This is a genomic window from Methylovorus mays, assembly GCF_020531915.1.
Classification (GTDB): domain Bacteria; phylum Pseudomonadota; class Gammaproteobacteria; order Burkholderiales; family Methylophilaceae; genus Methylovorus; species Methylovorus mays.
On the sequence record NZ_JAJAVG010000006.1, the window covers coordinates 1 to 57,671 of the forward strand.

At 54.6% G+C, this 57,671-nt stretch carries 51 protein-coding genes, 3 tRNA genes, 1 rRNA gene and 1 riboswitch (1 of these 56 running past the window's edge); of the genes, 40 read left to right on the forward strand and 15 right to left on the reverse strand.

The annotated features are described in order from the left end of the window. From rrf to pnp, 8 genes are all read left to right on the forward strand, one after another. Positions 1–114, forward strand: a 5S ribosomal RNA gene (gene rrf, locus LG203_RS07465). Positions 115–280: 166 nt separating this feature from the next. Continuing rightward, positions 281–718: a ribosome maturation factor RimP gene (rimP, locus tag LG203_RS07470; RefSeq protein ID WP_230345205.1), complete on the forward strand. Its 438-nt coding sequence runs from the start codon at positions 281–283 to the stop codon at positions 716–718. Between the two features lie 43 nt (positions 719–761). Then, positions 762–2,228 (forward strand): transcription termination factor NusA, encoded by a 1,467-nt coding sequence (gene nusA, locus LG203_RS07475; RefSeq protein WP_230345206.1) that lies wholly within the window; start codon positions 762–764, stop codon positions 2,226–2,228. A 90-nt stretch (positions 2,229–2,318) separates the two neighbouring features. Next, on the forward strand, positions 2,319–5,063 hold the full coding sequence (gene infB, locus LG203_RS07480; protein ID WP_230345207.1) for a translation initiation factor IF-2: 2,745 nt from the start codon (positions 2,319–2,321) through the stop codon (positions 5,061–5,063). Between the two features lie 15 nt (positions 5,064–5,078). Beyond that, positions 5,079–5,459, forward strand: a complete 381-nt coding sequence (gene rbfA / locus LG203_RS07485; protein ID WP_230345208.1) for a 30S ribosome-binding factor RbfA — start codon at positions 5,079–5,081, stop codon at positions 5,457–5,459. Between the two features lie 28 nt (positions 5,460–5,487). After that, entirely contained in the window at positions 5,488–6,393 is a 906-nt protein-coding gene (truB, locus tag LG203_RS07490) for a tRNA pseudouridine(55) synthase TruB (RefSeq protein WP_230345209.1), read from the forward strand. Between the two features lie 195 nt (positions 6,394–6,588). Continuing rightward, positions 6,589–6,858 carry a 30S ribosomal protein S15 gene (rpsO, locus tag LG203_RS07495; RefSeq protein WP_015829110.1) on the forward strand — a complete coding sequence of 90 codons (270 nt, stop codon included), beginning with the start codon at positions 6,589–6,591 and terminating at the stop codon, positions 6,856–6,858. Between the two features lie 114 nt (positions 6,859–6,972). Then, entirely contained in the window at positions 6,973–9,096 is a 2,124-nt protein-coding gene (gene pnp / locus LG203_RS07500; protein ID WP_230345210.1) for a polyribonucleotide nucleotidyltransferase, read from the forward strand. 96 nt (positions 9,097–9,192) lie between these two features. Here the strand turns inward: pnp and dksA are convergent, their stop codons facing one another. Together dksA and folD are read right to left on the reverse strand one after the other, a co-directional pair. Beyond that, positions 9,193–9,615: an RNA polymerase-binding protein DksA gene (dksA, locus tag LG203_RS07505; RefSeq protein WP_013440900.1), complete on the reverse strand. Its 423-nt coding sequence runs from the start codon at positions 9,613–9,615 to the stop codon at positions 9,193–9,195. 175 nt (positions 9,616–9,790) lie between these two features. After that, entirely contained in the window at positions 9,791–10,654 is an 864-nt protein-coding gene (folD, locus tag LG203_RS07510; RefSeq protein ID WP_230345211.1) for a bifunctional methylenetetrahydrofolate dehydrogenase/methenyltetrahydrofolate cyclohydrolase FolD, read from the reverse strand. Positions 10,655–10,735: 81 nt separating this feature from the next. Between folD and LG203_RS07515 the strand changes: the two genes are divergently transcribed. From LG203_RS07515 to LG203_RS07525, 3 genes are all read left to right on the forward strand, one after another. Next, positions 10,736–10,812, forward strand: a tRNA-Pro gene (locus tag LG203_RS07515). A gap of 26 nt (positions 10,813–10,838) precedes the next feature. Continuing rightward, positions 10,839–10,915: transfer RNA gene (locus tag LG203_RS07520), tRNA-Arg, on the forward strand. A 25-nt stretch (positions 10,916–10,940) separates the two neighbouring features. After that, positions 10,941–11,016 (forward strand) — tRNA-His (locus LG203_RS07525). 63 nt (positions 11,017–11,079) lie between these two features. Here LG203_RS07525 and LG203_RS07530 read toward each other — a convergent pair. Further along, positions 11,080–11,394: a thioredoxin family protein gene (locus LG203_RS07530; RefSeq protein ID WP_230345212.1), complete on the reverse strand. Its 315-nt coding sequence runs from the start codon at positions 11,392–11,394 to the stop codon at positions 11,080–11,082. A 253-nt stretch (positions 11,395–11,647) separates the two neighbouring features. Between LG203_RS07530 and LG203_RS07535 the strand changes: the two genes are divergently transcribed. The 12 genes from LG203_RS07535 to LG203_RS07590 all read left to right on the forward strand — a co-directional run bounded on the left by LG203_RS07535 (position 11,648) and on the right by LG203_RS07590 (position 25,648). Continuing rightward, positions 11,648–13,081: a sigma-54-dependent transcriptional regulator gene (locus LG203_RS07535; protein WP_230345213.1), complete on the forward strand. Its 1,434-nt coding sequence runs from the start codon at positions 11,648–11,650 to the stop codon at positions 13,079–13,081. Between the two features lie 4 nt (positions 13,082–13,085). Further along, entirely contained in the window at positions 13,086–14,486 is a 1,401-nt protein-coding gene (locus LG203_RS07540) for an ExeA family protein (RefSeq protein ID WP_230345214.1), read from the forward strand. 69 nt (positions 14,487–14,555) lie between these two features. After that, on the forward strand, positions 14,556–16,367 hold the full coding sequence (mshL, locus tag LG203_RS07545; RefSeq protein WP_230345215.1) for a pilus (MSHA type) biogenesis protein MshL: 1,812 nt from the start codon (positions 14,556–14,558) through the stop codon (positions 16,365–16,367). After that, positions 16,351–17,496: a tetratricopeptide repeat protein gene (locus tag LG203_RS07550; RefSeq protein ID WP_230345216.1), complete on the forward strand. Its 1,146-nt coding sequence runs from the start codon at positions 16,351–16,353 to the stop codon at positions 17,494–17,496. The genes mshL and LG203_RS07550 overlap by 17 nt, the downstream gene beginning before the upstream one ends. A gap of 36 nt (positions 17,497–17,532) precedes the next feature. Continuing rightward, entirely contained in the window at positions 17,533–19,236 is a 1,704-nt protein-coding gene (locus LG203_RS07555) for a GspE/PulE family protein (RefSeq protein WP_230345217.1), read from the forward strand. A 2-nt stretch (positions 19,237–19,238) separates the two neighbouring features. Next, positions 19,239–20,444: a type II secretion system F family protein gene (locus LG203_RS07560; protein WP_230345218.1), complete on the forward strand. Its 1,206-nt coding sequence runs from the start codon at positions 19,239–19,241 to the stop codon at positions 20,442–20,444. Next, a complete protein-coding gene (locus LG203_RS07565; RefSeq protein WP_230345219.1) occupies positions 20,444–22,039 on the forward strand; it encodes a hypothetical protein in 1,596 nt (531 codons plus the stop codon). Before LG203_RS07560 ends, LG203_RS07565 begins: the two co-directional genes overlap by 1 nt. Then, positions 22,036–22,650 (forward strand): hypothetical protein, encoded by a 615-nt coding sequence (locus LG203_RS07570; protein ID WP_230345220.1) that lies wholly within the window; start codon positions 22,036–22,038, stop codon positions 22,648–22,650. Before LG203_RS07565 ends, LG203_RS07570 begins: the two co-directional genes overlap by 4 nt. Further along, on the forward strand, positions 22,647–23,120 hold the full coding sequence (locus tag LG203_RS07575) for a hypothetical protein (protein WP_230345221.1): 474 nt from the start codon (positions 22,647–22,649) through the stop codon (positions 23,118–23,120). Before LG203_RS07570 ends, LG203_RS07575 begins: the two co-directional genes overlap by 4 nt. Next, positions 23,101–24,252, forward strand: coding sequence for a hypothetical protein (locus tag LG203_RS07580; RefSeq protein ID WP_230345222.1), 1,152 nt, complete (start codon positions 23,101–23,103; stop codon positions 24,250–24,252). The genes LG203_RS07575 and LG203_RS07580 overlap by 20 nt, the downstream gene beginning before the upstream one ends. Continuing rightward, positions 24,249–24,890, forward strand: coding sequence for a prepilin-type N-terminal cleavage/methylation domain-containing protein (locus tag LG203_RS07585; protein WP_230345223.1), 642 nt, complete (start codon positions 24,249–24,251; stop codon positions 24,888–24,890). The genes LG203_RS07580 and LG203_RS07585 overlap by 4 nt, the downstream gene beginning before the upstream one ends. A gap of 8 nt (positions 24,891–24,898) precedes the next feature. Then, the gene (locus LG203_RS07590; protein WP_230345224.1) at positions 24,899–25,648 is read left to right on the forward strand and encodes a HesA/MoeB/ThiF family protein; all 750 of its coding nucleotides are present in this window, start codon (positions 24,899–24,901) and stop codon (positions 25,646–25,648) included. On the opposite strand, the gene LG203_RS07595 is transcribed toward LG203_RS07590, so the two are convergent. The 3 genes from LG203_RS07595 to LG203_RS07605 all read right to left on the reverse strand — a co-directional run bounded on the left by LG203_RS07595 (position 25,645) and on the right by LG203_RS07605 (position 27,719). Further along, a complete protein-coding gene (locus LG203_RS07595) occupies positions 25,645–26,328 on the reverse strand; it encodes a multidrug transporter (protein ID WP_230345225.1) in 684 nt (227 codons plus the stop codon). The two genes, LG203_RS07590 and LG203_RS07595, sit on opposite strands and share 4 nt — an antisense overlap. Before the next feature lie 64 nt (positions 26,329–26,392). Beyond that, positions 26,393–27,238, reverse strand: coding sequence for an SPFH domain-containing protein (locus LG203_RS07600; protein WP_230345226.1), 846 nt, complete (start codon positions 27,236–27,238; stop codon positions 26,393–26,395). 61 nt (positions 27,239–27,299) lie between these two features. Then, the gene (locus tag LG203_RS07605) at positions 27,300–27,719 is read right to left on the reverse strand and encodes an NfeD family protein (protein WP_230345227.1); all 420 of its coding nucleotides are present in this window, start codon (positions 27,717–27,719) and stop codon (positions 27,300–27,302) included. Between the two features lie 177 nt (positions 27,720–27,896). On the opposite strand from LG203_RS07605, the gene LG203_RS07610 reads away from it, so the two are divergent. Then, positions 27,897–30,743, forward strand: coding sequence for a valine--tRNA ligase (locus LG203_RS07610; RefSeq protein WP_230345228.1), 2,847 nt, complete (start codon positions 27,897–27,899; stop codon positions 30,741–30,743). A 109-nt stretch (positions 30,744–30,852) separates the two neighbouring features. Further along, positions 30,853–30,938: riboswitch (cyclic di-GMP riboswitch) on the forward strand. 137 nt (positions 30,939–31,075) lie between these two features. Further along, positions 31,076–32,287 carry a DUF4124 domain-containing protein gene (locus LG203_RS07615; RefSeq protein ID WP_230345229.1) on the forward strand — a complete coding sequence of 404 codons (1,212 nt, stop codon included), beginning with the start codon at positions 31,076–31,078 and terminating at the stop codon, positions 32,285–32,287. Between the two features lie 9 nt (positions 32,288–32,296). On the opposite strand, the gene LG203_RS07620 is transcribed toward LG203_RS07615, so the two are convergent. The 4 genes from LG203_RS07620 to LG203_RS07635 all read right to left on the reverse strand — a co-directional run bounded on the left by LG203_RS07620 (position 32,297) and on the right by LG203_RS07635 (position 34,873). After that, entirely contained in the window at positions 32,297–32,545 is a 249-nt protein-coding gene (locus LG203_RS07620; protein ID WP_230345230.1) for a sulfurtransferase TusA family protein, read from the reverse strand. 20 nt (positions 32,546–32,565) lie between these two features. Beyond that, positions 32,566–32,895 (reverse strand): rhodanese-like domain-containing protein, encoded by a 330-nt coding sequence (locus LG203_RS07625; RefSeq protein WP_230345231.1) that lies wholly within the window; start codon positions 32,893–32,895, stop codon positions 32,566–32,568. Positions 32,896–33,064: 169 nt separating this feature from the next. Further along, entirely contained in the window at positions 33,065–33,628 is a 564-nt protein-coding gene (locus LG203_RS07630) for a sugar transferase (protein WP_230345232.1), read from the reverse strand. A gap of 96 nt (positions 33,629–33,724) precedes the next feature. After that, positions 33,725–34,873: a sigma-54 interaction domain-containing protein gene (locus tag LG203_RS07635; RefSeq protein ID WP_230345233.1), complete on the reverse strand. Its 1,149-nt coding sequence runs from the start codon at positions 34,871–34,873 to the stop codon at positions 33,725–33,727. A gap of 354 nt (positions 34,874–35,227) precedes the next feature. Between LG203_RS07635 and LG203_RS07640 the strand changes: the two genes are divergently transcribed. The 10 genes from LG203_RS07640 to LG203_RS07685 all read left to right on the forward strand — a co-directional run bounded on the left by LG203_RS07640 (position 35,228) and on the right by LG203_RS07685 (position 44,038). Next, positions 35,228–35,974 (forward strand): class II aldolase/adducin family protein, encoded by a 747-nt coding sequence (locus tag LG203_RS07640; protein WP_230345234.1) that lies wholly within the window; start codon positions 35,228–35,230, stop codon positions 35,972–35,974. Beyond that, a complete protein-coding gene (locus LG203_RS07645; RefSeq protein ID WP_230345235.1) occupies positions 35,937–37,028 on the forward strand; it encodes an ABC transporter substrate-binding protein in 1,092 nt (363 codons plus the stop codon). The genes LG203_RS07640 and LG203_RS07645 overlap by 38 nt, the downstream gene beginning before the upstream one ends. Positions 37,029–37,074: 46 nt before the next feature. After that, positions 37,075–38,178: an ABC transporter substrate-binding protein gene (locus LG203_RS07650; RefSeq protein WP_230345236.1), complete on the forward strand. Its 1,104-nt coding sequence runs from the start codon at positions 37,075–37,077 to the stop codon at positions 38,176–38,178. Between the two features lie 278 nt (positions 38,179–38,456). After that, complete coding sequence (locus LG203_RS07655; RefSeq protein WP_230345237.1) at positions 38,457–39,272, forward strand: ABC transporter ATP-binding protein; 816 nt, start codon at positions 38,457–38,459, stop codon at positions 39,270–39,272. 39 nt (positions 39,273–39,311) lie between these two features. After that, on the forward strand, positions 39,312–40,163 hold the full coding sequence (locus tag LG203_RS07660) for an energy transducer TonB (RefSeq protein ID WP_230345238.1): 852 nt from the start codon (positions 39,312–39,314) through the stop codon (positions 40,161–40,163). 51 nt (positions 40,164–40,214) lie between these two features. Continuing rightward, positions 40,215–40,928 (forward strand): MotA/TolQ/ExbB proton channel family protein, encoded by a 714-nt coding sequence (locus LG203_RS07665; RefSeq protein ID WP_230345239.1) that lies wholly within the window; start codon positions 40,215–40,217, stop codon positions 40,926–40,928. Further along, positions 40,928–41,335 carry an ExbD/TolR family protein gene (locus tag LG203_RS07670; RefSeq protein ID WP_013440940.1) on the forward strand — a complete coding sequence of 136 codons (408 nt, stop codon included), beginning with the start codon at positions 40,928–40,930 and terminating at the stop codon, positions 41,333–41,335. The genes LG203_RS07665 and LG203_RS07670 overlap by 1 nt, the downstream gene beginning before the upstream one ends. A gap of 13 nt (positions 41,336–41,348) precedes the next feature. Then, positions 41,349–42,155: an ABC transporter permease gene (locus LG203_RS07675; protein WP_230345240.1), complete on the forward strand. Its 807-nt coding sequence runs from the start codon at positions 41,349–41,351 to the stop codon at positions 42,153–42,155. A 13-nt stretch (positions 42,156–42,168) separates the two neighbouring features. Further along, positions 42,169–42,963 (forward strand): ABC transporter permease, encoded by a 795-nt coding sequence (locus LG203_RS07680; protein ID WP_230345241.1) that lies wholly within the window; start codon positions 42,169–42,171, stop codon positions 42,961–42,963. Between the two features lie 43 nt (positions 42,964–43,006). Further along, positions 43,007–44,038: an ABC transporter substrate-binding protein gene (locus tag LG203_RS07685; protein WP_230345242.1), complete on the forward strand. Its 1,032-nt coding sequence runs from the start codon at positions 43,007–43,009 to the stop codon at positions 44,036–44,038. A gap of 67 nt (positions 44,039–44,105) precedes the next feature. Here the strand turns inward: LG203_RS07685 and LG203_RS07690 are convergent, their stop codons facing one another. From LG203_RS07690 to LG203_RS07710, 5 genes are all read right to left on the reverse strand, one after another. Continuing rightward, positions 44,106–44,747 (reverse strand): peroxiredoxin, encoded by a 642-nt coding sequence (locus LG203_RS07690; RefSeq protein ID WP_230345243.1) that lies wholly within the window; start codon positions 44,745–44,747, stop codon positions 44,106–44,108. 115 nt (positions 44,748–44,862) lie between these two features. Next, the gene (locus tag LG203_RS07695) at positions 44,863–45,888 is read right to left on the reverse strand and encodes an ABC transporter substrate-binding protein (protein ID WP_230345244.1); all 1,026 of its coding nucleotides are present in this window, start codon (positions 45,886–45,888) and stop codon (positions 44,863–44,865) included. A gap of 202 nt (positions 45,889–46,090) precedes the next feature. Continuing rightward, entirely contained in the window at positions 46,091–47,950 is a 1,860-nt protein-coding gene (locus LG203_RS07700) for an ABC transporter ATP-binding protein (protein ID WP_230345245.1), read from the reverse strand. Beyond that, complete coding sequence (locus tag LG203_RS07705) at positions 47,943–49,727, reverse strand: ABC transporter ATP-binding protein (protein WP_230345246.1); 1,785 nt, start codon at positions 49,725–49,727, stop codon at positions 47,943–47,945. The genes LG203_RS07700 and LG203_RS07705 overlap by 8 nt, the downstream gene beginning before the upstream one ends. A 68-nt stretch (positions 49,728–49,795) precedes the next feature. After that, the gene (locus LG203_RS07710) at positions 49,796–52,246 is read right to left on the reverse strand and encodes a TonB-dependent receptor (RefSeq protein ID WP_230345247.1); all 2,451 of its coding nucleotides are present in this window, start codon (positions 52,244–52,246) and stop codon (positions 49,796–49,798) included. Between the two features lie 507 nt (positions 52,247–52,753). On the opposite strand from LG203_RS07710, the gene LG203_RS07715 reads away from it, so the two are divergent. From LG203_RS07715 to LG203_RS07735, 5 genes are all read left to right on the forward strand, one after another. Continuing rightward, positions 52,754–53,446 carry a class II aldolase/adducin family protein gene (locus LG203_RS07715; RefSeq protein WP_230345248.1) on the forward strand — a complete coding sequence of 231 codons (693 nt, stop codon included), beginning with the start codon at positions 52,754–52,756 and terminating at the stop codon, positions 53,444–53,446. A gap of 63 nt (positions 53,447–53,509) precedes the next feature. Then, positions 53,510–54,109: a nitroreductase family protein gene (locus LG203_RS07720; protein ID WP_230345249.1), complete on the forward strand. Its 600-nt coding sequence runs from the start codon at positions 53,510–53,512 to the stop codon at positions 54,107–54,109. A gap of 221 nt (positions 54,110–54,330) precedes the next feature. Next, the gene (locus tag LG203_RS07725) at positions 54,331–55,392 is read left to right on the forward strand and encodes an LLM class flavin-dependent oxidoreductase (RefSeq protein WP_230345250.1); all 1,062 of its coding nucleotides are present in this window, start codon (positions 54,331–54,333) and stop codon (positions 55,390–55,392) included. A 10-nt stretch (positions 55,393–55,402) separates the two neighbouring features. Next, entirely contained in the window at positions 55,403–56,575 is a 1,173-nt protein-coding gene (locus LG203_RS07730) for an LLM class flavin-dependent oxidoreductase (RefSeq protein ID WP_230345251.1), read from the forward strand. Between the two features lie 412 nt (positions 56,576–56,987). Then, a protein-coding gene (locus LG203_RS07735; protein WP_230345252.1) for a sensor domain-containing protein crosses the window boundary here: on the forward strand, positions 56,988–57,671 show its 5' portion. Its footprint extends 669 nt past the window's final position; 684 of the gene's 1,353 nt are visible here — the first part of the coding sequence; the start codon lies at positions 56,988–56,990; its stop codon lies beyond the right edge, outside the window.

The following is a 57,671-nucleotide window of genomic DNA, read 5'->3' on the forward strand; positions in this document are numbered from 1 at the left end:
CTTGGCGGCCATAGCGAATTGGAACCACCCCTTCCCATCTCGAACAGGGCCGTGAAACGATTCTGCGCCAATGATAGTATACTTCTCGTATGCGAAAGTAGGTCACCGCCAAGCTTCTTACATATACTTGCTTTTGGCAAGTTTTTAGAAAAGCCCTCAGTCGAGGGCTTTTCTATTTGTGCTATCTTGTATTATCAATTCATTGAATTGATTGATATAATGTATTTTTGATGGGCGTAAGCCCATTTTTTGTTTCCGTAGAGGATAAAAGGCGTCTCGAATGCAGGATTTGTATTCATTATTGGAAAAATCTGTCAGCCAGCTTGGGTATGAGTTGGTAGATGTCGAGGTTTCGAATCGTGGCAAGCTGATCCGATTGTTTATTGATAAACCTGAGGGTATCAATATTGATGATTGTGTACTCGTGAGCAATCAGCTTAGTAATTTGCTTGCGGTAGAAAATGATATTGATTATGACAGGCTGGAGGTTTCATCTCCAGGCTTGGACCGTGTCTTAAAGAAAGATGCTGATTTCATACGCTTTACTGGTGAGCGGGCGCAGGTGAAGTTGCGCATCCCTGTGGATAACCGGAAGAATTTTATTGGAATTTTGCAAGGTATTGAGCAGGATAACCTGTTGATTGAACAGGAAGGGGTGCTGCATCGCCTTGCCTTGTCCAATATAGACAAGGCAAGACTGGCACCTGAGTTTAAATAATTTAAGTACCTGTTGTGATACAGATTTTAGGCGGAGATTTGAAATGAGTCGCGAAATATTATTGTTGGTAGATGCGTTGGCCCACGAGAAAAATGTGGCCAAGGAAGTGATCTTTACAGCGTTGGAGCTTGCGCTGGCCTCTGCAACCAAGAAGCGCTTTACCGAAGATGCGGATGTTCGTGTCGAGATTGAGCGTGATAGCGGTAATTATCATTCTTTCCGTCGCTGGCAGATTGTTTCTGATGATGATTTGGAAAATCCTGCTGCACAAATGTACACCGACGACGAGCGTGCCGAAGGACTAAATCTTGGTGATTTTTACGAAGAGCCTTTGGAGTCTGTGGAATTCGGGCGCATTGGAGCTCAGGCGGCCAAGCAGGTAATTCTGCAAAAAGTGCGTGAAGCCGAGCGTGAGCAGATTCTGAATGATTTTCTGGCGCGCAAAGAGCACCTAGTGACAGGTGTGATCAAGCGTATGGAAAAAGGCAATGCGATTATCGAAGTCGGACGTATTGAATCTGTCTTACCAAGAGATCAAATGATCCCTAAAGAAAATTTGCGTGTTGGGGATCGTGTACGCGCCTATTTGTCGCGCATTGAACGTACCGGTCGAGGTCCTCAGCTGGTTCTTTCCCGTATTGCCCCCGAGTTTTTGATCAAGCTGTTTGAACTTGAGGTCCCAGAAATTGAAGAGGGCTTGCTTGAGATCAGGTCTGCTTCTCGCGATCCAGGCTTGCGCTCGAAAATTGCCGTTAAATCGAATGACCAGCGCCTTGATCCAGTAGGAACTTGTGTAGGCATGCGTGGTTCACGTGTGCAGGCTGTAACGGGCGAACTGGCTGGCGAGCGGGTAGATATTGTTTTATGGTCTATGGAGCCCGCACAGTTCGTGATTAATGCGATGGCCCCTGCTGAAGTGTCCAGCATTGTCGTGGACGAAGATGCGCATAGCATGGATGTTGTTGTGGATGAAGAACAGCTGGCGCAGGCGATTGGCCGTAACGGTCAAAATGTGCGCCTTGCATCTGAGCTGACGGGTTGGACATTGAATATTCTGACTGAGGCTGAAGCTGCTCAAAAACATGAAGAAGAATATAGCAAGACCCGCCAGCTGTTTATAGACAAGCTGGATGTCGATGAAGAAGTTGCAGATATTCTGGTTCAGGAAGGCTTTAACACATTGGAAGAAATTGCCTATGTACCTATCGCTGAAATGAGCGAAATTGATGCCTTCGATGAAGAAACGATCAACGAATTGCGCAAGCGTGCGCGTGCAGCATTGTTGACCGAAGCCATCGCCAAGGAGGAGAAGCTGGAAGAGGCATCAGAAAGCTTGCTGACAATGGACGGTATGGATGATGCTACTGCACATTTGTTGGCATCCAAGGGGGTTTCCACGATGGAAGACTTGGCAGACTTGGCCGTTGATGAGCTGATGGAAATGGCCAGCATGGATGCGGAACGTGCCAAGCAGTTGATCATGACAGCACGTGCGCCATGGTTTGCGTAAGCAAGCCATGAAATTGAATTTCAGTTAGACGCAACAACGTTTGTAATTAAATGAACAGTGGTATGCGTAAGATGAGGATGGAGTAACAGGATGGGACAAACAAGCGTAGCACAATTTGCCAGTGAGTTAGGGCTGCCGGCCGAGCTGTTGTTGGAGCAATTAAGAGGGGCTGGGGTAAATAAGGCTGCGGCGGATGATACCTTGACTGAGCATGACAAGACCTCATTGCTGGAGTTTTTGCGCAAAGAGCATGGCGCACAGGCACCAAAGAATAAAATCACCCTTACCCGCCGCCAGAATACCGAAATCAAGAAGACGGACAGCAGTGGTAAGGCCAGAACCATCCAGGTGGAAGTGCGTAAAAAACGTGTCTTGGTTCGTCGAGATCCATCCTTGCCTGAACAGGATGATCAGGGTAATGAATTTATTCCTGAATCCCAGGCTGAGCCGGAGGTTCAGGAGTATGAAACAATTGCCGAAACCCCTTTGGCGGAACAGATCGTTGAAGAGCCCGTGTACGAAGAGCCTGTTGCTGAACCGGAGCCAATTGCGGCTGTTGAAGCTGAGGCCGAGCTTGTAGTCGAAGAACCTGAAGCGATTCCGGAACCTGTTCCTGCCTCTACGGAAGCTACTGCAGAGCCTGCTCCAGCGGCATCTGGCGGGCGCATCAGCGTGTTGAGCCCGGATCAAATCGCAAAACGCGAAGAAGAGGCGCGTCGACACGCCGCACTGGTAGCCATTCAAACTGCTGAACTGCGTAAGAAACAGGAAATTCTGCAGAAAAGACAAGAAGAGGAAGCCAAGAAGGCTGCTGCGGCCGCCGCAGAGGCTGCTAAGCCAGCTAAGGTTGAAGGTACCCTGCATAAGCCAGCGGCCAAGGAAGCCACCAAAGCTGACGACAAAGGTGCTAAAAAAGGCAGCAAGAATAATAAAGACTGGGCTGACGCCGAAAACAAGAAGCGTGGTATTAAAACCCGTGGGGATGCTGCGCCTACACAAGGCTGGCGTACTCACAAATCCAAGTCAAAATCACATCGTGATGAAGACCAGCAACATGCGTTCAATGCTCCTACTGAGCCAATTGTGCATGAAGTGCTTGTTCCTGAAACGATTTCAGTCGCCGATCTTGCACACAAAATGGCAGTTAAAGCCAGTGAAGTGATCAAGGTCCTCATGAAAATGGGCATGATGGTGACGATCAATCAGGTGTTGGATCAAGAAACAGCGATTATCCTGGTAGAGGAAATGGGGCACGTTGCCAAAGCGGCTGCGGCAAATGATCCGGAAACCTTCCTGGAAGAGCACGATCATGCTGAAGCCATTCAGGAAGCCCGTCCTCCCGTTGTTACCGTCATGGGTCACGTTGACCACGGTAAAACCTCCTTGCTGGATTACATTCGCCGCAGCCGTGTAGCTTCGGGCGAAGCGGGCGGCATTACGCAGCATATTGGCGCATATCACGTGGAAACGCCTCGTGGCATGGTGACCTTTCTGGATACGCCCGGTCACGAAGCCTTTACCGCAATGCGAGCGCGCGGTGCTAAGGCAACCGATGTGGTTATTCTTGTGGTCGCTGCCGATGACGGGGTGATGCCACAAACCATTGAAGCTGTTCACCATGCCAAAGCTGCTGGAGTGCCAGTTGTTGTAGCGGTGAACAAGGTGGATAAGCCCGATGCCAATCCAGAGCGTGTCAAGCAAGAACTGGTAACGCACGAAGTGGTGCCTGAAGACTGGGGCGGCGATACCATGTTTGTTGAAGTTTCAGCCAAGGCAGGCACGGGTATTGATGATCTGCTGGAAGCAGTGCTATTGCAGGCGGAAGTGTTGGAGCTGAAAGCGCCAAAGAACACCCCGGCCAAGGGGCTCGTGATCGAAGGCCGCCTGGACAAGGGCCGTGGTCCTGTGTCCACCATTCTGGTTCAATCCGGCACTCTGCGCCGTGGTGATATGTTGCTTGCTGGTACCGCATTTGGCCGTGTACGCGCCATGCTGGATGAAGCGGGCAATGACATCAAGGAAGCGGGTCCTTCTATCCCAGTGGAGATCCTCGGCTTGTCCGATGTACCTTCAGCAGGTGAGGAAGTGATCGTACTGAATGATGAGCGCAAGGCGCGTGAAATTGCCTTGTTCCGCCAAGGTAAATTCCGCGATGTGAAGCTGGCCAAGCAGCAAGCTGCCAAGCTCGAGAATATGTTTGAGCAAATGGCCGAAGGCGAAGTGAAGGTGCTGCCGTTGATCATCAAATCCGATGTGCAGGGCTCTTACGAAGCGTTGGCAACCTCCTTGCAGAAGCTGTCTACCAATGAGGTTAAGGTCAATATCATCCATACCGGTGTGGGCGCGATCAGTGAGTCTGACGTTAACTTGGCCGCTGCATCCAAGGCCGTGGTGATCGGGTTTAACGTGCGTGCGGATGCCGGTGCTCGCAAGCTGATTGATTCCTCGGGTGTGGATGTACGGTATTACAACATCATTTACGAAGCAGTGGATGAAGTGAAAGCCGCGTTGGGTGGCATGCTGTCACCTGAGCAAAAGGAATCCACGATTGGTACTGTCGAAATTCGCGAAGTGTTCCGAATCTCCAAGGTCGGAGCAGTAGCAGGTTGTTACGTGAGCGACGGTGTTATCCGCCGTACATCCAAGGTGCGTGTCCTGCGTGATAATGTGGTGATTCATACCGGAGAGTTGGATTCGCTGAAACGCTTCAAGGACGATGTCAAGGAAGTGAAATCTAATTTCGAATGCGGTTTGTCACTGAAGAATTTCAATGAAATTGAAGTGGGCGATACGCTGGAAGTGTTTGAAATCGTTGAAGTTGCCAGAACGCTTTAAGGTTGGAAGACTAATATGGCAAAAGAGTTTTCCCGTAGCGATCGCGTAGCGGAGCAAATGCAGCGAGAGTTGGCAGATCTGCTGCAATTTGAGGTAAAAGATCCACGTGTGGGCATGGTCACCGTCACTGAAGTTGAAGTGAGCGGCGATCTGGCCCATGCAAAGGTTTTTTACAGTGCCGAAAAAGGCACGCCGGAATTGCAAAAGGGGTTGGAGAAAACGTCAGGATTTTTGCGCAGTCAGCTGGCTAAACGACTGTTATTGCGTACGGTACCTCAATTGCATTTTGTTTACGATGCCTCAATTGATAACGGCATGAAAATCTCGCGGCTGATTGATGATGCTTTGGCGCAGGACCAGCTGGATAAAGATAATACTGACAAAGGTGATGCCTGACGCAATGACGTCAGTCATGTTTTGACCCGTGCAGTTCAAAAGAATCAAACGCGATATCAGCGGCATATTGTTGCTGGACAAACCACTGGGCATATCGAGCAACCAGGCATTGCAAATCGTCAAGCGCCTGTTTCAGGCAGCCAAGGCTGGTCATACTGGCAGTCTTGATCCGCTAGCAAGCGGGTTGCTCCCAATATGTTTGGGCGAAGCCACCAAGTTTTCCCATTTTCTACTCGATTCCGATAAAAGTTACCGTGCGCTAGTGACACTGGGCAGCACCACCACAACGGGTGATGCCGAAGGGGATGTTATCGAGCGATCAGTAGTAACGACGACCCAAGATGAACTCCAAGCTGCGCTGAAGAAAATGGTCGGCGATATTTTGCAGGTTCCCCCGATGTATTCGGCATTGAAGCATGGAGGCAAAGCGCTTTATGAGTATGCGCGCGATGGAGTGGAAATTGCGCGAGAAGCCAGGCCGGTCAAGATACATGCGATTACTCTTGAGCGGTTTGACGGCGAACAGTTTGAGATCGTCGTGTCCTGTAGCAAGGGCACCTATATACGGACCTTGGCCGAAGATATTGGAAAGTTGCTCGGGTGCGGCGCCCATCTGGGTGGTTTGCGGCGACTTACGACAGCCCATTTCAATCTGAAAGATGCCGTGACGATTGAACAGCTTGATCAAATGTCGCTGGAGCAGCGTGACGAAGTCCTGCTTGGTGCCGATGCCGCAATTGAGGATTTACCGCAAATCAGTATTGATGCCGATAGTACTTTTTATTTATTGCGCGGTCAGGAAGTGTGGAAATCAGGTTTGAGAATGGAAGGTTTGTTTAGGATCTATTCTGAAGAGGGCGTTTTCCTAGGGATCGGCCAACAAACCTCTCGCGGCTCTATTGCTCCCAAGCGTTTGCTCCGCCAGGTGATTTAGCGAATTAATGTTGGTTGCGGAGGACGTAAAATTCATGATGTATGGCTGCAAAGCAGGCGAGAATGCTTTGTTGAACTTATACTTGAATCAAGTTATAATCGAAAGTTGATTGTAAATGAATGCTCTAGCGGGGCTGAATGTAACCTGCATTTGCATTGACGCGCAAACACATCTCACAACACAGGATATTAAGTTATGGCAATTACAGTTCAAGAAACAGCAAAAATTGTTGCTGATTTCCAACAAGCTCCAAATGATACAGGTAGCCCTGAAGTTCAAGTTGCACTTCTTAGTGCTCGCATTACTTATTTGACAGAGCATTTCAAAAGCAATGCCAAGGATCACCACTCCCGTCGTGGTCTGCTGAAGTTGGTAAGTCAGCGCCGCAAATTGCTGGATTACCTCAAGCGCAAGAATGCTGATCGCTATCGCACTCTGATTGAGCGCCTGGGTCTCCGTAAATAATTACGTTGCACCTTGTAAAGTATCAGCGCAAATTCGTGAATTGAAGAAACAAGCCGAAGGCAAAGCGGTAACGCGGCGCTTATCGGCTTTTTTCGTTTTAATAAGGACATAGACGTGAAAGCCATTAAAAAAACGATTACGTATGGTCAGCATGAGCTGACTCTGGAAACGGGCGAAATCGCTCGTCAGGCAGATGGCGCAGTGATGGTGAGTTACGGCGATACCGTCGTGCTCGTTACTGTGGTCGGTAAAACAGATGTAAAGCCTGGCCAGGATTTTTTTCCGCTGACTGTGGATTATCAAGAACGTACCTACGCTGCCGGCAAGATTCCTGGCGGTTTTTTCAAGCGTGAAGGTCGCCCTTCTGAAAAAGAAACGCTGACATCGCGTCTGATCGACCGTCCTCTGCGTCCGCTCTTTCCTGAAGCTTTCTACAACGAAGTGCAAATCGTTGCGACTGTCATGTCGTCGGACAGCGAAATCGATTCCGATATCCCTGCGATCATCGGTGCCTCTGCTGCATTGGCTATTTCCGGTATTCCATTCTATGGCCCGATCGGTGCAGCGCGTGTAGGTTACATCAATGGTGAATATGTACTGAACCCGACAGCCTCTCAGTTGAAAGAGACAGAGCTGGATCTGGTAGTCGCTGCGACATCGACGGCTGTTCTGATGGTGGAATCGGAAGCCAAGGAATTGCCTGAAGATGTCATGCTTGGTTCTGTGGTGTATGGCCACGAACAAATGCAAGCCGTGATCAATCTGATCAATGAAATTGCTGCAGAAGTAGGTAAAGAGCCATGGGATTGGACTCCACCTGCTGAAAACACCGCACTTATCGAAAAAATCACCAGCATCGCCAGCGCGGATATCAATGCTGCTTATCAGATCAAGTCCAAGGGTGCTCGCTCCTCCAAGTTGGATGAAATCAAGAATCGTGTCTTGAGTGAGTTGATCACGGAAGCTACTTCGACTGAAGAAGCGAACGAGATCAAGTCCATACTGCATAATCTGGAAGCCAAGGTGGTTCGTGGTCAGATTCTCAACGGTGAGCCCCGCATTGATGGCCGCAATACCCGCACGGTTCGTCCTATTACCATCCGTACTGGTGTGTTGCCCCGCACTCACGGTTCTGCCTTGTTCACCCGTGGTGAAACTCAGGCATTAGTCGTGGCTACTTTGGGTACTGGCCGCGATGAGCAAATCATTGATGCTCTGCAAGGTGAATACACTGATCGTTTCATGCTGCATTACAACATGCCTCCTTACGCCACTGGTGAAACCGGTCGTGTGGGTACGCCTAAGCGTCGTGAAATCGGGCATGGTCGTCTGGCCAAGCGTGCATTGCTGGCTGCATTGCCAAGCCAGGAAGAATTCGGTTATACCATTCGCGTCGTATCGGAAATTACCGAATCCAATGGTTCAAGCTCCATGGCATCCGTCTGTGGCGGCTGTCTGGCATTGATGGATGCAGGCGTTCCGGTCAAGACCCACGTTGCTGGTATTGCCATGGGCCTGATCAAGGAAGGCAACCGCGTTGCCGTTCTGACCGATATCCTGGGTGATGAAGATCATCTGGGTGACATGGACTTCAAGGTGGCGGGTTCGGAAGATGGGATTACCGCCCTGCAAATGGATATCAAGATTACCGGCATTACTGCCGAAATCATGCAAGCCGCATTGGCGCAAGCCAAGGAAGGTCGTCTGCATATTCTGGGTCTTATGAAGGAAGCCATGGGCGAGACCCGTCAAGAGCTGTCTGCTTTTGCGCCTCGTATCATCAGCATGAAGATCAATCCTGAAAAGATTCGTGATGTCATCGGCAAGGGTGGTGCAGTGATTCGTGCGCTGACCGAAGAAACCGGGACCACCATTGATATTGAAGAAGATGGCACGATCAAGATCGGCTGCACCAGTGCGGAGGCTGGCGAAGAAGCCAAGCGTCGTATTGAAGCGATTACCGCAGAAGTTGAAATTGGTCAGACCTACGAAGGCACTGTCATCAAACTGCTGGATTTTGGTGCGATTGTTTCATTGCTGCCAGGTAAAGATGGTTTGTTGCATATCTCGCAAATCGCTCATCAACGCGTAAATGCGGTTGGTGACTTCCTCAAGGAAGGCCAGGTTGTTAAGGTCAAGGTGATGGAGGCTGATGAAAAGGGTCGCGTGCGTTTGAGCATGAAGGCGCTTATCGATCCACCTGCGGAAGAAGCCAAGGTTGAAACCGAAGCATCTTAAGAGATAGTACGAAACAAAAAAGGCCGGAATTTCCGGCCTTTTTGTTTTTTCTGGCAAGCCATCAAAAGATGGCGAGCAGAATGTAGATGATGTTATTTATTTAGCAACTTGACGTTCACGAATCTCATCCAGTGTTTTGCAATCAATGCAAAGCGTTGCGGTAGGGCGTGCTTCCAAACGCTTCAAGCCGATTTCTACGCCGCAGCTGTTGCAATAGCCATATTCGTGTTCGTTGATTTTGCCAAGGGTTTCGTCGATTTTCTTGATCAGCTTGCGTTCGCGATCGCGGTTACGCAATTCCAGTGCCATGTCTGATTCCTGACTGGCGCGATCATTCGGGTCGGCAAACATGGTCACTTCGTCTTGCATGGTGTGCACAGTACGATCGATGTCGTGACTTAGCTCGGCTTTCCAGTCATTGAGGATTTTACGGAAATGATCGAGTTGCTTGTCATTCATGTATTCCTCATCCGGCTTCGGTTGATAAGGAATAAATTGTCTTGTGATTGCTTCAGCCATAGGTGCCTTGAAAACTCAAAATGCGATTGACAAAATTTAAAGCGGAGAAAGTGTACACCTAATATAAATGGGATGCAAAACACCTAACTGCATTGAACATGTTGCCTTCGTATATCAAATAAGCGTTCAAATTCCACAATGTCGGCTAGTGTACTCTCAATCAGCATACTGGTAACTATATTTGGGCGGATTCCTTGAGTTCAAGGGCCATCAAGGTATTTTCCATCAAGGTTGCTACCGTCATTGGACCCACACCGCCCGGAACAGGTGTAATCCAGCTGGCTCTATCTTTTGCTATATTAAAGTCGACATCGCCACATATCTTGCCATCAGAAAGTCGATTAATACCAATATCAATGACAATAGCGCCTGGTTTTATCCAGTCACCCTGTATCAATCCTGCCTTGCCTGCAGCCGCTACGACGAGATCGGCGCGTTCGATATTCCCGCGCAGATTTTTGGTGTGGCGATGACAGCAAGTGACTGTGCATCCCGCCAGAAGCAACTCGAGAGCCATTGGGCGGCCTACATGGTTTGAGACGCCGATAACAACGGCATCCAGCCCCATTAGCTCAATATTCGCCGATTTCAGCAGTTTGATTACACCAAATGGTGTACAGGAGCGCAGGGTTGGCTCACGCACCGCCAGACGGCCAATGTTATAAGGATGAAAACCATCCACATCCTTGCCTGCGGAGATGGTCTCGATGATTTTTTTTTCGCTGATATGATGGGGCAGAGGGGATTGCACCAAAATGCCGTCAATTTGGCTATCGTCGTTCAGCTGTTGAATGAGAGCGAGCAAATCTGCTTCTGATGTGTCGGCGGGTAAGTCATAGGCAAGAGAGCGAATCCCGACTTTTTCGCAGGCAAGACGTTTGTTCCGAACATAAATTGCCGAGGCTGGGTCAGCGCCCAGCATGATAACGACCAAAGCAGGCGCACGCTTGCCGACAGCAAGACGCTGATCAACACGAGCCTTCAGCTCAAGTAACATGGATTCGGCAACGGCTTTGCCATTGATGAGTTGTGCGGACATAGAATTCGGATCAATGAAAAAGCATGATTTTAGCAGATTCAGTTTGACCACACCGCTGGTTTGCGCTATATTTGCGGTCCTCGGGGTGTAGCGTAGTCTGGTAGCGCGCCTGCTTTGGGAGCAGGATGTCGGGAGTTCGAATCTCTCCACCCCGACCAGTATTTCAAAACGATTGTCCGACAATCTGCCCGTAGCTCAACCGGATAGAGCACCAGCCTTCTAAGCTGGGGGTTACAGGTTCGATTCCTGTCGGGCAGGCCATGATACTGATCCCCCAGTTTCAATGGTGGCTGTAGCTCAGTTGGTAGAGCCCTGGATTGTGATTCCAGTTGTCGTGGGTTCGAGCCCCATCAGCCACCCCATTTAATTCCCCCCGCTTTAAAAAATTCAGCACATACAGTTCAATCAGCTTTCGCTTTCTTGAGTTAAGGCGTAATGCTTTTAAGCGCTCGCAGGATTATCCCTTCACTGTCAGGCCTCACTTCTCTCGTTATTTCTTTACCATCTCGCAGGAATATCAATGTTGGCCAAAGTTTGACGCCGAAAGTGCGGCCAAGGCGACGACCTTTTCCATCTTCAATACGAAAGTAGCTTAATTGGGGATGGGCCTTTACCAAGGCATCTACCCAAGGGCGGCTATGCTGGCAATAGCTACAATAGGTGGAACCAAATTCTATCAATACTGGACCTGCAAGTTGGTCAATATCGCTGCGAGTAGGGTCGGCGTGCTGCTCTGGCATGATGCTCCGGGATTTATTCAGCGATATATAAATAAGGTGGATATCGTATAACGAGTTGCGTGCAAAATCGAGCCAGCATATTGGAGTAAGTCACTCATAAAAGGGTTGAATAACGCATTTTTCATCGTGCTCTGCAGGTGTGTAAGGTCCGCGTCTGTATGGATATCTGCCATTGATGCCACTGGGCTTAGTGGTTATAGTAACGTCATGAAAAATAAAAATTCTTTAATTTAAGCTGTGGTAAGGGGGTGTCATGACTACAGCTCGTCCAGTTCTCATTATTGTTGACGATGATCCTCTGATCACCGATACATTGCATTTCGTATTGGGTAAATCGTTCGATGTATTTGTCGCCGCCTCCCGTGCACAAGCGCAAAGCGTATTGCGCCAGCTGAGTGAGCCACCTTCTCTTGCCTTGGTTGATCTGGGCCTGCCTCCCTCGCCGCAAAAGCCGGATGAGGGATTTCAGTTGATTTCCGAATTGCTGGCACATTCGCCCACCATGAAGATACTGGTGCTGTCGGGCCAGAATGAAGCGTTTAATGTGAAGCATGCCCTGACGCTGGGGGCCGTGGATTTTATCCCCAAGCCATGCGATGTCGAGCGACTGCAGACGATTTTGCTCAATGCCTTGCAGTTGCAGCATGCCGAACAGACTGAAGGGGACTTAAGCAACGAAACCTCCTTGCCAGGCTTGCTGGGCGAAAGCGCCCCCATTCAAACCTTGCGCACGCAAATCTCGCAATTTGCTGATGCGCCATTCCCCGTACTGATCGAAGGCGAGTCCGGTAGCGGCAAGGAACTGGTGGCGACCAGTCTGCATCGCCTGAGCAAGCGTGCGAACGCGCCTTATCTTTCCATCAACTGCGCGGCCATATCGCCATTACTGGCGGAGTCCATATTATTTGGGCATGGCAAGGGCGCATTTACCGGCGCCGCCAACACCCAGACAGGGTATTTTGAAGATGCCGGTGATGGGACGTTATTCCTGGACGAAATTGGCGAGTTGCCATTGGAGTTGCAGGCCAAGTTATTACGCGTGCTCGAGAACGGTGAATACCAGCGCGTGGGTGAAACGCAGACCAGGCAGAGTCGGGCGCGCATCGTCGCCGCCACCAATCGGGATTTGCGTACCGAGGTGCGTAATGGCAAGTTTCGCATCGATCTTTATCACAGGCTGAGCGTATTTGCGTTGCGCGTGCCGCCGCTGCGCGATCTGGAAAATGACCGATTGCTATTACTGGAGCATTTCAGTCAATTCTATGCTCGCGAGACAGGGCAGGCGCTATTTACGCTGGATGAACAGGCGCGGCAGTTATGGATGGATTATCACTTTCCGGGCAATGTGCGTGAATTGCGTAACATCATCATCCGCCTGCTAGCCAATTACGCTGGCGAGACGGTGACGCAGAGTCGTCTGTCCTCAGAGCTGGACTTGATCGGGCAGATCAAGGTGAAAGAGATCATGCTCAACGACGGCGATGCCATCACCCTGCATGCTTACCAGCACCTGCGTAGCGAAGCAAACATCAATGTGGATGCCGTGCTGAAGCGTTGGGAAAACGCTTATGTGAATGCTGCCCTGAAAATTACCCACGGTAATTTGAGTCAGGCCGCCAAGCTGCTAGGTATCAATCGCACGACCTTATATAGCCGCATACAAACCCAGGAAGAGTACAAAGAATAGGCCCATGTACTATGCGCATTTCGGCTTAAAGGAACCCCCTTACAAAATCACGCCGAATACCGACGTGTTTTTCACGGGTGGCAAGCGAGGCGCGATCCTGGACGCCCTGATATATGCCATTCGCAGTGGCGAAGGCATTATCAAGGTGGTTGGTGAAGTGGGAAGTGGCAAAACCATGCTATGCCGCATGCTGCAGACGCAACTGCCGGATAGCATAGAAACCGTTTACCTGGCCAACCCCAGCATGGCGCCGGATGAAGTGCTATATGCCACTGCGTTTGAGCTGCAGCTGAAGTTGCCTAAAAATGCGGACAAATTTCATGTCATGCAGATTCTGCAGCAGTATCTGCTTGACCGGCATGCAGCAGGAAAACAAGTGGTGGTGTTCGTGGAAGAAGCGCAAGGGATGCCCCTCGCCACACTGGAAGAGCTGCGATTGCTTTCCAATCTCGAAACCAAGCATGACAAGCTTTTGCAGATTGTCCTGTTCGGGCAGCCCGAGCTGGATACCAATCTGAACGCTTCGCATATTCGGCAGTTGCGGGAGCGTATTACCCATAGCTTCAAATTGCAGCCTCTCGATCAGCAGGAAGTGAGTGAGTACCTCATGTTCCGTTTGCGTGCCGCTGGCTATTTTGGTCCGCCGCTATTTACGCCAGCTGCCATCAAGTTGATTTCGCGCACTGCGGAAGGTCTGGTGCGCAGGGTAAATGTACTGGCAGACAAGGCGCTGCTGGCGGCTTTTTCAGACAATGTCTATCAGGTGCGCCCCCAGCATGTGCGTAGCGCGATTGCCGACAGTGAGTTTAGCCAGCAAGCACAGCAAAATAGATGGCGGAGATGGCAATTTGCCTTGGGGGTACTGACTTTGTGCGCAGGCTTGGCTGCTGGCTATATCGGGCATCAGTGGCAGTCTGGCAAACCCATTTCTCAGCCTGTAAATGCCCCCGTGCTAGCGCCATCGTCAGCACATGTGGTTTCCGAGCCGCAGGCCGATGAGGTGAAGCTGACCAACGAATCCGTGACGGCATTCGAGCCTTTCGGTGCCGAGCAGCCACCAGCGAGTGCGATGCAAGATGTTCTGGAAGCCCGCTTGCAAGCCACGCAAGCGTGGTTAGATCGACAGATCGAGACCACCGTTACCTTGCAGTTGATGGGGGCCTATCACGATGCTGATATGCGCGATGCCCTGAAAGCACTGGCGCTCAAGCTTAAGCTGGAGGATATTTATGTGGTACGTACGCGTGTTAGCGGCCAGCCGTTCCTGAGCCTCTTTTATGGCAGCTTTGCTAACCGCGAAGCCGCCGCATCCGCCTTGAAGCAATTGCCGGAAAGCGTGAGAGCCAACCAGCCACATATGAGAACTGTGGGGGGTATCACAAAAGAAATAAAACAACTTCAATAGCTTAATTGCCTTACTGTACTTAATATGCGATAAATCAAGGGCTGTTTACATGGGGAATCACAAGGCACGATGAATAATAAGATCGTCACTGCTATTGCCTGGCTTGGGTTGGCCGGCTGTTCACATGTATCTCAGATCACACCCTCGACGGGGCATATCGATGCCGTGACGCCTCCTGCGCCAGTCGCCGCCATTCCTCAGCCCGTCAAAATCACACCATTTGTTCCCGCGCCCAAGGCCAAAAGTCGCGAACAGACCTACAGCGTTGTCGTGAATGAAGTGCCCGTCAAAGAAATCCTGTTTGCGCTGGCGCGTGAAAGCAAACTCAATGTGGATATTCACCCTTCCATCCAGGGCAAAGTCACACTGAATGCGGTGGATCAGACCTTGCCAGCGATTCTGGAGCGCCTCGCCAAACAGGTTGACCTCACCTACAAGGTCGAAAACAACGTGTTGTATGTGGCTCCCGATATGCCGGTATTGCGTACCTACAAGGTCGACTATGTGAATATGTCGCGTGACACAACCGGCTTTATCGGTGCGGCAGCGGAAATTGCCAGTACGGGGCGCAGTGCCAGTACCGGGACCGCAGGTAGTGTGTCCACCGTCACAAGCAACGGGACTGGGGCCGCCAATAGCTCACGTACCGCAGTCAACAGCGAATCCAAAAATCATTTATGGGAAACCCTGATCCAGAACCTGCGTGACCTTTTGGCAGAAACGGATAAGGAAGTGATCATTTCGCGCACGGCGAGCCCATCGCAAGCGGAGTCGCCAGCAGGTAATGGCGAAGGCGACCATCCCGCCCAACTATTGAATCCCAGCCAGACCACGCTACCTCCGGGTGCAAGCAATGCGCGCACCGCACAAGAAGAGCGTGACCAGGCCCGCGCCGAATACAAGACCCTGTTCGCGGCAACGGTGATCGCCAGTCCGGAGACAGGCGTCATCAGTGTGCGAGCCACCAGCAGACAACACGAAAAAGTGCAGGAGTTTCTGGATAAAGTCATGGCAAGCGCTCGGCGCCAGGTTTTGATCGAAGCCTCTATTGTGGAAGTCACCCTCAATGACACTTATCAAGCCGGTATTGACTGGACGCGTCTGGGGGGCGGGTTTAACATCAATGGCTCTCTTGGCACTACCGGCATTGTTTCGCCCTCAGGAGTCGCGGCGGCGGCGGGCAGTGTGAGCCCGTTTGTGGTGGGCTACAGCAGCAATGACATCAGCCTCGGTCTCAGGCTATTGCAACAGTTTGGCAACACCAAGGTGCTTTCCAGCCCAAAACTGATGGTTTTGAATAACCAGACTGCGGTGTTGAAGGTGGTGGATAATCTGGTGTATTTCACGATTCAATCACAGATATCCCAAGGCCTCACCACGGGTTCCACCAACCTGCAATCGGTCACCACCACGCCCAATACCGTACCTGTAGGCGTGGTCATGAGTGTCACGCCTCAAATCAATGATCTTGGCCAGGTCAACATTAATGTGCGGCCCACAATTTCGCGGGTGGTCAGCTACGTAAATGATCCTAATCCCCAACTCGCCAATGCTAATGTCACCAGCCGCATTCCCCAGATTCAGGTACGCGAGCTGGAATCGGTGTTGCGGGTGAACAGCGGCAACACGGCTGTGTTGGGTGGCTTGATGCAGGACAATATCCAGCAGGCGTCCGATCGCGTGCCTGAAGTGTCCAAAATCCCCTTTTTCGGCAAGCTGTTTACGGCCCGCAGTGACTTTACAATTAAAACCGAGCTGGTGATTTTCCTGCGGCCCATCGTCATTCAAAATGCCACGCTGGAAAGCGAGGAGCTGCAGTCATACAAGCAATACCTGCCCAGCATGCAATTACCGCAAAAGCTCGATGAGTCTGCTTATTAAAGCCCTATCCCGCGCTGAACAAGGCAAGAGCAGTGGAGACGCTGCGGCCGCCGAAACCTTGTCGCTTGAACCGCAAGTCACGGCAGGCAATACGCGCGAGGCTGAGCGGGCGCCTGCAGGCGACAGGGCCGCTGCCAGCACGCTAATGCATGCCAGGCCGCGTCATTCCGCAATATCACCAACCGCCATCGGGGCATTGGGATTGGTGCTGTTGCTGGCATTGCTCGGCGGATATTTTTTGTATGACTATCTGCAATCGTTAGCCAAACCTGACATCGTCATGGCAAAAATGGCTCCGCCAGAGGTGCCAGCCGCTCCAACTGGCCCGGTAGCTGAAGAGCCGCCTGCTGCAAGTGATAGCCCATCATCGGTGACTTCACCCGCGGAGATATTCTCTAACAAACATCCTGAACCCAGCGCTGGCGCAGATTCTGCTTCAGATGTAAGTGCTCCTGCAAAACCACTAGCCGCGGGTAAAGCTGCACCGCAGGTATTTGGCGCGACGCCGGAATTGCCGACGACCAGTACATTTACCGTCAGCAAAAGCAATAGTGCGCCTGCCGTGAACCCGAGTCTCTCCGCGGCATATAAAGCCTGGCAGACAGGGGATATTGCCTCGGCGCAAAAGCAATACCGCATGGTCTTGCAGAGTGATAGCGCCAATGTCGATGCCTTGCTGGGCATGGCGGCTATTGCCTTGCAGCAAGGGCGGCAAGCCGATGCACGCGGCTGGTATGGCAAAGTGCTGGAACTGGATCCCCGCAACCCGACAGCGCAATCTGCTTTGATTGGCATTGGAGAGGCGGCGGATCCTCTCGGTAGCGAAAGTGCATTGAAAAATTTGCTGGCGCAGCAGCCGGAAGCCGCCCATTTGCATGCCATGCTGGGCAATCTTTACGCAAGCCAGCCGCAGTGGGCTTCGGCTCAGCAGGCGTATTTTCAGGCGCACCATTTTGCGCCGGATAACGTCGACTATCTATTCAATCTGGCCGTCAGTCTGGACCAGATGGGTAAACCTGCGCTGGCGCTGCCGTATTACCTGCAGGTCCTGCAACGCCTTCCCGCTGCGGGGGCGTCGCAGGTGGATCGCGCGCAGCTGGAAGCGCGTATTGCCCAGTTACAGCCTTGAACTCATATCATAATTTAAAGAGCATACTCGAACGGCATGACAGAACCTCAGCGTAAACAGCGGCTTGGTGAATTGATGGTGCAGCAGGGGCTGCTGAGCCAGGATCAGCTCCGCATTGCGTTGATTGAGCAATCGCAAAATGATATTCCGCTAGGCCGTCATCTGGTGCGCCTGGGGTTTGTCACCGAAGCCATGGTGCGCGATCTGGTGGCGGACACCATTGGCTATGAAAGCATAGACCTGGCGCCCGTGGTGGCTGATGCCGAGGCACTTGCCATGGTGCCGGAGGACTTTGCCCGTCGCTATCATCTGTTGCCGATTGCTTATGAAGAAGCGGCGCGCCAATTGGTGATCGCCATGGCCGATATGTTCAACGTGGTGGCGCTGGATCAGCTGCGCGCCATGCTGGGGCCGCAGATTCAGATCAAGCCGGTGCTGGCCGCGGAAGCGCAGCTGGAAGAATATATCGACCAGTTTTACGGCTATGAGCTTTCGGTGGATGGCATTCTGCGCGAAATCGAAACCGGCGAAATCGATTACCAAAGCTTGCAGGCCGATGGCAATGAATATACCCAGCCGGTGGTGCGGCTGGTCGGTGCGCTGTTGATGGATGCTGTCAAACGCAATGCCTCGGATATTCACTTTGAACCCGAGCTGGCATTTTTACGCATACGTTACCGTATTGATGGCGTGCTACGGCAGGTGCGCAGCCTGCACAAGACTTTCTGGCCTGCCATTGCCGTTCGTCTCAAAGTCATCAGCGGGATGGATATTGCCGAAACCCGCGCCCCGCAGGATGGCCGCCTGCAAATCAACCTGGTAGGTCGCCCGATTGATTTCCGCGTTGCCAGTCACCCGACTATCCACGGCGAAAATCTGGTACTGCGCGTGCTCGACCGCGAAAAATCCATCATGCCGCTGGAGCGCATGGGTATGCGGCCGAATACCCTTAATGAATTGAAGCGCATGATGACGCGCCCGGAAGGCATCGTGGTCGTCACCGGCCCTACGGGTAGCGGCAAGACCACCACGCTGTATTCCCTGCTGGCGCATCAGAATACCGAGGCAGTGAATATCATGACGCTGGAAGACCCAGTGGAATACCCGGTCACCATGATGCGCCAGACCTCGGTGGCCGAGGTCAACAAACTCGATTTTGCCAATGGCATACGCTCCATCATGCGGCAAGATCCCGACATTATCCTGGTGGGTGAAATACGCGATGAAGATACCGCCACCATGGCATTTCGCGCTGCCATGACCGGGCATCAGGTATTCACCACCCTGCATACCAATTCCGCCCTGGGTACCTTTCCCCGTTTGCTGGATATCGGCATTTCTCCGGACATCATGGCCGGCAATATCATAGGCGTGGTGGCCCAGCGGCTGGTGCGGGTGCTCTGCCCGCAATGTAAGCAAGGGCATGCACCTACCGAAGACGAGCGCACGTTACTGGGCCTATCTCCCGGGCAGGATGCCATTATCTACCGGCACGTGGGGTGCAAGCGCTGCGGCTATACCGGCTATCGCGGTCGCATGGCCATTATCGAGCTGCTGCGTATCGATAGCCAGATGGATGCCCTGATTGCCCGTCGTTCGCATCTGGATGAAATGCGCGCTCTGGCGATGGAGCAAGGCTTCGTACCTCTGGCTGAAGATGGCGTGCGCCGCATTCTGGAAGGCTATACCAGCATCAGCGAAGTCATGCGGGTGATCGACCTGACCAACCGGATGCGTTGAGCATGCCGACCTTCAACTACAAGGCGGTGGACCAGATCGGGCGCCCAGCCCATGGCCAGATAGACGCGCTTAACGAAGTCGATCTGGAAGTGCGGCTGGAGCGTATGGGCCTCAGCATGATTACCTTTCGGCCTGCCCGCAAGTCGCCTGCCTTGTTCAAGCGCAGCCATATCAGCCTGCAGGATCTGATGATGTTCTGTTTTCAGCTGGAACAGCTCACCAGTTCGGGTGTGCCCTTGCTGGAGGGGCTCGCCGATTTGCGCGACAGCACAACCAATTTGCATTTTCAGAAGATCATTGGTGCGGTGACCGCTGAAGTCGAAGGCGGGAAAATGCTGTCGCAAGCGCTGGCCGAGCACCCCAAGGTATTTAATCCCTTGTTTGTCAGCCTGGTGCAGGCGGGCGAGCAAACCGGGCGGCTGCCCGAGGTATTCGATAATCTCGCCAATACCTTCAAATGGCAGGATGAGTTGTTATCGCAGACGCGCCGCCTGTTGGCCTATCCGCTTTTTATCATGGTAATGGTGCTGAGCGCGGTGGTGTTCCTGATGATTTACCTGGTGCCCAAGATGGTGGGATTTCTGCGCAACATGGGGCAGGAGTTGCCTTTGCAGACCAAGGTGCTGATCTTTCTTTCCAATGCCTTCGTCAATTACTGGTGGCTGATCCTGGGGCTACCGGTGCTCATTATCAGCGCGCTGGCTTATCTTATTCATCATTCACCAGCGGCGCGGTACCGTTTTGATTACCTGATGCTGCACTTGCCGGTCACCGGGCCGATATTACAAAAAATCATACTGGCACGCTTTGCCCGTTATTTTGCCTTGATGTATCAAACCGGCATTCCGATTCTGGATGCCATCAAGACCAGTGAAAACATCGTGGATAATCGGGCCGTAGCGGATGCCCTGACGCGTGCCCATCATCAGATCAATGCGGGTGAAAGCATGAGTGAAAGCTTTCGCAATGCCGGGCTTTTCCCTGCGCTGGTGGTGCGCATGATCAAGGTCGGCGAAAGCACTGGTGCGCTCGATGTCGCGCTGCTCAAGATCAGCTATTTTTATGATCGCGATGTACGCGAGTCCATCGAAAAGATGCTGAAGATGCTGGAGCCCGCACTCACGGTCATTCTCGGTGCCATCATGGCCTTTATCATGTTCTCGGTATTGGGCCCGGTTTACGATTCCTTCAGCACGCTAAAACTCTGATGGCTATCTTCAATAAAATCGTCCTCTGCGCTACCACTACCCAGCTGATTGCCGGGGTGTGGCGTCTGGGCAACTTGCAATCCAGCCACGAGTTCAGCAGTGATCCCAAAGGCTATGAGGCTTTTGTGCGCTTTCTGGCCCAGCACGACAATACCCGGCTCTACATGCTGGTGGATGCCGTGGAGGAAGATTACCAGCAGGATTATCTGCCGCACACCCGGGGCAGTGCCCGCCGTGAAATGCTCGCGCGCAAACTGAATCATGGCTATCGCAATGCCACGTTCAAGGCAGCGCATTTCATTGAGCGCCAGAAGGATAAGCGCAAGGATGATCGCTTCATCTACGTGGCCCTGACGAAATCCGATTTCCTGCAACCCTGGATGCAAGCGATCGCCGCACAGCGCATGCCACTTGCTGGCGTCTATCTGCTGTCGATGATGAGTGAGCTGCTCCTGCAGCGCATGAAGCTTAAGGCGCCGCATATCCTGCTGAGCGAAAGGCTCAACTCGGGGCTGCGCCAGACGTACTTTCACCATGGACGTTTGCTGATCAGCCGGTCGGCGCCTGCTTCGCCTGCCATGCAGGAGCGCATGGCCTATTTTTACCTGGCTGAAACCGAAAAAACCCGGCTATACCTCATCAGTCAGCGGCTGGTGATGCGCGACACCCCTATCAAAATGGTACTGGCGGACATTGATGACACCAGCCGCCAGATTTGCCGTCATATTTCACAAGAGCAAAACCTGGAATGTGTCAGCGAAGACTTGAAAGTCCTCGCCAAAAGCCTGGGGCTGAATCCGGAATTGCTGACGCGGCATCCTGAGCTGATGCACATGCATCTGCTGGCGACCGGCGAGCTGCCGGTCAATCTCGCGCCAGCCAGCTATACCAGGCACTATCAGGTAGGCAATGTGGCGCGCAGTATTCATCTCGCCAGTGTGCTGACCTTGCTGGGCGGGTTTGTAGCGGCCACCTATATTGGGCAGCAAGCGGCGCAGACCTTGCAGCAAACGCGTGAAGCCGGCCAGGAGACCCGCATGCAGGAGCAGAAGTACCGCGAGGTGGCCAAGAACTTTCCCCAAACGCCTATCCCCAGCACAGACCTGCGTGCCGCGGTGGAAACCGCGCGTAAGCTTGAGCTCTATGCGCAGACGCCACAAGCGGCCATGCAGGCGCTCAGTGAGGCTCTGCAGGCGCAACCGGATATGCAGATTCATCGCATGCGCTGGTTGAATACGCCGGATATCACGATACGGGATGACAAGGCCGAGGGGGTTTCCTCTGGGCCAGCACAGGCTACTCCAGCCGATGCTCAGCTAAGTGACACCAGCGTATTGCATCAACTGGTTTTTGTGGAGGGTGAGGTGGCGGGTTTCAATGGGGATTATCGGGCAGCCTTGGTGCGTGTAAATCAGCTTGCCGAAAAGTTGCGCAGCTTGCCGCAAGTGGCATGGGTGGAGGTGCTGCAAGAGCCAGTGAATGTCAGCTCCTATACCCGCTTGCAAGGCAGTACGACAGATGCGGTTTCGGCCGTGTCCATGGCGGCCGATTTCAAGCTCAAGTTTATTCTCCGGCAACCGGAGGGCGCGCAATGAAGCTCACCCGTCAGGATTGGTTGCGCCTGGCCTATCCATTGGCCGGATTGGCGTTGGCGCTGATTGGGGCGGCCTTGCTGATCAGTTTTGCCTATGATCGTGCGATGGACGCTGAACAGGCGCGTGAGGCGCAGCAGCAGCAACTGCAACAAGCTCGCAGCCGCTATATGGCCTCAGGCCAGGAAAAAGACACCATAGTCAGTTTTCTTCCTCCCTATAAAACGCTGGTGGAGGAGGGCTTTATCGGCGAGGAGCGACGCATCCTCTGGCTGGACAGCATCCGCAACATTCACCAGCAATTCAAGCTGTTCAAGATCACTTACGCCATTGGCGCACAGGAGCCTTATACGCCGCCGTTCCCGGTCGATACTGGCAGTTTTAAGCTCAATCGTTCGGTGATGCAGCTGGAGCTGCCCATGCTGCATGAAGGCGATATCCTGACCTTTTTGCGGGCATTGCATCAGCAGCAGCGCAGCCCCATCATCATCCGCGAGTGCCAGCTTACTCGCTTGCGCGCCATCATGGATGTGACGATTACGCCAAATCTTATCGCCAAGTGTGAGCTGGATTGGTACACCCTGCGGGAAGCGCAGCCTGGAGTGGCACCATGAAGACATGGCTCACTATCCTGTTGTGTCTCGTCTCTGGCATGGCGCTGGCGGACGATTTGGGGCGATTGTTTACCACCCCGTTGCAACGCGCACAGCTGGATGCGCAACGCAGAAATATGCGCGCGCTCCCGGAAAAAATGCCGGAACAGGACATGGGGGCTGTGATGGATAGCGCACCCGCTGGGCCGATTTCAGTACAAGGCTATGTGCGCAGAAGCGATGGCAAGCCAGGTACGGTATGGGTCAATCAGCAAGCCATACAGGAAAACAAGGCGGTGGGCACGATGATTGTGGAAGAAGGTAAAAACCGCCGTGTCGAGATCAGGCTGCCGGGCACCGGACAATCGGTGAGGTTGAAGGCGGGGCAGGTGTACAAGCCAGAGAGCAACAGTATTGAAGAGTACAAGGCGACGGCAAAGGAATCGGCACCCGCGCCACAAGAACGAGAAAATGCGCCTGCATTACCCTGAGTTCTCCTCGCCGGCTGCAGGACAGCAAGGCGTCATCATGATCGTGATGGCCCTGATTCTGCTGATGGCCGCCAGCATCGCTTTTTTTGAGCGCATGGATGGCTATCAATACAAAGTGATGCGCGAACAAAAAACACTGGATGCGCTGGCTGAAGCCAAGGCCGCGCTCATAGGCTGGTCGGTCGCCCATGCGCAGTACCCTGGGATTCTGCCGTTTCCTGATCGTAATTCAGATAAAAACTATGATGGTCAGAGTGACTGTGTCAGTCAGGAAAGCACGCTCGATTACAGTCACTTGCTGGGCAAGCTGCCTTTTCTTGCGCAAACGGCGCCATGCGTCGGTAGCGGAGCAGGTACTTATGGACTATCTGAAAACCTGATGGATGCCGAGGGCGAGCGCTTGTGGTACGCGGTGTCACGCAATCTGGTGCGGCCTTCTACCAATAGCGTGGTGATCAATCCCAGTATTGCGGATGCACCGACTTATCCCTGGCTACAAGTGCGCGATAAAAGCGGGCGCCTGCTTTCAGACCGGGTGGCGGCCATTGTCATATCGGCGGGGCCGGTACTTGGGGCGCAAAACCGGGCAGGAGGTATTGCGGGTCCAGCCGCCTATCTGGACAGCATTACCATTAATGGCGTTGCCTATTCAAATGCCAATTATTCGGTCGCGAATGAGGTGTTTATTACGGGCGAGGCCAGCGATCGGCTGTCCAGCGAGAAGCCGACTGACTTCAATGACACCCTGATATTCATTACCATTGATGAGCTGCTGGCTGCCCTGCAGAATCGGGCGATGGGGGAAGCGGCAATGGCCTTGCGCAGTTACTATTCGTTGAGTGCGGCAGCTGCAAATGCGCGCTTTTTCCCTTATACATCATTGCTGTCAGATAGCACGCGCGCCTGCCAGGAAGGTAGCTTGAGCGGTAGCCTGCCGTTGATTAACAATAACTGCAGCCATCCGAATCCGGCACTTTCCCTGCCTGCCTGGTTTACTGAAAGCCGCTGGCAGGATTATCTGAAATACGAACTCACTGCGGACTGCAGCTATGCGACTGCCGGATGCAGCGGCGGTGGACGGGCACAACTGTCCAACCTCAATAGCACGCGTATCTTGAAAGTAACGCCATGACCTCATACCAACATGCCAGCCGGGGTTTCAGCCTCATTGAGCTATCGATAGTGCTGGTGATCGTGGGGCTGGTGATTGCCGGCATGCTGGTGCCGTTGTCTGCCCAGATCGATCAGAAAAATTACAACGAAACGCAAAAAGCAATGATCGAGCTGCGCGATGGTCTGATTGGCTATGCCAGCAGCAACGGCTATCTGCCATGTCCGGATACGACAGGCGATGGGCTGGAGGACCGAAATGCGAGCGGCGGCTGCCTTGTAGACCCCGCCGAGGGCAATTTGCCATGGGCTGACCTGGGCATGGGCAGGCAAGATGCCTGGGGGCAAAAGTATCAGTATCGTGTCACCAATGAATTTGCAAACAGCGTTACCAAGCCTACCCTCTCAACCATTCCCTCCATGACCATCACAGATACCAGCGGCGTCACATTGGCGCTGCGCGTACCTGCCGTCATTGTTTCCAAAGGCAAGTCTGGTGCTGGCGCTGGCGCCAATGAGCAGGAAAACAGTGACAAGGATGAGTATTTTGTCAGCGATACTCCCACTGCCGTGGCAGGCAACGAGTTCGACGATATTGTGGTGTGGGTGCCATCCACCTTGCTATTCAACCGCATGCTGAGCGCCGGAAAACTGCCATAATTACGGGTATGAACGACAACCAACTTTTACGCTACAGCCGCCATATCCTGTTGCCCAATATCGGTTATGAGGGCCAGGAGCAACTCGTCAACAGTCATGCCCTGATTGTGGGGGCGGGTGGGCTAGGGGCGCCGGTGGCGATGTACATGGCGGCCGGGGGCACTGGCACGCTGACAATATGTGATTTTGATACGGTGGACATGACCAATCTGCAGCGGCAGATCATCCATACCACCGCATCTGTGGGCACCAACAAGGCGGAATCGGCGCAGCAAGCCTTGCGTGCATTGAACCCGGAAGTCGAGGTGATCACCATACGCGAGAAATCGACAGAGGCGACGATGTCGGCGTTGGTGCGTACCGCAGATGTCGTGCTTGACTGCAGCGATAATTTTGCTACCCGCTATGCGTTGAATCGCATTTGCCTGGCGGAAAAAAAACCGCTGGTCTCTGGCGCGGCCATTGGGTTTGAAGGGCAGATCACGGTGTTTGATTTCCGGCAGGAAAACAGCCCCTGCTACCATTGCCTCTACCCGGATACTGGCGCCGAGGATGCATTGCGTTGTGCTGAAAATGGCGTATTTGCGCCGCTGGTGGGCATGATAGGCACGACACAGGCAGCGGAGGCCATGAAGCTCCTCATGGGCATAGGTCAGAGTCTGCAGGGGCGCTTGCTATTGCTGGATGTACTGACCATGGAGTGGCGCAGCCTGCGCCTGCAACGCGACCCTACTTGCAGCGTTTGTCAGCCTTCTTAGGGGCGGATGCGTATGTGAGGGTATTGCTCTGCCATGTAATGTAGCAGGGCATTGATGAACAGAATCAGGCCTAACATCTCCAGCCCTTCTTCCAATGTCGTAAGCAAACTGTAGCCGAAGGTATCCACACCATGCAGGGCGGCATAGTGTCCTCCCAGCGTTTCCAAACCAATAATCGCCGAGCAGTAAATCCCGCCGGCAAGCAGAAAGCGTATGCGGTGTGTACGGCCAAGCTGCTGCAGGAAACGCACATAGCATATCCCGATGAACGCAATGACCAGCAAGCCGGGGATCACCCATGAATACTTGAGCCAAATGGTGTTTTCCAGATGGAGTTGCCGGTGGGTAATACTGGTGAACAGCTCATGAAAACTCATGAATTCATCGGCAGCCATCAGCAGAAATCCGCCGGACAGGATTTGCCAGTGCGGCGTGTAAGGTGCGTTTTGGGCGCGCTTAAGGTAAGCGATTAACCCTAGCAAAACACTGCATATAAGTAACAGCACCACCGAATAAAATGTGGGGATGTTGACTTCACCATTGAGGTTGAGCAGTCGTGTCATGCCCAATAAGGAGCCATGTCCCGTAAAGTATTTGATGGCCTGTGTTCCCAGGCTCGCGATTATCAGGACAAGTGCAATCAGCAGCAACGCACGCGTTGCAACCAGCGTTGTTTTCATTCCCCTTTCCCCTTTTTGTTATTGAATCTGCACGCTATTGCTGCGCGCTTGTATTCAGCTTATGTCAGCCTTTACCTCCAACGATGGCGCGAATGGCACTGACAATATCGCCGGGTAGCGCCACGATCTTGCTATTCTCTGATTCACCCATGCGCTGCAGCGCCTGAATATAGCGGTCCCCCAGCAGGAAGGTGGCCGAGCTGTTGTTTTCCTTCACCGCTTCGGCAATCAGGCGTATTGCCTCGGCGGACGCCTGGGCGGCGACCATTTGCCCTTCGGCATCCTTGCGGGCGGCCTCCAGCCGGGCTTCGGCATTCAGGATGATCGCCTGCTTTTCGCCTTCGGAACGGGTTACCAGGGCTACCCGCTCTCGCTCGGCGGATGCCTGCATTTCCATCGCTTGCTGCATGTTGGGGGAGGGCTTGATGTCTTGAATCTCCACCGATTTGACGGTCAGGCCCCAGTCCAGCGCCTCGTCAGCAATCGCTTCTTTCAGTTCGGCCTTGATGCGGTCACGCGAGGTCAGCGCCTGATTGAGATCCATGCCACCAATGATGGAGCGCAGGCTGGTTTGCACCATATTGCGCATGGCTTCACGAAAATCTTCAATGCCATACACAGAACGCTCAATATTGCTGACCTTGATGAAGGACACCGCATTGGCCAGGATGACGGCATTGTCCCGCGTGATCACTTCCTGCTGTGGCACATCCAGAATGATGTCTTTGGTGGTGACCTTGTAACGCACTTCGTAGATGAACGGGATGATGAGATTGAGCCCTGGCATCAGCACGCGATTAAACCGTCCCAGGCGTTCCACTACCCATTCTTCGCCCTGCGGCACGATGCGCAGGCCTTTCCAGATGGCAATCACAACCAGGACGATGAGGGCCAGCATGAGTTCGGTCATTTCAGTTCCTTAAATTTAGCGATGCTTGATGTTTGAATGGTGTGGAAAGCGATCAACAATCTCAGGCGGCAATGCCAGAGCGTTTCACGCGCAAGGCATTGCCTTCAATACTGGTAATCTCGGCCTCCTCGCCCACGGCTAATGTCTGGCTCGAGATGGCCGTCCATTCCTTGCTGCCCATCACGCCCTGAGAGAAGCGGATACGCCCGCATTGTTCTGGGCTGACCGCGACGACTATCTGGCCCGTGCGGCCAATTTCTTCCCCTTGGGATTGTCCCAGCCGGGAGGCGGCAGGTTGCCGGCGTTCAAATTTTTTCCAGATGAGCAACGTGCTGAGCGAAAGACCAGCGAAGAGCAAGAGTTGCACCCCGAGTGAAATGACGGGAAACAGCCATAACAGCCCGCTGATGATCAAGGCCGCGAGGCCAAACCATAGAATGTACAGTGTCCCCGTTGCCAGTTCGGCAGAGAGCAGTACCAATCCGAAAATCCCCCAAATCCAGACGGCGTCCAATGGCGACCTCATGTATCAACAGGTAAAGCCGTATCCTAACCCAAAGTTCTGGCTTCGCGTCAATTCCGGCATGCGCCATGGTCCGCATGAATCTCTGGGGCAGGCGGGCCAGCCAGACGGCCGCTGTGGTAAAATCCCCGACCTATGAATACTCAAACCACTGAAAACGCAGACACTTTAGCCAAGGCTTTTGACCCCAAGGCGCTCGAAAGCAAATGGTATCAATTCTGGGAATCCCGCGGGTATTACGCGGCTGGCATGGATGCGTCCAAATCGGACAATTTCTGCATTCTGCTGCCCCCGCCCAATGTCACGGGTACCTTGCACATGGGGCATGGTTTCAACCAGACCATCATGGACGCCCTGACGCGCTATCACCGCATGCGCGGCGACAACACTTTGTGGCAGCCGGGTACGGATCACGCTGGCATCGCCACGCAAATTGTCGTTGAGCGCCAGCTGGATGCGCAAGGCGTGAGCCGCCATGACCTCGGCCGCGAAAAATTCCTGGAAAAAGTGTGGGAGTGGAAAGAATACTCCGGCGGCACCATTACCCAGCAGATGCGCCGCCTTGGCACATCCCCAGACTGGGGTCGCGAGCGTTTCACCATGGATGCGGGCCTCAACAAGGTGGTGACCGAGAGTTTCGTCCGCCTGTATAACGAAGGCCTGATCTACCGCGGCAAACGCCTGGTGAACTGGGATGTGAAGCTGGGCACGGCGGTTTCTGACCTGGAAGTGGTGCAGGAAGAAGAAGACGGCTCCATGTGGCACATCAACTACCCGCTGGCGGATGGCTCCGGGCATCTGACGGTGGCGACCACCCGTCCTGAAACCATGCTGGGTGACGTGGCGGTGATGGTGCATCCCGAAGATGAACGCTACGCGCATCTGATCGGCAAGACCGTCAAACTGCCATTGTGTGATCGCGAGATTCCGATCATCGCCGATGACTACGTGGACCGCGAGTTCGGTACCGGCGTGGTCAAGGTGACGCCTGCGCACGATTTCAATGACTATGCGGTAGGGCAACGTCATGGTTTGCCTATGATCGGTATCCTCGACCTCAAAGGCTTCGTCAACGAGAATGCACCAGAAGGCTATCGCGGTCTGGAGCGCTTTGCTGCCCGCAAGCAGGTGGTGGCGGATCTGGAATCCCAGGGTTTTCTGGTCAAGGTCGACAAGCACAAACTCAAAGTCCCGCGTGGTGACCGTACCGGCGTGGTGATTGAGCCCATGCTGACGGACCAATGGTTTGTCGCCATGAGCAAGCCTGCTGCCGATGGCAAGAGCATCACGCAAAAAGCCCTGGAGGTGGTGGCCGACGGTCAGATCAAGTTCTATCCGGAAAACTGGGTGAACACCTACAACCAGTGGCTGAACAACATTCAGGATTGGTGTATTTCGCGCCAGCTGTGGTGGGGGCATCAGATCCCGGCCTGGTATACGGATAGTGGCAAGGTGTACGTGGCGCATGATGCGGAAGAGGCACAAGCCTTGGCCGCTAAAGATGGCTATACCGGCAATCTGAAGCGCGATGATGACGTGCTGGATACTTGGTATTCCTCCGCCCTGTGGCCATTCTCCACGCTGGACTGGACGGGGGATGAGGCTTTGGATGCGGCCAATCAGGCGCTGCAGCAATATCTGCCATCCAGCGTGCTGGTCACCGGCTTTGACATCATTTTCTTCTGGGTGGCGCGCATGGTCATGATGACCACGCACCTCACAGGCAAGATTCCGTTCAAACATGTGTATGTGCACGGCCTGATCCGCGATGCGGAAGGGCAGAAGATGTCCAAATCCAAGGGCAATGTGCTGGATCCTATCGACCTGATCGACGGCATTGATCTGGATGCGCTGATCAAGAAGCGCACGACTGGGCTCATGAATCCCAAGGATGCGGAAAAGATCGAGAAGCGCACCCGCAAGGAATTCCCCGAGGGCATCTCTGCCTATGGCACGGATGCGCTGCGTTTCACCTTTGCCAGCCTGGCTTCGCCCGGGCGCGATATCAAGTTTGACCTGCAGCGCTGCGAGGGCTACCGCAACTTCTGCAACAAGCTGTGGAATGCCACGCGCTTTGTGCTGATGAACACCGAGGGGCAGGATTGCGGCCTGGAAGATTGCAAAACCAAGCCTGAAGGCTATCTCAGCTTTTCCCAGGCGGATCGCTGGATCGTCAGCCTGTTGCAAAAAGTGGAGGCGGATATCGAGCGTGGTTTTGCCGATTACCGTTTCGACCTGATCGCGCAAAGCATCTACAAGTTTGTGTGGGACGAGTATTGCGACTGGTATCTGGAAATTGCCAAGACCCAGTTGCAGACAGGTACCGAGGCCGAGCAGCGCGCCACGCGCCGCACTCTGCTACGCGTGCTGGAGACCATCCTGCGTCTCGCGCACCCCATCATGCCCTTCATCACCGAAGAAATCTGGCAAACGGTGGGGCCCTTGTCTGGCCGTGACATGAGTCAGCCTGGCCCCAGCATCATGCTGCAGGTTTATCCAACATCACAGCCAGGCAAAATTGACGCGCAGGCGGAGGCTTGGGTCGGTTTGCTGAAGGAAGCGGTTGATGCCTGCCGCAGCTTGCGTGGTGAGATGGGTATTTCGCCTGCGACGCGTGTGCCGCTGATCGCGGCTGGCGACGCATCCGCCTTGCAAGCCTATGCCCCGCATATTAAAGCGCTGGCCAAGCTTGCCGAGGTTGAGATTGTCGCCGAGCTGCCCCAAGCCGATGCGCCAGTTGCACTGGCGGGTGACTTCCGCTTGATGCTGAAGATTGAAGTGGATGTTGCCGCAGAAAAAGAACGCCTGAGCAAGGAAATTACCCGCTTGCAAACCGAAGTCAGCAAAGCTGAAGCCAAACTGGGCAATGCGAGTTTTGTCGATCGTGCCCCTGCGGCTGTGGTGGCGCAGGAGCGGGAACGCCTGGCGGGATTCAAAGCCACACTCGACAAGCTGCAATCCCAATTGGCGCGTTTAGTTTAGGTCAATGACGGCCGCGTGATGCGGTTGTCATTGACTGACCAAAAGTGTCAGTCCTTTTGAAACAAGCAGATAGTAAATTGACTTTGCCCCATCGCGGCGCCTTAATAGATGCATGAAAAGGCAAACCCGTTTGAAAGAACGGAGACGCAAAGCTTCCGGTCTAAGGAAAAAATCTATGACAGCGGGGCCGCCAATCCAGCAAGCCAATCGGCAACCGCCTTTTCGGATAAATTCAATTTTTTGTTCTTGGCACCGTTAAGAACACTATGGATGCAAGACGAGAGGACGACATAATGAACCCCAGAAATTTAATAGTGGCCACGATCGGTATCATGGCCAGCACCGCTGTGATGGATGTTCAAGCGGCTGACTACATCAAGTGCACTGGCACATCGGGCAAAACCATTTATACCAATATGCCATTTATGTGCGCCGGGGCTGCCATAAAGGCCCAGGAAGCGACAAAAGCGGCGCTGGCTGCTCAAGCGGCAAAAGAGGCGGCTGCTAAAGAAGCTGCGGCGAAAGCAGCGGCTGCCGCAGCCGCCGCAAAGGCTGCGGCCGAGAAAGAGGCTGCGACCAAGGCCGCCGCTGCCGCTGTCAAGGCAAATGCCTTGGTTACCGATGCTGTGTTTTCCCCGGATAGCTTCTGGTACACACCTATCCCGAATGATGTTGAACTCCATCCTTACTCTGCCCAATTTGCACAAGAGGTTGTAAGGCAGAAGAAGGCCTATTACGGTACTGTCACCATCAATACAACCAAATACTCTAGTCCGGTCTATGTTGCTGATGCCAATACCCCCACTGTTCGCGTAAATCAATGGGATTGCCAGAAAAAAGGGTATAAGGATTCTGGCTTGCTAACGCAGTGGGCGAGTGTTCCCGTCCCAAGTTATGCGGTACCTGCTGAAGGTACTGATATGGAGATGACGGTTTATCAACCTTCTACAGATACCGTGTGGGAGTTCTGGAAAGCCAAGAAGGAAAACGGTGTTTGGTATGCATGCTGGGGTGGTCGTTTGGAAAATGCATCCAAGAGCAATGGTGTGTTTTATAAATACTATGGCACAACGGCAACCAGCCTGCCTTTCCTTGGCGGCCAGATCACGGCTGAAGAGCTGCAGCGCGGCGAAATCAAACACGCTATCGGCATTGCGTTGGTAGATACGGAGCATTGGAATATTATCTCCTGGCCTGCGAACCGCTCGGATGGCTGGAATGGCAATAAAGTGCCTTATCGTATTGCTGAAGGGCAGCGTTTCCGTCTGGACCCTACGGTCGATGTGGACTCATTGAAATTGAGCAAGGCTGGGAAGATTATTGCCAAAGCGGCGCAAACCTATGGTTTCGTGGTGTGGGATAAAGCGGGCTCAGTTTCACTCCGGGCACAGAATGTGTATTCTTACACGAAGCTGGGCAAGACCAATCCTTACCCCGCCTTGTTTGAGAACAAGGCCAATTATGCGGTCATGGAAGGCTTCCCTTGGGATCGCCTGCAATTCTTGCCCATGGATTACGGCAAGCCTGAAACAACAAGCAAGTAATGGGGCCTTCTAGCTCACGCGTTTACGGATGTGAAATGTAAACACCTTGTCCTGCATGGCCTCATCAGGCTCTTGCAGGGCAAGCATCTCGTGACCAGTCTGTTTGCAGAATGCCTGAAAGTCTTTGACTGACCCCGGGTCGGTTGCCAACACCTTCAATACCTGGCCGGGCTCCAGCTCGGCCAAGCCTTTTTTACAGCGCAAAATCGGCAGCGGACATTTAAGACCGCGCGCATCCAGTTCTTTTGTGAATTCCATTTGATCTGTCTCTTTCAATATCAGGATTGAGGTGGGGCAAAAGGAAACCCAGCCCGTCCCCATGCCAATACACCGCCTTGCAGGTTGTAAACATGCTCCCGGCCATGGCTGGCAATAAATGATGCGGCTTGCCCCGAGCGAATGCCGCTATGGCAGTAAAAAACCAGCGTCTCGGTTCCGCCCGTCAGATCATCCACACTGGCAGGAATGACGGATAGCGGAATATGCGTCGCGCCAGCGATAATGCCGCGAGCGACTTCATCCGCGTTGCGTACATCAATCAGTCGCAGATTACCTTTGTTTATCAGGGCAAACAGTTCGGCGGCATCTATGTCTTTATGCGTTGTCATGGTGGGGCCTAAAAAAAGTTGCGTGCAATGGCGTCTACTGGAGGCGGAGAGAATGCACGCTGGTCGATATCGACCTGTGGTGAGATGAAGCCAGAGATAGCCGCATCACTTCGTGCCACCCACTCCGCGGGTGGTGTGACGTCGAGCACTTGAGGCGATGATTTTATCGTTAATGCGACACGCCGTCTCTTGTAAGCACCTTAAGTGCTGTCATCCAGAGTATTTTCAAGTCAAACATCAGCGATTGTTTCTGCAGGTATTCGGCATCCAGTTGTACTTTTTGCGGAATAGGCAGCTCATCCCGTCCATTTACCTGTGCCCAGCCCGTCAACCCAGGCACCAGTTGGTCGACACCCGCTTCGGTGCGCAGTGCAATCAGATCATCCTGATTGAACAGCGCTGGCCGTGGCCCAACAAAGCTCATGTCACCTTTCAATATGCTCCAAAGCTGCGGCAGTTCATCCAGGCTGGATTTGCGTAGAAACGCGCCTATCGGGGTCAACCACCTGGCGGGATCATTCAGCAGATGGGTTGCCACGGCGGGAGTATCGATGCGCATGCTACGGAGTTTCGGCATGCGAAAAATATGATTGTTCTTCCCCACGCGGTTACTCCAATACACAGCAGGGCCGGGCGACGTCATGCGCACAGCCAGCCAAAGCAGTAAAGCCAATGGACTGAAAATCAATATAAGGAGGAGGGCGAGAACAACATCAAACGTGCGCTTCATCATCTAGAGCCAAACAGAATCCATTAGAACCATCCTCGCAGTATTTCATAAACTTGGATGGTACTGAATGGATAATTGGCGTCAGGCCTGCCATAGCCATCAGTCTATCAAGCCAAGCTCCTTGAGTCTGGCCCTCAGAATATTTCGGCTGATACCCAGCAGGCGGGCGGTATGCACTTGATTGTGATGGCAAAAATCATAGGCTTTGCTGACGAGCAGGTTGTTGACGATGTCGAACAGCTTGTCTGGCGATTCCTGGAATAGCTCGTAAAACACCGTTTCAAGCGGGTAGGTGGAAACCTCACTACTCAGACCAGCGGAGGGTTTGCCAGTTTTGACTGCATGATGCGCCCGGGCAGTGGGTTCCTCGCGTTGCAGCAGGGAGTGCGGCAGGTTGAGGTCGTGCGGTTGCAGGGTGTTGGTATTCGATACCAGCAATGCGCGGTGAATCACGTTTTCCAGTTCCCGGATATTGCCTGGCCAGGGATATTCCAGCATCACACGGATGGTTTCCGGCGCCAGTTGGGGCGCGGCAGTCTGAAGCCTTTCCTTGTATACATTCAGGAAGTGCTCCACCAGCGGCAGGATGTCGCCACGGCGTTCGCGCAACGGGGGCAGATTGATGGGAACGACCTTGATGCGGTAATAAAGATCTTCGCGGAAGCGGCCAGCACGAACGGCTTCTTCCAAATCCACATTGGTGGCGGCTATCAGGCGCACATTGATCGGGATGGCCTTGCGGGCGCCCACTCTCACGACTTCACGCTCTTGCAATACGCGTAGCAGTTTTACCTGAGTGGATTGTGGCAAGTCCCCGATTTCATCCAGAAACAGCGTGCCACCATTGGCGGATTCAAACCAGCCGATCTTGGACTGCGATGCGCCGGTAAAGGCGCCTCGTTCGTACCCGAATAATTCGCTTTCTACCAGGGTTTCCGAGAATGCGCCGCAATTGACGGCCTGGAAAGGCGCGTGTTTGCGCTCGCTGAGTGCGTGCATCTGGCGCGCGATCAGTTCCTTGCCTGTCCCGGTTTCGCCAATAATCAATGCGGTGGCATTGCTCTTGGCTACACGCTCTATCATTCTCAGCAGCTGTTGCGATTTTGGATCGCTGAATACCAGGGCACTGGCCCGGATGGATAAGCTGACAGAGGATGGATTGGGGTGCGTGATGACGTGCTCGGCCCCTTTTGGTGGCTGAGTGGGCTCGTCGTCTTCCAGATCATAGTCCCATAATTGAGTTCGCATTGTGTGACGCTCTCTTTGGTAAATTGCAGTGCGCAATATAGCTAAATGTTATTAACATTTCTACTAATATCACATTATACCAATATAAGATATGGTTATAACTTATGCAGGATTCTGCAAATGAGGCATATGAAAAGTGGTGATCAGGCAACAGACTTGTGTATGCAGATGTTTGCTTGCCAACACTTGCTTGAAGATACTTAATCGGCGAAAGGCAGTTTGTTTTTCATAGGTCAATGAATTTAAACAATTAAAAATAATCATGCCGCGCTGATTATTTTTGGCATAGCTCTTGCCCCTGCTTGCGTATGCATCATTGGATGCAATACATATACCAACGTAGAGGGCAAAAAAATGAGCGTGATCGCTGTTGAAGCAAAAAGAGAACTGGAAGATTTTGTACAAAGCGTGCTGGAAGAGTCGCAGCTGGCATTTGATGTGTTCCGCGAGACCGGTACCATCACGGCCAATGGCACGGTAGGTTTTGTTGAGCGTGTTCCAGGCCAGGAGCAACTGGTGATCGTCAATTACGGCGGGCCTTTCAACAAGGGCAAAAAGCTGGAAGCGCTGGTGGTGGATTTTGATGGCAATGTCGTCATCGGCAAAAGCGGCCTGGGCAACACCCGTTACAACAAGCTGTTCAAGCAGCATGCGGATGTCACTTCGATTTCCCACGTGCATTCCCCTTATCTGGGTGCCTGGGCGCAGGCACACCGGCCATTGCCTATCCGTTACGTCCCGGTGCAACGTTTTAACCTGATTCGTGAAATCCCGATCTATATCGACCGTCGCCAGCAGGAAGTCGATTTCATTCTGGACCAGATTCGCCTGAATCCTCACAACACGGCAATTCTGGAAGCCAATGGCGGTTCTACCGTCTGGGGCAAACAGGGTCTGCGCAAGCTGGCCGAATTCATTCTGCTGCTGGAAGAGGGCGCATTGATTCAAAGCCTGGCGGATTCCCTCGGTGGCTCGCGTGATTATGGTCCTGGCGTACTGACTCAGCAGTGGAAGATGGCCAAGATTTATGATCAGGCAAAGGCGCTGGGATTGGTGCCTGCCAATGATAGTGCAGCTGCCAATCTTCAAGCAGCAGGCTAAGGGGATATCCGTGAGCTCAACCACTGCACAAGCCATAGACCGGCTCTGGTTCACCCGTTGCCCGGTGCCCACCGCCACCGGTCTCGCCCACAAGCTGGGCTGGCTGGAATCCGAGTTCGCCGCGGATGGCATTGCACTTTCCACCTTGCAGGATCATCGCGACTTGGCGCGTCATCATTACGATCACCAGCTGCCCACGCTGATCCGCGAGGGCGGCAATCTGCTGGCGATCGCGGCGCGGGCCCAAGGGGCGCCTACGCGCCTGATCGGCCTGACCTGGATTGATGAATGGCAAACCATCCTGGTACGGCCCGACTCTGGCATTACCGAACCCGCCCATCTCAAGGGGCTGCGTCTGGCATTGCCCGCTTTCATAGAGCACCCCCTGCACGATCATATTCGCGGCAGCAGCATTGCGCGCGGCATGAGCCTGCAGGGGTACAAGGGCGCGCTGAACATCGCCGGACTGACACTGGATGACGTGCAACTGGTGGAAGTGGGCTCCGGACAAGGTGGTCGTGAAGATCTTGGTGGCTTGTGGGCCGGTATCGAGCAACTGGCCGCGGGCAAGGTAGATGCCGTGTACGTGAAAGGTGCTTCTGCGGTAGAGGCGGCACAGCGGCAAGGGGTGGTGGTTGGTATCAATCTGGATACCCACCCGGACCTGCAGTACCGTGTGAATAACGGCACGCCGCGCCCGATCACTGTCCATGAGCAACTGCTGCATGAGCATCCCGAGCTGGTCGCGCGCTTTCTGTATCAATCCTTGCGCGCATCCGAATGGGCAAAAACCAATCTGGAAGGGGTGCGCAAGGTGCTGGAGGGTGAGACGCGCTCTGGCGGTATCGGCGTTCAGCAAGCCTACGGGGATCAATTCCATCTCAGTCTGGCCCCAGATTTGTCCGAGCAGCGTGTCCATCTCTTCCAGCAGCAAAAGAACTTCATGTTGATCCATGGGCTGCTGGATCGCGACTTTGATCTGGATGCCTGGATAGACCGAGGTCCGCTGGAGACCGCCATCGGCTGGCTGCAAGCTGAGCGAAAAGCGGCCTGAGCGTAGTGGGCGTAGTGTCCCAAATGAATGAATTAAGGAGCAGGTAATGAACGTGAATGTGGTGTATCGCCTGGCGATACTGGTTGCAAGTGTGGCGGCATTCTGGGCGTTTGTCGCCCAGCAGGCCGTGGCAGAAGAGGCACCCAAGGTGGTGCGCATTGCCGTGGTGGCGTATAACCTGGCGGGCAAGACATCCTATATGGGCGTGGATGCCGTCAACAATGAAGGCGGCCTTGAACAAAGCCTGGCCAAAAAAGGCATCAAGTTGGAGTGGGTGCCAGCCTCGCACTCTGGAGTAGGACCTATCATCAATGAAGCCTTTGCCAACGGCACCATTGATTTTGCCGCCTATGGCGATTTGCCACCGATTATCCTCAATGCGGCCAAGCCGGTTGTTCAATTGGTAGCGCCCTGGGGCAGCAATGGCAACTCCTATCTGGTGGTCCCCGCCAACTCCACGGCCAAGAGCATTCTTGATCTCAAGGGCAAACGCATCGCTTTGCATCGTGGTCGCCCATGGGAAGCCACCTTTGCCAGTTTGGCCGCTTCGCAAGAGTTGACCCTGAAGGATTTCAAGATTGTGAACGTGAATCCGCAGGTTGGCGCTGCTGCGCTTGCCAGCGGCACGGTGGACGGCTTTTTCAGTCTGAATGATGCCTACAACCTGCAGGACAAGGGCGTAGGTCGCATTATCTGGTCCACCAAGACCTCACTGACCGATCAGAAGCTGCGTGGCGGTATCTGGGCTACCAACGACTTTGTGAACAAATACCCTGAAATTACCCAGCTGGTGGTGAATGCGTATGTCAAAACCAGCTATTGGGCGTCGCAGGAGGCCCATCGCGACAAATACATCAAGGACTACCTGAGCCTGGTGCAGCCAGAGTCCGTGGTTCGCCGTGATTACGAAAACGATTCCGTACCATGGAAAGACCGTTGGTCTCCGGTTTATGACGGGGTTCTGACCGCCCACTATCAGCGCCTGGCCACTTACGCCAAAAGCTCGGGCTTGATTCGTAACGATGTGAGTGTCCAGCAACTGTTGAACCCCCGCTTTGTTAATCAGGCACTCAGGGACCTTGGTATCGAGCACTATTGGGTTGCGCGCTCTGCGCCACCTCCCGTGAATGTGGCTCAAGCCAAGAATTAAACAACAAGCCGTCGCAAGACGGCTTTTTTCATCGCTGTTGCAGGACAAACAAAAGCTCCCAAATTTGCTGTTGCCTGAGCAACAGTTAATTCTTTTACGGCATGAGGTATTTATTTAAATGCATGAATATAAACAATAAAAAATATGTTTCCATGGCTGGCATATGCCTTGCATAGTCATATGGACATCCATGTTCATGCTGTTTGGGAATAAACAGTCATGGGCAAACAGACATTGCGTCGCAATACGAGGCGACATTGAAAAAGAGGTTGGCAGGCATGGCAGTGACAAGAGCAGTAATCGATTTCAGGCGGAGTGAAGAAGCAAAAAGTGAGGCAGAGCATCCGCCTGCATCGTATGCGCTACAACTAGACCATGTGTCTAAAAGCTACCTCCTGCATGGCGAGCCGCTCAAGGTGCTTGATGACATCCAGCTGGATGTCCGCTCCGGCGAGTTTATTTCCATCGTCGGTGCCAGTGGTTGCGGAAAATCGACGCTGCTACGCCTGATTACCGGCCTGGATGCGCATTACCAGGGCAATATCGTTTATCAGGGCCAGCGTATCTCCGGCACCTCGCTCGATCGCAGCATTGTGTTTCAGGAGCATCGCCTGTTTCCCTGGCTGACCGTGGAAGAAAACATTCTGCTGGCGTTCTCTGCCACCAATGTGTCGCAGGAAGAGCGCCATGACCGCGTCAAGGCGCAGATTGCCACCGTGGGGCTGACCGGCTTTGAGCAAGCCTATCCCCACCAGATTTCAGGGGGCATGTCACAACGTGTCGCCATCGCCCGTGCGCTGGTGTTGCGGCCCCAGCTCTTGTTGCTGGATGAGCCATTTGGCGCGCTGGACGTACTGACCCGCATGAAGCTGCAACACGAATTGCAGCGCTTGTGGGAGCAGGAAGGATTAACCACGGTGCTGGTGACCCATGATGTGGAAGAAGCCGTGTTTCTGGGCGACCGCATTGTGGTGATGACATCACACCCCGGCCGCATAAAACGCATTGTCCCGGTGAAACTACCACGTCCGCGCATACGCTCGGCGAGTGAGTTTCAACGCATACGTGACGATGTATTGAGCGATTTTATTTGATGCGCAATTTACCCATTACTTATCGAAAGGAGAAAGGTCATGTCTAGTCTTTCGAATTCTCAGCCGAGTTACCCGTCCAGTTATACGAAGCTTGGCGCCTTGCCAGATATTGAGGAAAATTTATCGGTGCTCAAAGACGCAGTTGCCCGTGCTGTCTCGGATGGCGGCGAGCGTTTTGGGTTGTACCGCAATCGAGCCCTGGAGCAGCTGGAAAGCTCAAGCAAGTGGCTAACACAGCGCAACAGCGGCATCGTGGCGCTGGTGGTGATTGCGCACATTGTCGGTATTTCGGCCTATCTGGAATCACAACGCGTGCCGCCAAAACCGCCTGCCCCCAAAGAGGTCGTGATCGAATTTATCAAGCCAGCGCCCAAGATTGAGCCTGAAAAGAAAATCGAGCCGCCACCTCCGCCACCGCCACCCAAGGTCGAGCGCAAACCGCAGCCCGCCAAGCCAGTTCAGGCATTGAAGACGGCGCCTGCCGAGCCAGATATCAAGCCCAGTGACATGACCGTGCAGGAAAACACCACGGCGCAGCATACGCCAGAGCCCGTGCAAGCCGTGCCTACGCCACCGCCAGCACCACCCGCGCCCAAGGAAGAGCCACTGACAGAAGCCCTGGGTTATGCCGGGTATCTTAACAATCCGCCGCCAGAATACCCCGCGTTTGCCCAGCGTCAGGGCTGGGAGGGCAAGGTCATTCTGCGAGTGCGTGTATTGGCCAACGGCAAGCCAGGCGCAGTGGAAGTGAAGCAATCCAGCGGTCGCAAGACACTGGATGAAGCCGCGCTCGAAGTGGTTAAAAACTGGGTATTCGCTCCGGCCAAACGTGGGAGTACCTCCGTCGATGGTTGGGCCACCGTGCCTATCGAATTCAGGCTGGCCAAATAAGTTGGCCACCAGATCAGTATTTATCAAATATAGCTAAGTAAAGGAAACATCATGGCAATTGTGAGTTCATCTACCTCCCTCATCGTCGATAGTGTGCTGTGGACACTGGTCGCCTTTTCCGTCGTCACCTGGACGCTGCTGGCCGTCAAAGGCGTGCAGAATTTCCGCGCCGGCTATCAGAACAAACGTTACAAGCAGGCATTCTGGGCCGCGCCGGATTTACTCTCCGCAGCAGAGATAAACGACTTCAAGGGCCCAGCTGCCCGCGTGGCGCAAGCGGGTTTCAACGCCTTGCGCGATGCCGATACCCCAGGTCAGCATGATCTGGAGCATAGCGGGGAGCGTCAGGATTTGCTGGAGCGTTCGCTGCGCCAGCAGATTCTGAAAGAGCGCCGCAGCCTGGAAAGCGGCTTGGCCGTGCTTGCCAGCATTGGCAGCACCTCGCCGTTCGTCGGCCTGTTTGGCACCGTGTGGGGCATCATGCACGCGCTGACCGATATCGGTCGTCTTGGTACCGCCAGCCTGGAAGTGGTTGCCGGCCCCATCGGTGAAGCGCTGGTCGCGACGGGTCTGGGTATCGCGGTGGCAGTGCCTGCCGTACTGGCCTACAACTTCTTTACCCGTCGCCTGAAGCTGGCAAGTGGCGATCTGGATGATTTCGCCGCTGACCTGATCAACCTGTCACGCAAGGTATCGTTCCGCAACAGCCGCAAGCCCGACGTGGCGTCGTCTGTGGTCAACATCAAGAAAGAGGCGTTCGCATAATGGCATTCTCTACAAGTAACGACGCCGATGAGGTATTGAGCGAGATCAACATCACACCGCTGGTGGATGTGATGCTGGTGTTGCTGGTGGCCTTCATCGTCACCATTCCCGTGCTGAATAACGCGATTACCGTCAATCTGCCGAAAACCGCGCCCACGCAGCCTGCCGAGCAGAAAAAAGCGGTGAGCCTGAGTGTGGATGCCCAGGGCAAGGTGTTTATCGACAAGCGCGAGCTGGCGGTGGCCGATGTCGAGCGCGAGCTGAAAGCATTGCACGCTGCCGACCCTGACCTGAGCTTGCACCTGAGCTCGGACGAGTCGGTGAATTACGGCACGGTGGCCAAGGTCATGGCCGCCATCGAGCGGGCAGGCATTACCCGGCTTGCTGTACTAACCAACGCAGAATAGCGGGCGCAAGCAGATGAGTATCGGTATTCGGGCCGCCATTGGCCTCAATCGTGTGGCCGGGCGTGTGCATTATCGCCAGCTCAAGCTGGCAGCGTTTGTATCGCCCGTGCTGCTGGTGCTGCTATGGGGCTGGGTCAGTCACCTGCAGCTCATTTCCCCGCAGCTGCTGGCATCGCCACTGGAAGTCGCCAGTACTTTTCAGGAGCTGCTGGCATCCGGTGAGTTGCAGGAGCATCTCAGCAAAAGCCTGTCGCGGCTGGCGCTTGGTTACAGCCTGGGCGCATCGATCGGACTGCTGTTTGGTATTCTCATGGCCTTGTCCAGAAACGTGGAGGCGCTCTGCGCGCCGCTATTCCATGCCATACGCCAGATTCCCACCATTGCGCTGATCCCGATGTTCATCCTGCTACTGGGGGTGGATGAAAGCTTCAAGATTGCCATTGTCATCAAGGCCTCGTTCTTCACGGTGGCACTGGCTGCCTATGAAGCTACCCGCGGTGTCTCTGTTAACTACCTGGAAGTGGCGCGGGTGTACAAGCTGCCCTGGATCACGCTCTATGGCAAAGTCATTATCCCGGCGATTTTCCCGCCGGTGCTGACGGGGTTGCGCATTGCGTTTGCCCGCTCATGGACTGTGCTGGTGGCGGCCGAGTTGCTGGTGGCAGATAGCGGTCTAGGGCAAATGATGCAAATGGGGCGCGATATGTTCCGGCTGGATATTGTGCTGGTGGGCGTCGTGCTGACCGGCCTGATCGGTTTTGTTATTGACCGCAGTTTCAAATGGGGTGAAGCCCATCTGGTGCGCTGGCGCGTTGCCTGAGGAGTAGGTAGTCATGCGTTCAATTTCTTCTTTGTTTTCCCGGATCGGCCTGGGCCGTCGTGCAGTCGGATTGATACTGCCGATACTCCTGCTGATGGGCTGGCAGTATATGTCCACCCGCGGTGCGACATTTGCCTACGCCTTTTCGTCGCTGTCGCAAATGCAGGAAGCCCTGCGCGAGCTGATCGCCAGCGGCGACCTGCAAATCAACCTGGTAGCCAGTCTACAACGGGCGCTGACTGGGCTTGCCATAGGCGGAGCCTTTGGCCTGGTGCTGGGCATTTCCATGGCCAGCTCCCGCATCATCGATACTTCGGCGGGGCCGCTGTACCATATCCTGCGGCAGGTGCCGCTGATGGGGCTGGTGCCGGTGTTCAGCCTTTGGCTGGGCAATGGCGACACCGCCAAGCTGTTTATCGTGTGCCTGTCGGCGTTTTTCCCGCTGGTACTGGCGACCTATGAAAGCCTGCGTCAGGTCGATGGCAAGTTTCTCGAAGTGGGCAATGTGCTCAAACTGAGCCGTGCCCAGCAGTTCCGGCATATCCTGCTGCCCGCTGCCTTGCCCAATATCTTTACCGGCGTGTCATTCGCGCTGGCCATGGCCTGGCTGTCTACCATCGGCAGCGAGATTCTGTTCAATGCCGGGGCTGGACTGGGTAATCTGATGATGAATGCCGAGATGGCCTCCCGCATGGATATCCTGGTGGTGGTGACCATATTGATCGGTGTCGTCGGGTATCTGCTGACCTTTGTGCTGTATCGCATATCGGCTTATCTTTTCCGTTGGCGCAAAGTCGCCAGCGAGTAAACAGCCTTCATAAAAATCCATTCCATAACAACAATAATTCACCATGACCTACACCGCTGAGTTTACCTACACCCGCTCTCCTGTTCCCACGCCATTGGGGTTGGCGATACAACTGGGACTGCTGGAGCGGGAGTTTGCCGGGGATATTCCGCTACGCTCGCTGATCGAGTCGGACAAACCGTCCGACCTGGTCTCGCACTTTGACCACCGGCTGCCCAATCTCTTTCGGCAGGGTGGCAATACGCCTGCTATCTGGGCCAAGGCCAATGGCAGCGATACGCGGGTGATCGGCATCAGCTGGACTGACGAATACCAGGCCATCATCACGCTGCCCGGTTCCGGCATACGCACGGCGCACGATCTCAAGGACCGCAAGGTCGGTATTCCGATTCACCAGATCGCCAGCGACTACAACCGCGCAGCCGCGCTGCGGGCTTTTTATGTGGCGCTGGAACAGGCGGGTCTTGGCCTGCGCAATATCGAGGTGGTTGGGCTGCCGGATTCGGCTTATATCACCGTGAATGATATTGATCGCCCCGGTGGCTGGGGCCATGCGCGACACGGCTATGTGAACGAGGTCTATGCCCTGGTGCGCGGCGAAGTGGATGCCATTTACGTCAAGGACGTGCGCGGGGCTGAAATTACTCATCTGCTGGGCGCGCATATTGTGTTTGACCTCGGTTTTCATCCTGACCCGTATATTCGCATCAGCAACTGTGCGCCTCGGCCCCTTACCGTCAACGCCGACAGCATTGCCCAGCATCCGGATGTGGTGGAACGTTTTTTACGGCAAGTCGTGACTGCCGGCCTGTGGGCAAAAAAGAACCGCGAAGAAAGCCTGCGCCTGATCGGCCATGAAACCGGCTGGTCAGAAGCCTGGCTCGATAAAGTGCTGGGCCCTGACTTTCACCAGAATCTGGTGATCACGCTGAACCAGCAAGCCATCGACGGCCTCACCATCGCCAAGCAGTTCCTGCTGGAGCATCACTTCATTGAACATGATATCGACATCGCTGCCTGGATCGACCCCCTGCCACTGGAGCGGGCCCATGACAATGTACGAAGGATTGCCTGACAATGAAGAACAGGTAATAAAAAAGCCTGCATATGCAGGCTTTTTTATTACCGGATGAATGTGGTGCTTATTTGTTGGGCTGTGGTGTCAGGCGCAGATAAGGTCTGACGGTCTTGAAGCCTTTGGGGAACTTGGCTTTGAGGATGTCCGGATCGGTGAGCGAAGGCACGATGACCACGTCTTCGCCGTCTTTCCAGTTAGCGGGGGTTGCCACGCTGTGGTATTCGGTCAGTTGCAGCGAATCGATCACGCGCAGGATTTCATCAAAGTTGCGGCCCGTGCTGGCGGGGTAGGTGATGGTGAGGCGGATCTTTTTGTGCGGGTCGATGATGAACACGGAACGCACTGTGGCGGTGGCGCTGGCATTGGGGTGGATCAGGTCGTACAGGATGGACACCTTGCGATCGGCGTCGGCCAGGATAGGGAAGTTGACCGTGGTGCCCTGGGTTTCGTTGATGTCCTTGATCCAGCCATGGTGAGACGCTACCGGGTCAACGGAAAGCGCCAGCACTTTGACATTGCGCTTCTTGAATTCGTCGGCGAGCTTGGCGGTGGCACCGAGTTCAGTGGTGCACACTGGCGTGTAATCGGCCGGGTGCGAAAAGAGAATACCCCAGCTGTCGCCCAGCCATTCATGGAATGCGATGGGGCCGATGCTGGAATCCTGGGTAAAGTCGGGGGCGGTGTCGCCCAGTTTGAGAGAAGCCATGTATACCTCCTTGACGAGAATAGCCCACACCGGCCATCAGGCCAGCGCAGGCTAGTGAATGGAACGAATTAATGACAGTAATTCGATCTGGTACTGCGATCAAGCTGAGCCGTGATCATGCGGCTTTTTGCTTGCGGGTGCGCAACAGCTCATCCAGCGGACCAGGCGCGATCCAGTCGGCCACGTCAAAGTCGGCCTTGAGGTAGCCCCACTTGAACAGGAAATCCTTGTAGGCAGTGAGGCCTGCAATGGAGAGATCGTCCAGTGAGGTACCTTGTTTGAGATGGATATCGTTGCCATAGGCTTTGCGTACCCACTCGTCCGTGGAGTGTGATTCTTTGGCGATGTAGCTGACGGTGTCGGCTTCATGTGCAGCAGCCCAGTCGGCCACATCCAGAATCTTGCTCAGGAAACGTACCACCAGGTCGGGGCGCTCTTGCAACAGGGCGTTATCGACAGTGATCGGACGCGGCGCACTGTTGTTGGCACGGGCGATAGGATCAGGATGGTTGCGCACATCATAGAGGGTCGTCACGCCATGCTTGTGGGCTTCTGCCACGCCGCGCGCGCCTTTGACGTAAATGGCATCCACCTTGCCTGCTTTCAGCGCTTCAAATTCGGTGGCATAGGGCGTGTGGCTGGAGGTCCAGCCTACACCGGCGCCGCCCTGGGGCACGGGCAAATCTACAAAGACGATATCTTCTGCGCTGAGGCCTGCGGCTTCGAGAGAGACGACAATGCCGCGTAGTGCGCTGGCGCGTTGGTGGTCGATGCTGATGTCGTTGAGTGGCAGTGCAATGCGCTTGCCTTTCAGCTCGGCCACGCTGGTGATGCCGGAATCAGGCAGGGTAACTACCAGCTGCGCTTCATCCACCCAGTTAAGGCCGATGACGCGCGTGTCGGTGCCATTGGCACGTGCCCAGATGGCAGGCACGCTACCACCCTGGCGGAAGGAATGTGGCAGGCGATGGTCGTAGTGAGACTCGCGCAAATCGGCTTCTGTCACTTCCTGCAGGGTTTTGATGGTGATGTGGTCGGGGGCGAATTCCTGGGCAAACCAGTTTTCGCGCGCTGCCAAGCCCAGGGGGGTAGGTACTGGGCAGCGGGTGTACCAGATGCTATCGATAGCGGTAACTGACATGAAAGCTCCTCGTGATAAAGATGCGTAGTTAAAAGATCAATTCGTGGAAATACGTGACAGGTATTTGCAGTATCCATACCAGCGTCGGACAGGCCAGCCACAAAAATATTGGCTATGTAAATCAATGGTTTGGTTTGAGTGATCAGCCCATGCCGCTGTTGCAGTGACTCGCACTCAACAGGCGGCATGGCAGTTCTGCTTCCTAGGCAACAGAGCGCAAGCTGTCATGCTCGGGCACGGATGCTTCTTCATACGCCTTGTATAGCTGGCTGTAGGCACCACCCTTGGCGATGAGAGTGGTGTGGTTGCCGATCTCCTTTACTTCGCCATGCCAGATCACGGCAATACGGTCGGCATCGCGGATCGTGGCGAGCCGGTGGGCAATGACGATGGCGGTGCGGCCTTCGCACAGGCGACGGAAGGCTACCTGCACGCGGCGTTCGGTGTGAATATCCACTGCCGAGGTGGCTTCATCCAGCACCAATACCGATGGGTTGCCCAGATAGGCACGCACCAGGCACACCAGTTGACGCTGACCATGGCTGAGAAATGTCCCGAGCGGGCCGACTTCGGTCTGATAACCCTGTGGCAGGCGTTCCAGCACCTCGTCGGCACCAAGGTCACGTGCGGCACGAATCAGCGCTTCATCGCTGAAATCAGGCGCGGCCAGTCGCAGGTTGTGCAGTACGCTGCCGGAAAACAGCACGTTATCCTGCAGCACGACCCCGACTTTGCGGCGCAACACCTGTTGCGGATACTCACGCACATCCACATCATCCAGCAGCACGGCGCCACCCTGCACTTCGTAAAAGCGCGTCAGCAACTGCACCAGCGTGCTTTTGCCATGGCCGGTCGGGCCAACGATGGCCAGCACTTCGCCTGCCGCCACCTGCAGGTTAAGGTGACGGATCACCGGACGGCTTCCGTCCTGCTGGTAGCCAAACACCACGTCGCGAAATTCAACGCTCCCGCGGGATAGCAAGGGGTTGCGGGGGGTGACTGGGTCATTGATTTCGGGCTCGGTATCCAGCATGAGAAAAATCCGCTGGGCAGACGAGGCGCCCGAGGTATAGCGTTCCAATAGCTCATTCAGCTCCTGCAGCGGGCCCAGGAAAAGATGCACATAGAACAGACTCTGGGCGAGCTGGCCCACGGTCATTTCGTGCTGGGCAATGCCCAGGCCACCGGCGAGCAGGAGGGCCGCCTGCCCCACAGTGCTGAGCAGCTGCGTGGTCGGCAGGAACCAGCCAGTGCGGATATTGCCCTTGACCAGCGTCTGGTTGAAGTCATGTACCAGCGCACTGTAGCGTGCTTCATTGGCATCCTCCTGCACGGTTTGCTTGATGATGCGTACGCCGGAAACGGTCTCCACCAGATGCGCGGTAAACCGGGCGCGCGCTTCGGCGACGCGCGCCCAGTTGTGCTCCGAAATGCGCTTGAACAGCCAGGTGCCCAGAATCAGCAGCGGCGTGATGCTGGCGAGAGCCAGCAGCAGTTTGGGCGAAATCCACCACAGGGCAAACGCCGCGCCCACCAGACGCAGCACCGCAGACAACAGCTCGGGCGGCCCCTGGATCAGCAGGGGTTCCAGCGCATCCACATCGCGGTCGGCGCGCGAGATGATGCGACCAGCCTTGGTGCTATCAAAGTAGCGGATGCTGAGCGCCTGAATATGACGGAATACCCGCACGCGCAGAGTGTTCAGGATGTGAATGGCCGTCGAGCCCGCCAGGTATTGCGAGACTGCGGCGAAGGCAAAGCGCAGTGCCCAGGTCAGGCCCATGCCCAGCGCCATCCATACCAGCAGCGGTGTATTCAGTACCAGCCCTTTTGCGGTCTGGATAAAGCCGTGATCGATGACTTGGCCAACAAACCATGGCCGCAAAAAGATGATGCCGACCAGTACCACCTCAATGCCGATAATGGCGGCAATACGGCCTTTGTAAGGTGCCAGCAGGGGTAACAAACGCCAGAACATATTGCGATCCAGGCTCTTTTTTGCGAGCTTTTGTTCCAGCTCAATGTCATTCAGGGCGCGCTCTTGGCGCAGGGACTCAGCCATGATGGACTCCTACCAGTTCGCGATATTCCGCATGATGTTCAAGCAAATGGGCATGCTGGCCTTCGGCCACGATACGGCCTTTGTCCAGCACGGCGACGCGATCTGCCAGCAGGATGGTGGACAGCTTGCTGGCAATCAGCAGCACGGTCACGGCCTGGCCGCTGGCATCGCGCAGGCGGCGAATGTTATCCAGCACGCGGTGCTCGGTCAGCGCATCCAGTGCGCTGGTGGCATCGTCCAGAATCAGGACGCTGGGGTGCGCCAGGAAGGCACGGGCCAGGCTGATGCGCTGGCGCTGACCGCCGGAGAGCGTAATGCCGCGATCGCCGATGCGGGTCTGCAGGCCATCCGATAGCGAGTCCAGCACATCGCGTGCTGCTGCCAGCTCCAGCGCTTCCAGCAGCTCGGCTTCGCTGGCCTGCGGTCTTGCCAGGCGCAGGTTGGCTTCCAGCGTATCGGAAAACAGAAAGCTTTCTTGCGGCACCACATGGATGCGTCGCCGTAACTCATCCAACCGGAATTGGTGGACGTTGTGCCACCCGGACGATGCGGAGCCGATATCCACCCTGCCATGGTTGGCGTCCAGCAGCCTTGGCAGCAGGGCGGCCAGGGTGCTTTTTCCCGAGCCGGTAATACCGACCAGCGCCAGGATTTCGCCTGGGGCTGCATGTAAATGGCAATGCTGCAAAATGGCGTTGCCACCGGCGGCTTGTACCGTGACATCGTGTAAACGGAAACCGAGCGCTGCTTTGGGGATGCTGTCATTACCGCCCGCGATGGTCGGCGATTCGTCCAGCAGCTCCCAGATACGGCCGGCAGAAGAGCGGGCATCAGCAAATACCTGCATCACGCGGCCGATGGGCTCAATGCGGAAGATCAAGGTGTTGGCGACCAGCAGGGAGGCAATGAGCGCGCCGACTTCCAGTTGGCCTTGTTGGATCAGCCACGCACCAAAGCCCAGAATCCAGACTTGGGAAAGCGCGACCAGCGTTTGCGGCAGTGGCGTATGAACTGCCGCGTAGGCCAGCGCGGTATGCGCATGGCGCACAAAGGTCTGTACAAAGCCCTCAAAAGCACTAATGCGTAAAGACTCCAGGGCAAAAGCCTTGATCACGCGCACGCCGTTAATGCCTTCACTCAGCTCCTGATTCACCTGGTCATAGGCCTGGCCCACGGCGCGATCCAGCGTGACAAGTTGATCAGTCTGGCGAATGAAAATGGCGATGCCCGCCAGCACGAAAGCCAGCGTACCCAGGCCCAGCCATACGTTGTAAAGGCAGAGCAGGCCGATGGAGACCAGTATCCACACACTGGCCTCAAATACCTGGCGCCAGAAGTTGATCAGCGCATCACGTACCTTGTCGGCATCGCGCGTGGTGCGGGTGACCATTTCGCCTACCCCATGCTGCAGGTGATAGGCGAGGTCCAGGCGCTGTACCTGGATCAGAATGCGCTCACGTAGCAGAGACAAGAGATCCTGGCCGATGATCAGCGACAACACGCCGGCAAAGTATTGCAGGATGCCGCGGCCAACCGCAACGGCGATGATGATGGTGATCCAGTACCAAGCCACGGCAAGATCATAGTGGCCATTGGGCAGAAGTTTGATCGCGGTACCGTCATGCACGGCCTGCACGGCATGGCCGATAAGCCAGAGTTGCCAGGCCATACCGGCGTTCACCAGTAAAAACAGAAGGGCGGTCAGACTGAAACGCCATGGCATCGTGCGATAAAGCCACAGGCAGCGCAGCAGTGGATGGGTGGGAGAGATGGACATAGTGCCTCGCATAAAACGTAAAAAGCGGATACCCGGCACGAGGCCGGATATCCGCTATAGGGCTATGTTTAGAAACGTAGCGTCAGGGAAACACCCGCCGTGCGTGGCGCACCGTAAATCGTGGTGGTACCCGTGGCTGGGGCAGCTGGCAATGCGTGAGCAATGTATTCCTTGTCAAAGAGGTTATTGACATAGCCCGTCACTGCCAGGCGATCACCCTTGGTGCTCCAGGTAACGCGAGCATTGACGAGGGAGTAGCCTTCCTGACTCAGTAGCTTGTAATAGAGGTTCTGCTCGATGTTCTGCGCATTCACGAAGTAATGCTGCTCGCTGGTGTAACGCCAATCCAGGCTGGTCACGATTTTGTTGTCGTTTGCCAATGGAATGCGATAGTTGGCCGACAGCAGGGCATTAACCTCGGGGGTACGTACCAGATCATTGCCGTCGTAATTGGTCGTGCTGTTTTGTACTTGCAGCTTGTCAAATTTGCTCGATTGCAAACCAATATTGCCGATCAGGCGCAGATTGCTGGTGGGCAATGCCTCCACTTCAAATTCCGCCCCCTTTACCGTCGCGCTATCCGCATTTTGCAGATAAGACACGGTGGTGGTGGCGCCAGCTGGTACACCTACGACGTTGACCTGTACATCCTTGTAGTCATAGTAGAACAAGGTGGTATTGAAGTTGAGGCGGCCGCCCAGCCATTCCGATTTGTAGCCGATTTCGTAGGAATCCAGCTTTTCCGGCTTCACCGTATTCAGGGCAGCTGTCGCTGTCGCGGCCGTGTTAAAGCCGCCAGACTTTTCGCCGTGTGCATACTTGAAGAAGGTGCGGCTGGTGTCGCTGATCTTGTATTCCGGTGTGAAATCGTAGGTGAAGGAGTTCCAGCGTTTTTCCTGCTCTGCGTCAAAGTTGGTGACCAGGCCAGTCGGGTTGTTGTAGCTGCCGATGTAGCTATCCCACCATTGCCCCAGATTGCTCCAGCTGGCGGCAGTGATACCAGCACCAGAAGCGGAGCGACGGCTCAGTTCCAACTCTTTCTTTTCGGTAGACCAGCGGGCGCCGACGGTGGTTTTGAAAACATCCGTCCAGTTGTACGTGGTGCTACCGAAAACTGCAAAGCTGGAAGCCTTGTGGTTATAGTCGCTATAGCTGAAATTGTTCAAGGCATTGCTGCCACCTGTGACCGCTGGAACGCTACCCACCGGCAAACGCGCCGATGCGCTGTAGGAGTTGATTTCTTCCTTGAACAAATGGATACCAGACAGCCAGTTCCAGCGATCTTCGCGCGGTGAGGCAAAGCGGATTTCCTGCGAATATTGCTTGCTGTCCGCTTTGGTATAGCCCCGTGAGAGTTCCAGCGCGCTGTTGTCGGCATCATTCAGCACGGTCTGGTCCCAATCTTCGTATGCCGAGATCGACGTGAGCGAGTACTTGCCCAAATCCCATTTCAGGGTCAGCGATGCGCCATTCTGTGTTGAGTCGCCCCTGTTTTCGGCATTCGAGCTCACATCCTTGCGGCTGGTACTTGGCACATAGCCAAAACGGAATGCGCCACCTGGGCCAGCACCGGTAACGGTTTGTATGCTGCCGTCCGTGGAGTAATCGCGACGGTGCACATTCAGCAGGGCTTCCAGATTATCCGTCAGCTGGAATAGCAATTGCCCACGTACGGCGGTGTCCTTGACCGCGCCATCGCGCTGACCGGTGAACTGGTTACGGAAATAGCCATCGCGGTCCTGATCATAAAAAGACAAGCGACCAGCCACGCGTTCGCTGACGATTTCGCCGCCCACAGCACCTTCAAAAATGCGCGAGCCATAGTTGCCGATGTCGGCTTTGACGTAGTTATCACCCGTGTTGAACGAAGGCTTCTTGCTGATGATATTCACCGCACCGCCTGTGGTGTTCTTGCCCCACAGCGTGCCTTGCGGACCGCGCAGCACTTCCACCCGGTCCAGGTCAAATAGTGGGAAACCAGTGGCGGTGGCATTGCTGATATAGACATCATCCAGATAGATACCTACCGGGCTGGCCATGTCGATTTGTTGCTGACCGGAACCCACGCCACGAATCCACCAGCGTGGACGGCCATTAAACTGGGTGTTGGCGGAGGCGTTGGGCACGTAGTTGAGTACCTCGCCTGCGGATTTGCCTATACCTTTGTCCTGCAACTCCTTGCCGCTTAAGACGGTAATGGCGGTCGGCACCTTTTGCGCGGTTTCCTCACGCTTGTTGGCAGTCACCACCACGCTGCCAAGGGAGGCTTCACTTTCGCCCTGGCCATTCACTGTGGTTGGCTGGGTAGCTGTCGTGCTGGTGCTTGCGTCGTTCTGTGCATCTTCGGCTGATTTGGTCTGTGCCGTAGAAGCGTCACTGGCAGGCGTGGCGTCGGCGGCATAGGCATGGCTGATGACCAGGCTGCCGATAAAAATGCTACTCACGGCACGCAGTAAAGGTTTGATGATAAAGCGCGTTTGCGCCGGCTGATCTGATGGGCTGCTTGTTGTTATGGTCATGTTGTTTCCTGTTGAGTGCAAATAAATTAACGACGACATGCGCTAGCGCAGAATCTGTGCCAGCAGCAGATGGCTTTCTCGAGTTAACGCTAACTGATTGTTGTAAAAAGATTTAAATGCGATGGTATGTAGTCGCTGCCTATGCGCTGCTGTTTTTGCAGCAACAATTTTTGGTGGGTCTGTTGCGTCTACTGTTGGCAGGGCAACAACGGGCCTCAACCTGCATGCAAGAATCCCGGGCCAGGAAAAAATCGCCGCTGTTGCTCCAGCATCAGCATTGATGGCTGAAGTGTTGCGTGTGGTACAAGCCCGTGGGGTGGACGCTACTGAATAACGATGAAAAATGAAGGGTGAAAGACAGCGGGAATAAGCTTAATCAATTGAAAAATAAGAGATTGATTTTTCGCCGCGATGCACAGGCCATGGGCTGGCACAGGCATTGCCAATACATTGGGGGTCTGGCTATCAAGCCATTAACCGAAACCTCTTAATTTTAAGGAGACCCCGATGTCTAACCCGCTGTCCGAAATTGACCTGATTTCATACGTGGAAGATGCCAAGGCCGATGCCGTTCATGCCTTTGGCGTGCTGAGCCGCAACGGCACCTTGTCTGCCAGCCTGACTTACCATGTCACCCACCTGGTGCCTGGGCACGATAAATTGCTGAATATCCGCTTCCCCGGCGGGTTGGCGCGCGATCAGTCGCCCAGCATTGCCATTACCGAGTTCTCTAAGCATCCCGACCATATCCTGCGTGAATCCCGACTGGATGCCGATACCGTCATCCATGCCCATACCAATTTCCTGTCGGCATGGTCGCTGGCGCATAAGCCATTTCCGATTTTGTATGTGGCCGCGGCGCGCCATCTGGCTGCCCGCGAGATTCCCAATCATCTGGACCGCACACGCAGCGTTTACGACGTCATCAAGGAGCGGCTTGACCAGCATCCCGAGCTGGCACCGCCACCTGCATTGCTGGAGTCGAATGGCGGCGCCAATTTCTGGGGCAAGGGGATTATCAAAACCTCGGAGTTGATCCTGTTTATTGAGGAAGCCGCGCGCTATCAGGCGATTGCCGAGCAGATCGGCGGCGCACAGCTGTACACCCCGGGGGCGCTGGAGTTGCAGTGGCAGCGTACTGGCCTGCTGGATAAAGCCAAGTCCTACACCGGGCGTTATCTGGCCGATATCGCTGGCTAACTGCTGGGCTGGAGGGGCACCCTCTGGCTCACCATCCACTTTGATCAGCATGAGAGCAAGCACATGAGTTTTTCCCGCAGTTCGACATATCCGATTGAACCGGTTTTCCTGCAGCGCTGGTCACCGCGTGCATTCACTGGCGAGGCGATCTCCGATGAGACCTTGTTGGCCCTAGTTGAGGCGGCGCGCTGGGCGCCCTCGGCCAATAATGCTCAGCCCTGGCGTTTTGTCTATCTGCTGCCGGATTCGCCGGATTGGCCGGCTCTGCTGAACACTCTGAATGAGAATAACCGGCGCTGGGCGCCGCAAGCTTCTGCGTTTCTGATCCTGCTTTCCAAGACGACGCATATGCGCCCTGGCGCCAGTGAGTCTACCCACCTTTATAGCCATTCGCTGGATGCTGGTGCTGCCTGGGCTTATCTGGCCCTGCAGGCCGAGACCAGCGGCTGGAGCACTCATCCTATCGGCGGCTACGATAGGGCGGCCTTGCAGGTATTGCTTGGGGTGCCGGAGGGCTATCGGCTGGAAACACTTGTCGCAGTGGGGAAAAGGGGGCCTGCAGAGGCTTTGCCAGACGATCTGCGTAGCCGTGAGCAACCCACGCCGCGCCGTCCACTGGTGGAGATCGTGGCCAAAGATCGCTTCAACTTTGCCACGACTTAGCCTCAACAGGCCTGGCTAAGTCGACAGTTGGTCAGGCAACAGCCCGTTGCTGTGGCAGCAGCTGGCGTGTTGCCACAGCACCAGCTGCCTGCACGCTGCTGATTTTAAAACAGTACTAAGTCTATGGTTTTTATGTGTTTTTATGGGCCTGTGAGAGCGGGCACGCATCCTGCAATATCCAGTTGTCGACCACAGTGTCAACTTTCAACAAGGAAACCGACATGACTATCCAGTTTTACTGGCAGGTGCCTACGCGCGGAGATGGGCGTTTGGCGGATGCTGCTGTCAAGCTGCGCGGGGAGCGTAGCAATGACCAACCTTATTTCACGGCAGGCGTGACAGATCCGCGCGGCCGCCAATTCAATTATTACGATCATCTGCATCAGATTGGCAAGGCGGCGGAGCTGGCGGGCTTTGATGGCCTGCTGGTGCCCAACGATCCGCAAGGCGAAGAGTCCTGGATTGTTGCTGGCTATCTGACGCGTAATACACGTCGCGTGAAAGTCTTGGCCGCTTTTGATTCGGCACGCGGGTCTGCCGTGTATGCCGCCAAAAATGCCGTGAGTTACCAGCGCTACAGCAACAGCCGGTTTGCCTGGCAGATCGCGACACCCGCGGATGCGGCCGAGCGGCGTGCCAATGGCGACTTTATTGATGATGCGGATATTCCGCAGCGCACGGAGGAGTTCGTGACGGTGGCGCGGCATGTGATCACCGAGACGGGCTATAGTTTCAAGGGACGTTTCTTTGAAGTGCTGGAAGGTGGCTTTAAAGGGCCCCTTTCAGGCCAGGCGGTGCCACAGGTATTCCTGACCGGACAGACCGCGGCGGATCTTGCGGTGTCGGCCAAACTGGCGGATGTGCATGTATTTGGAGCGCTGCCACTGGCGGAGTTGAAACCGCATCTGGAGCGCTTGCTAGAACTCTCCGCCAAGGCCAGGCGTCCTGTGCAGGCGGCGTTACGCATTGATTTGCTGGTGCGTGAAACCGCCGCAGAAGCCGTGCACGATGCCGCCCGTCAGGCGCGGCAGCAAGGGCAAACCGCCCTGCCAGACCAAGCCGGTCTGTGGGCTTTGCAAACGCCGGGCACCGGCGCGGCACGCGCCACCCTGGTGGGGGATGCCGATCAGGTGATTGCTACCTTGGCGGACTATGCCGCTGCCGGTATTCGCGTGTTCCAGCTGGGCGCAGTGCCTGCGCTGGAAGAAGCTTACCGCATAGGCGAACAGGTGCTGCCCGCCCTGCGTGCACGCCTTGGTTTAACTCAACAACAGGCCGCCTAAGGAGACGATAATGGCGATTGATATTTTCTGGCGTATTCCTACGCATGGCGAACCCAGCTCACTGTGCAACAAACTTCACCATCGAGGTGACTGGTCGCAGCAGGAGGGTGATCACATAGTGCATCGCGGCCTTGCAGGCGGCGGTAGCGATGGCTTCAACAGCCTGGACTATATTGCCGAGGTGGCCCGCGCCGCCGAAATTTCCGGCTTCCATGGTGGCTTGATCCCATCTTTTCCCATGACCGATGAACCGTGGGCGATTTCCTCTTTTCTTGCGCGCGAAACCAGCACGTTCCGCTTCATGATCGCGTTTCAGCCGGGCTTCCTCAATCCGGTGACGGCGGCCCGCATGACGGCCAGCCTGCAACGTGCGAGCAACGGGCGAGCCTTGTTCAACATCATCACTGGCGGTGGTGGTCCCGCCCAGCTCTGGTGGGGCGATGTGGCGCCGCATGATGACCGCTATGCGCGCACAACCGAGTTTCTGGATGTGCTGCGCGGCTTATGGAAAGGCGGCAGCTACTCTCATCATGGCAAGTTCTACCAGCTGGAAAATGCCGCGCTGCCAGAGCAGCTGCTGGGGCAGGATTTCCCGGAAATCTATTTCTCTGGTTCCTCCGATGCGGCCTTGGTCTCTGCCTCTCAGCACGCCGACTTTTATCTCTCCTGGCTGGAGCCTTTTGATCAGTTGAAGGAGAAGTTCGACAAGGTAAAGGAAAAAACCGACAAACTGGGTCGCAAGGTGAAATGCGCCGTGCGGGTCGATATTGTGGCTCGGGCGACGGAAGAAGAAGCCTGGCGCGAAGTGCGGCGCGGCTTTGAAAACCTGACCGATGCGGATAAAGAGCGCTATGCCCGATTTGCCCAGCAGACAGGGGATTCGGTGGGTGCCAACCGCCAACGCAGCAATACCCCCAAGAATCTGGATAATTACCAGGACTTTATCCTGCACCCCAACGTCTGGTCTGGCTTCAGCCTGCTGCGTGGTGGTCAGACCAATGGTATTGTCGGCAGCTATGAGCAGGTTGCCGAGCGGCTGGATGATTTGGTGAGACTGGGTGCTGACTCTTTTATCCTCGCCAGCACGCCGCACTTGGAAGAAGCTTATCGAGTTGGGGAAGAAGTGTTGCCACTGCTGCAGGGGCATAGCGCCAGAAATTCGGTACTGCGCGCGGTGGGTTAACATCCAGTAGCCAGAATCAGTACTTTGATCTCTGGCTGGTTAACACGTTTGATGGCAAGACAAAAAGCCCAGTCACCACTGGGCTTTTTGCTGGGCACAGCGCTTGTATGTGTCGCACTTGGTCAATGTTGCAGAGGTTTCAGATTGTGCAATCTCAGTATCTTGCGATCTCGTATGGTATTGCCCGGGAGCTTGGGATATTTTTCTGTTTTATGCGTAACTAGATCCGCATTCCGGGGTCTGAACATAATGAAATAAGCTGATGAATATCAGCCCTTGTTGTTTGCCCGGTGAACATGAGGAAGGCATCATGTTTCTTGGTCGTTATCTGTGTATTTGCCTTTTCCTGGCGTTGTGCCTCAACGCTTTTTAGTCTTTCTTAAGTCTGCTTTTAGTGCATGATGAAGTTTCTATGGAAATAAAATCCCACGATCTCTTGGCTAGCTTTATGGACCTCCTGATGGATGCTGTCCTCGCGGTGGATACTGATGGCAAGATTGTCGTGGCAAGTGCGGCTTGCGAACGTGTGTTCGGTTACACCCCGCAAGAAATGGTAGGCATGAATATCTTTGCGATGGTGGTTCCCGAAGACCTTGACCGCACGACGCAATCTGCGCGGGAAGTCATGTCAGGCAACCCACTTTTATATTTCGAAAATCGTTATATCCGCAAGGATGGACAAATTGTCGACATCATGTGGACGGCGCGCTGGTCTCCGGAAGACCAGCTACGCATCGGGGTGGCGCGCGATATCACGGAGCGCAAGCGTGCCGAGGCGCTGCAGGCTGCGCTGTATGCCATTTCAGAAGCCGCGTATGCCGCTGAGGACCTCATATCGCTGTTTCAGCGTATTCATGAGATTGTGGGCAATCTGCTGCCTGCGGACTGTTTTTCCGTCACTCTCTATGACAAGGATACCGATCAGCTAAGCTTTCCATATCTGGTCGATAAACTGGAATGGACCAAGCAGCCGTCCAAGCCCGCAAGCGGTACGCTTTGTGCCCAGATTATCCAGAGCGGGCAGCCGCTGCTGCTCACCCCGGAAGACCTTGCTGCAGGAAGCGAGTTGTTGGAAAACGTGCTTGAGCCCCATGTG

Bases quoted from the DNA above. Each gene is read 5' to 3' on its own strand.
- LG203_RS07615 (WP_230345229.1), top strand. From the start codon at position 31,076: ATGGCCAGCACCGCTGTGATGGATGTTCAAGCGGCTGACTACATCAAG.
- LG203_RS07685 (WP_230345242.1), top strand. From the start codon at position 43,007: ATGACCTACACCGCTGAGTTTACCTACACCCGCTCTCCTGTTCCCACG.
- folD (WP_230345211.1), bottom strand. From the start codon at position 10,654: ATGTCCGCACAACTCATCAATGGCAAAGCCGTTGCCGAATCCATGTTA.
- LG203_RS07730 (WP_230345251.1), top strand. From the start codon at position 55,403: ATGGCGATTGATATTTTCTGGCGTATTCCTACGCATGGCGAACCCAGC.
- infB (WP_230345207.1), top strand. From the start codon at position 2,319: ATGGGACAAACAAGCGTAGCACAATTTGCCAGTGAGTTAGGGCTGCCG.
- LG203_RS07625 (WP_230345231.1), bottom strand. From the start codon at position 32,895: ATGACAACGCATAAAGACATAGATGCCGCCGAACTGTTTGCCCTGATA.
- LG203_RS07690 (WP_230345243.1), bottom strand. From the start codon at position 44,747: ATGGCTTCTCTCAAACTGGGCGACACCGCCCCCGACTTTACCCAGGAT.
- LG203_RS07645 (WP_230345235.1), top strand. From the start codon at position 35,937: ATGATAGTGCAGCTGCCAATCTTCAAGCAGCAGGCTAAGGGGATATCC.
- LG203_RS07600 (WP_230345226.1), bottom strand. From the start codon at position 27,238: ATGACCGAACTCATGCTGGCCCTCATCGTCCTGGTTGTGATTGCCATC.
- LG203_RS07575 (WP_230345221.1), top strand. From the start codon at position 22,647: ATGAAGACATGGCTCACTATCCTGTTGTGTCTCGTCTCTGGCATGGCG.
- LG203_RS07560 (WP_230345218.1), top strand. From the start codon at position 19,239: ATGCCGACCTTCAACTACAAGGCGGTGGACCAGATCGGGCGCCCAGCC.
- LG203_RS07670 (WP_013440940.1), top strand. From the start codon at position 40,928: ATGGCATTCTCTACAAGTAACGACGCCGATGAGGTATTGAGCGAGATC.
- LG203_RS07715 (WP_230345248.1), top strand. From the start codon at position 52,754: ATGTCTAACCCGCTGTCCGAAATTGACCTGATTTCATACGTGGAAGAT.
- LG203_RS07635 (WP_230345233.1), bottom strand. From the start codon at position 34,873: ATGCGAACTCAATTATGGGACTATGATCTGGAAGACGACGAGCCCACT.
- LG203_RS07540 (WP_230345214.1), top strand. From the start codon at position 13,086: ATGTACTATGCGCATTTCGGCTTAAAGGAACCCCCTTACAAAATCACG.
- LG203_RS07555 (WP_230345217.1), top strand. From the start codon at position 17,533: ATGACAGAACCTCAGCGTAAACAGCGGCTTGGTGAATTGATGGTGCAG.
- LG203_RS07530 (WP_230345212.1), bottom strand. From the start codon at position 11,394: ATGCCAGAGCAGCACGCCGACCCTACTCGCAGCGATATTGACCAACTT.
- LG203_RS07620 (WP_230345230.1), bottom strand. From the start codon at position 32,545: ATGGAATTCACAAAAGAACTGGATGCGCGCGGTCTTAAATGTCCGCTG.
- LG203_RS07580 (WP_230345222.1), top strand. From the start codon at position 23,101: ATGCGCCTGCATTACCCTGAGTTCTCCTCGCCGGCTGCAGGACAGCAA.
- LG203_RS07655 (WP_230345237.1), top strand. From the start codon at position 38,457: ATGGCAGTGACAAGAGCAGTAATCGATTTCAGGCGGAGTGAAGAAGCA.
- LG203_RS07700 (WP_230345245.1), bottom strand. From the start codon at position 47,950: ATGGCTGAGTCCCTGCGCCAAGAGCGCGCCCTGAATGACATTGAGCTG.
- LG203_RS07665 (WP_230345239.1), top strand. From the start codon at position 40,215: ATGGCAATTGTGAGTTCATCTACCTCCCTCATCGTCGATAGTGTGCTG.
- LG203_RS07590 (WP_230345224.1), top strand. From the start codon at position 24,899: ATGAACGACAACCAACTTTTACGCTACAGCCGCCATATCCTGTTGCCC.
- LG203_RS07535 (WP_230345213.1), top strand. From the start codon at position 11,648: ATGACTACAGCTCGTCCAGTTCTCATTATTGTTGACGATGATCCTCTG.
- nusA (WP_230345206.1), top strand. From the start codon at position 762: ATGAGTCGCGAAATATTATTGTTGGTAGATGCGTTGGCCCACGAGAAA.
- rimP (WP_230345205.1), top strand. From the start codon at position 281: ATGCAGGATTTGTATTCATTATTGGAAAAATCTGTCAGCCAGCTTGGG.
- rpsO (WP_015829110.1), top strand. From the start codon at position 6,589: ATGGCAATTACAGTTCAAGAAACAGCAAAAATTGTTGCTGATTTCCAA.
- LG203_RS07630 (WP_230345232.1), bottom strand. From the start codon at position 33,628: ATGATGAAGCGCACGTTTGATGTTGTTCTCGCCCTCCTCCTTATATTG.
- LG203_RS07595 (WP_230345225.1), bottom strand. From the start codon at position 26,328: ATGAAAACAACGCTGGTTGCAACGCGTGCGTTGCTGCTGATTGCACTT.
- LG203_RS07565 (WP_230345219.1), top strand. From the start codon at position 20,444: ATGGCTATCTTCAATAAAATCGTCCTCTGCGCTACCACTACCCAGCTG.
- LG203_RS07675 (WP_230345240.1), top strand. From the start codon at position 41,349: ATGAGTATCGGTATTCGGGCCGCCATTGGCCTCAATCGTGTGGCCGGG.
- LG203_RS07695 (WP_230345244.1), bottom strand. From the start codon at position 45,888: ATGTCAGTTACCGCTATCGATAGCATCTGGTACACCCGCTGCCCAGTA.
- LG203_RS07660 (WP_230345238.1), top strand. From the start codon at position 39,312: ATGTCTAGTCTTTCGAATTCTCAGCCGAGTTACCCGTCCAGTTATACG.
- mshL (WP_230345215.1), top strand. From the start codon at position 14,556: ATGAATAATAAGATCGTCACTGCTATTGCCTGGCTTGGGTTGGCCGGC.
- LG203_RS07640 (WP_230345234.1), top strand. From the start codon at position 35,228: ATGAGCGTGATCGCTGTTGAAGCAAAAAGAGAACTGGAAGATTTTGTA.
- LG203_RS07610 (WP_230345228.1), top strand. From the start codon at position 27,897: ATGAATACTCAAACCACTGAAAACGCAGACACTTTAGCCAAGGCTTTT.
- LG203_RS07725 (WP_230345250.1), top strand. From the start codon at position 54,331: ATGACTATCCAGTTTTACTGGCAGGTGCCTACGCGCGGAGATGGGCGT.
- LG203_RS07570 (WP_230345220.1), top strand. From the start codon at position 22,036: ATGAAGCTCACCCGTCAGGATTGGTTGCGCCTGGCCTATCCATTGGCC.
- LG203_RS07650 (WP_230345236.1), top strand. From the start codon at position 37,075: ATGAACGTGAATGTGGTGTATCGCCTGGCGATACTGGTTGCAAGTGTG.
- rbfA (WP_230345208.1), top strand. From the start codon at position 5,079: ATGGCAAAAGAGTTTTCCCGTAGCGATCGCGTAGCGGAGCAAATGCAG.
- LG203_RS07710 (WP_230345247.1), bottom strand. From the start codon at position 52,246: ATGACCATAACAACAAGCAGCCCATCAGATCAGCCGGCGCAAACGCGC.
- LG203_RS07585 (WP_230345223.1), top strand. From the start codon at position 24,249: ATGACCTCATACCAACATGCCAGCCGGGGTTTCAGCCTCATTGAGCTA.
- LG203_RS07550 (WP_230345216.1), top strand. From the start codon at position 16,351: ATGAGTCTGCTTATTAAAGCCCTATCCCGCGCTGAACAAGGCAAGAGC.
- dksA (WP_013440900.1), bottom strand. From the start codon at position 9,615: ATGGCTGAAGCAATCACAAGACAATTTATTCCTTATCAACCGAAGCCG.
- LG203_RS07705 (WP_230345246.1), bottom strand. From the start codon at position 49,727: ATGTCCATCTCTCCCACCCATCCACTGCTGCGCTGCCTGTGGCTTTAT.
- LG203_RS07720 (WP_230345249.1), top strand. From the start codon at position 53,510: ATGAGTTTTTCCCGCAGTTCGACATATCCGATTGAACCGGTTTTCCTG.
- LG203_RS07680 (WP_230345241.1), top strand. From the start codon at position 42,169: ATGCGTTCAATTTCTTCTTTGTTTTCCCGGATCGGCCTGGGCCGTCGT.